Source organism: Streptomyces brevispora, from assembly GCF_007829885.1.
Classification (GTDB): Bacteria; Actinomycetota; Actinomycetes; order Streptomycetales; family Streptomycetaceae; genus Streptomyces; species Streptomyces brevispora.
Map to the genome: position 1 here is coordinate 1,534,509 of NZ_VIWW01000001.1, position 57,321 is coordinate 1,591,829.

General features: G+C 71.0%; 52 protein-coding genes and 2 tRNA genes (2 of these 54 running past the window's edge). 9 read left to right on the forward strand and 45 right to left on the reverse strand.

Going from position 1 to position 57,321, the window contains the following annotated elements; all coding sequences use genetic code 11:
- The 10 genes from FHX80_RS07195 to FHX80_RS07240 form a co-directional block, all read right to left on the reverse strand.
- Positions 1-472 carry the beginning of a WxL protein peptidoglycan domain-containing protein gene (locus FHX80_RS07195; protein ID WP_145763433.1) on the reverse strand. It extends 473 nt beyond the left edge of the window, so the window shows 472 of its 945 coding nt (coding positions 1-472); the start codon lies at positions 470-472; its stop codon lies beyond the left edge, outside the window.
- Positions 473-556: 84 nt separating this feature from the next.
- Positions 557-1,924, reverse strand: a complete 1,368-nt coding sequence (locus tag FHX80_RS07200) for a WxL domain-containing protein (RefSeq protein ID WP_208764596.1) — start codon at positions 1,922-1,924, stop codon at positions 557-559.
- A gap of 182 nt (positions 1,925-2,106) precedes the next feature.
- Positions 2,107-2,772, reverse strand: coding sequence for a DUF981 family protein (locus tag FHX80_RS07205; RefSeq protein ID WP_145767127.1), 666 nt, complete (start codon positions 2,770-2,772; stop codon positions 2,107-2,109).
- Between the two features lie 311 nt (positions 2,773-3,083).
- Positions 3,084-3,437 carry a cytidine/deoxycytidylate deaminase family protein gene (locus tag FHX80_RS07210; protein ID WP_145763434.1) on the reverse strand — a complete coding sequence of 118 codons (354 nt, stop codon included), beginning with the start codon at positions 3,435-3,437 and terminating at the stop codon, positions 3,084-3,086.
- A 54-nt stretch (positions 3,438-3,491) separates the two neighbouring features.
- Complete coding sequence (locus tag FHX80_RS07215; protein WP_425281676.1) at positions 3,492-3,887, reverse strand: MmyB family transcriptional regulator; 396 nt, start codon at positions 3,885-3,887, stop codon at positions 3,492-3,494.
- Positions 3,888-4,021: 134 nt separating this feature from the next.
- Positions 4,022-4,375: an MmcQ/YjbR family DNA-binding protein gene (locus tag FHX80_RS07220; protein ID WP_145763435.1), complete on the reverse strand. Its 354-nt coding sequence runs from the start codon at positions 4,373-4,375 to the stop codon at positions 4,022-4,024.
- A complete protein-coding gene (locus FHX80_RS07225; protein ID WP_145763436.1) occupies positions 4,372-5,664 on the reverse strand; it encodes a hemolysin family protein in 1,293 nt (430 codons plus the stop codon). The genes FHX80_RS07220 and FHX80_RS07225 overlap by 4 nt, the downstream gene beginning before the upstream one ends.
- Positions 5,661-6,158 (reverse strand): rRNA maturation RNase YbeY, encoded by a 498-nt coding sequence (gene ybeY / locus FHX80_RS07230; RefSeq protein ID WP_145763437.1) that lies wholly within the window; start codon positions 6,156-6,158, stop codon positions 5,661-5,663. Before ybeY ends, FHX80_RS07225 begins: the two co-directional genes overlap by 4 nt.
- Before the next feature lie 12 nt (positions 6,159-6,170).
- Entirely contained in the window at positions 6,171-7,217 is a 1,047-nt protein-coding gene (locus FHX80_RS07235) for a PhoH family protein (protein ID WP_145763438.1), read from the reverse strand.
- Positions 7,218-7,349: 132 nt separating this feature from the next.
- Positions 7,350-8,465: a carbohydrate kinase family protein gene (locus FHX80_RS07240; protein ID WP_145763439.1), complete on the reverse strand. Its 1,116-nt coding sequence runs from the start codon at positions 8,463-8,465 to the stop codon at positions 7,350-7,352.
- Positions 8,466-8,797: 332 nt separating this feature from the next.
- Between FHX80_RS07240 and FHX80_RS07245 the strand changes: the two genes are divergently transcribed.
- Positions 8,798-10,156, forward strand: a complete 1,359-nt coding sequence (locus FHX80_RS07245; protein ID WP_145763440.1) for an MFS transporter — start codon at positions 8,798-8,800, stop codon at positions 10,154-10,156.
- On the opposite strand, the gene FHX80_RS07250 is transcribed toward FHX80_RS07245, so the two are convergent.
- The 9 genes from FHX80_RS07250 to hrcA form a co-directional block, all read right to left on the reverse strand.
- A complete protein-coding gene (locus tag FHX80_RS07250; RefSeq protein WP_145763441.1) occupies positions 10,120-11,112 on the reverse strand; it encodes an adenosine deaminase in 993 nt (330 codons plus the stop codon). The genes FHX80_RS07245 and FHX80_RS07250 overlap by 37 nt on opposite strands.
- A gap of 27 nt (positions 11,113-11,139) precedes the next feature.
- The gene (locus tag FHX80_RS07255; RefSeq protein ID WP_145763442.1) at positions 11,140-12,048 is read right to left on the reverse strand and encodes a ribonuclease Z; all 909 of its coding nucleotides are present in this window, start codon (positions 12,046-12,048) and stop codon (positions 11,140-11,142) included.
- Between the two features lie 18 nt (positions 12,049-12,066).
- A complete protein-coding gene (locus tag FHX80_RS07260) occupies positions 12,067-12,426 on the reverse strand; it encodes a histidine triad nucleotide-binding protein (protein WP_145763443.1) in 360 nt (119 codons plus the stop codon).
- Between the two features lie 119 nt (positions 12,427-12,545).
- A complete protein-coding gene (locus tag FHX80_RS07265; protein WP_208764597.1) occupies positions 12,546-15,809 on the reverse strand; it encodes a S41 family peptidase in 3,264 nt (1,087 codons plus the stop codon).
- Between the two features lie 75 nt (positions 15,810-15,884).
- The gene (locus FHX80_RS07270) at positions 15,885-16,379 is read right to left on the reverse strand and encodes a hypothetical protein (protein ID WP_145763444.1); all 495 of its coding nucleotides are present in this window, start codon (positions 16,377-16,379) and stop codon (positions 15,885-15,887) included.
- A 133-nt stretch (positions 16,380-16,512) separates the two neighbouring features.
- Positions 16,513-17,256, reverse strand: coding sequence for a 16S rRNA (uracil(1498)-N(3))-methyltransferase (locus FHX80_RS07275; RefSeq protein WP_145763445.1), 744 nt, complete (start codon positions 17,254-17,256; stop codon positions 16,513-16,515).
- Positions 17,253-18,326: a nitronate monooxygenase gene (locus tag FHX80_RS07280; protein WP_145763446.1), complete on the reverse strand. Its 1,074-nt coding sequence runs from the start codon at positions 18,324-18,326 to the stop codon at positions 17,253-17,255. Before FHX80_RS07280 ends, FHX80_RS07275 begins: the two co-directional genes overlap by 4 nt.
- Positions 18,327-18,450: 124 nt before the next feature.
- On the reverse strand, positions 18,451-19,587 hold the full coding sequence (gene dnaJ, locus FHX80_RS07285) for a molecular chaperone DnaJ (protein ID WP_145763447.1): 1,137 nt from the start codon (positions 19,585-19,587) through the stop codon (positions 18,451-18,453).
- Positions 19,588-20,604, reverse strand: a complete 1,017-nt coding sequence (hrcA, locus tag FHX80_RS07290) for a heat-inducible transcriptional repressor HrcA (RefSeq protein ID WP_145763448.1) — start codon at positions 20,602-20,604, stop codon at positions 19,588-19,590. It lies immediately after the preceding gene.
- A gap of 186 nt (positions 20,605-20,790) precedes the next feature.
- Here hrcA and FHX80_RS07295 point away from each other — a divergent pair, with 186 nt between their 5' ends.
- From FHX80_RS07295 to FHX80_RS07305, 3 genes are all read left to right on the forward strand, one after another.
- Positions 20,791-21,513, forward strand: a complete 723-nt coding sequence (locus FHX80_RS07295; RefSeq protein ID WP_145763449.1) for an MBL fold metallo-hydrolase — start codon at positions 20,791-20,793, stop codon at positions 21,511-21,513.
- 25 nt (positions 21,514-21,538) lie between these two features.
- On the forward strand, positions 21,539-22,357 hold the full coding sequence (locus FHX80_RS07300) for a DUF3097 domain-containing protein (protein WP_145763450.1): 819 nt from the start codon (positions 21,539-21,541) through the stop codon (positions 22,355-22,357).
- A gap of 117 nt (positions 22,358-22,474) precedes the next feature.
- Positions 22,475-25,333 carry an ABC transporter substrate-binding protein gene (locus FHX80_RS07305; protein WP_145763451.1) on the forward strand — a complete coding sequence of 953 codons (2,859 nt, stop codon included), beginning with the start codon at positions 22,475-22,477 and terminating at the stop codon, positions 25,331-25,333.
- An 18-nt stretch (positions 25,334-25,351) separates the two neighbouring features.
- Here the strand turns inward: FHX80_RS07305 and hemW are convergent, their stop codons facing one another.
- The 4 genes from hemW to lepA all read right to left on the reverse strand — a co-directional run bounded on the left by hemW (position 25,352) and on the right by lepA (position 32,840).
- A complete protein-coding gene (gene hemW, locus FHX80_RS07310; protein WP_145763452.1) occupies positions 25,352-26,593 on the reverse strand; it encodes a radical SAM family heme chaperone HemW in 1,242 nt (413 codons plus the stop codon).
- Positions 26,594-26,662: 69 nt separating this feature from the next.
- Positions 26,663-28,558, reverse strand: coding sequence for a SpoIIE family protein phosphatase (locus FHX80_RS07315; protein ID WP_145767129.1), 1,896 nt, complete (start codon positions 28,556-28,558; stop codon positions 26,663-26,665).
- A 223-nt stretch (positions 28,559-28,781) separates the two neighbouring features.
- Complete coding sequence (locus FHX80_RS07320) at positions 28,782-30,671, reverse strand: AMP-dependent synthetase/ligase (protein WP_145763453.1); 1,890 nt, start codon at positions 30,669-30,671, stop codon at positions 28,782-28,784.
- 294 nt (positions 30,672-30,965) lie between these two features.
- The gene (gene lepA / locus FHX80_RS07325) at positions 30,966-32,840 is read right to left on the reverse strand and encodes a translation elongation factor 4 (protein WP_145763454.1); all 1,875 of its coding nucleotides are present in this window, start codon (positions 32,838-32,840) and stop codon (positions 30,966-30,968) included.
- Positions 32,841-33,053: 213 nt separating this feature from the next.
- On the opposite strand from lepA, the gene rpsT reads away from it, so the two are divergent.
- On the forward strand, positions 33,054-33,320 hold the full coding sequence (rpsT, locus tag FHX80_RS07335) for a 30S ribosomal protein S20 (RefSeq protein WP_123526049.1): 267 nt from the start codon (positions 33,054-33,056) through the stop codon (positions 33,318-33,320).
- A 457-nt stretch (positions 33,321-33,777) separates the two neighbouring features.
- Here rpsT and holA read toward each other — a convergent pair whose 3' ends face one another.
- Positions 33,778-34,764 carry a DNA polymerase III subunit delta gene (holA, locus tag FHX80_RS07340; RefSeq protein ID WP_145763456.1) on the reverse strand — a complete coding sequence of 329 codons (987 nt, stop codon included), beginning with the start codon at positions 34,762-34,764 and terminating at the stop codon, positions 33,778-33,780.
- Positions 34,765-34,874: 110 nt separating this feature from the next.
- On the opposite strand from holA, the gene FHX80_RS07345 reads away from it, so the two are divergent.
- A complete protein-coding gene (locus FHX80_RS07345; protein WP_208764598.1) occupies positions 34,875-35,120 on the forward strand; it encodes a hypothetical protein in 246 nt (81 codons plus the stop codon).
- Positions 35,121-35,283: 163 nt separating this feature from the next.
- Here FHX80_RS07345 and FHX80_RS07350 read toward each other — a convergent pair whose 3' ends face one another.
- Entirely contained in the window at positions 35,284-36,141 is an 858-nt protein-coding gene (locus FHX80_RS07350) for an arylamine N-acetyltransferase family protein (RefSeq protein ID WP_145763457.1), read from the reverse strand.
- Between the two features lie 101 nt (positions 36,142-36,242).
- On the opposite strand from FHX80_RS07350, the gene FHX80_RS07355 reads away from it, so the two are divergent.
- The gene (locus tag FHX80_RS07355; protein ID WP_145763458.1) at positions 36,243-36,698 is read left to right on the forward strand and encodes a pyridoxamine 5'-phosphate oxidase family protein; all 456 of its coding nucleotides are present in this window, start codon (positions 36,243-36,245) and stop codon (positions 36,696-36,698) included.
- Between the two features lie 8 nt (positions 36,699-36,706).
- Here the strand turns inward: FHX80_RS07355 and FHX80_RS07360 are convergent, their stop codons facing one another.
- The 8 genes from FHX80_RS07360 to FHX80_RS35530 all read right to left on the reverse strand — a co-directional run bounded on the left by FHX80_RS07360 (position 36,707) and on the right by FHX80_RS35530 (position 47,049).
- On the reverse strand, positions 36,707-39,298 hold the full coding sequence (locus tag FHX80_RS07360; protein ID WP_145763459.1) for a ComEC/Rec2 family competence protein: 2,592 nt from the start codon (positions 39,296-39,298) through the stop codon (positions 36,707-36,709).
- The gene (locus tag FHX80_RS07365) at positions 39,295-40,020 is read right to left on the reverse strand and encodes a ComEA family DNA-binding protein (protein ID WP_326594828.1); all 726 of its coding nucleotides are present in this window, start codon (positions 40,018-40,020) and stop codon (positions 39,295-39,297) included. The genes FHX80_RS07360 and FHX80_RS07365 overlap by 4 nt, the downstream gene beginning before the upstream one ends.
- Before the next feature lie 738 nt (positions 40,021-40,758).
- Positions 40,759-41,604, reverse strand: coding sequence for a DegV family protein (locus FHX80_RS07370; RefSeq protein WP_145763460.1), 846 nt, complete (start codon positions 41,602-41,604; stop codon positions 40,759-40,761).
- Positions 41,605-41,832: 228 nt separating this feature from the next.
- Positions 41,833-42,624 (reverse strand): hypothetical protein, encoded by a 792-nt coding sequence (locus FHX80_RS07375; RefSeq protein ID WP_145763461.1) that lies wholly within the window; start codon positions 42,622-42,624, stop codon positions 41,833-41,835.
- Positions 42,625-42,791: 167 nt separating this feature from the next.
- Positions 42,792-45,665, reverse strand: a complete 2,874-nt coding sequence (leuS, locus tag FHX80_RS07380) for a leucine--tRNA ligase (protein ID WP_145763462.1) — start codon at positions 45,663-45,665, stop codon at positions 42,792-42,794.
- A gap of 395 nt (positions 45,666-46,060) precedes the next feature.
- A tRNA-Ala gene (locus FHX80_RS07385) sits at positions 46,061-46,133 on the reverse strand.
- 111 nt (positions 46,134-46,244) lie between these two features.
- On the reverse strand, positions 46,245-46,478 hold the full coding sequence (locus tag FHX80_RS07390) for a hypothetical protein (RefSeq protein ID WP_024494568.1): 234 nt from the start codon (positions 46,476-46,478) through the stop codon (positions 46,245-46,247).
- Between the two features lie 223 nt (positions 46,479-46,701).
- Positions 46,702-47,049 (reverse strand): hypothetical protein, encoded by a 348-nt coding sequence (locus FHX80_RS35530; RefSeq protein ID WP_145763463.1) that lies wholly within the window; start codon positions 47,047-47,049, stop codon positions 46,702-46,704.
- Positions 47,050-47,314: 265 nt separating this feature from the next.
- Between FHX80_RS35530 and FHX80_RS35535 the strand changes: the two genes are divergently transcribed.
- Positions 47,315-47,446 (forward strand): hypothetical protein, encoded by a 132-nt coding sequence (locus tag FHX80_RS35535; protein ID WP_375886501.1) that lies wholly within the window; start codon positions 47,315-47,317, stop codon positions 47,444-47,446.
- A 20-nt stretch (positions 47,447-47,466) separates the two neighbouring features.
- On the opposite strand, the gene FHX80_RS07410 is transcribed toward FHX80_RS35535, so the two are convergent.
- The 7 genes from FHX80_RS07410 to FHX80_RS34630 form a co-directional block, all read right to left on the reverse strand.
- Positions 47,467-47,539: transfer RNA gene (locus FHX80_RS07410), tRNA-Ala, on the reverse strand.
- 128 nt (positions 47,540-47,667) lie between these two features.
- On the reverse strand, positions 47,668-48,321 hold the full coding sequence (locus FHX80_RS07415) for a histidine phosphatase family protein (RefSeq protein WP_145763464.1): 654 nt from the start codon (positions 48,319-48,321) through the stop codon (positions 47,668-47,670).
- Entirely contained in the window at positions 48,318-48,749 is a 432-nt protein-coding gene (rsfS, locus tag FHX80_RS07420) for a ribosome silencing factor (protein WP_145763465.1), read from the reverse strand. The genes FHX80_RS07415 and rsfS overlap by 4 nt, the downstream gene beginning before the upstream one ends.
- Positions 48,750-48,997: 248 nt before the next feature.
- Positions 48,998-50,773 carry an LCP family protein gene (locus tag FHX80_RS07425; RefSeq protein WP_145763466.1) on the reverse strand — a complete coding sequence of 592 codons (1,776 nt, stop codon included), beginning with the start codon at positions 50,771-50,773 and terminating at the stop codon, positions 48,998-49,000.
- A 19-nt stretch (positions 50,774-50,792) separates the two neighbouring features.
- Positions 50,793-51,410, reverse strand: a complete 618-nt coding sequence (gene nadD, locus FHX80_RS07430; protein WP_145763467.1) for a nicotinate-nucleotide adenylyltransferase — start codon at positions 51,408-51,410, stop codon at positions 50,793-50,795.
- 38 nt (positions 51,411-51,448) lie between these two features.
- Complete coding sequence (locus FHX80_RS34625) at positions 51,449-51,613, reverse strand: hypothetical protein (RefSeq protein WP_167523379.1); 165 nt, start codon at positions 51,611-51,613, stop codon at positions 51,449-51,451.
- Positions 51,614-51,697: 84 nt separating this feature from the next.
- The gene (locus FHX80_RS34630) at positions 51,698-51,850 is read right to left on the reverse strand and encodes a hypothetical protein (protein ID WP_167523380.1); all 153 of its coding nucleotides are present in this window, start codon (positions 51,848-51,850) and stop codon (positions 51,698-51,700) included.
- A gap of 110 nt (positions 51,851-51,960) precedes the next feature.
- Here FHX80_RS34630 and FHX80_RS07435 point away from each other — a divergent pair, with 110 nt between their 5' ends.
- Positions 51,961-53,115 (forward strand): M48 family metallopeptidase, encoded by a 1,155-nt coding sequence (locus FHX80_RS07435; protein WP_145763468.1) that lies wholly within the window; start codon positions 51,961-51,963, stop codon positions 53,113-53,115.
- On the opposite strand, the gene FHX80_RS07440 is transcribed toward FHX80_RS07435, so the two are convergent.
- The 5 genes from FHX80_RS07440 to proB all read right to left on the reverse strand — a co-directional run.
- Positions 53,030-54,166, reverse strand: coding sequence for an SCO2583 family membrane protein (locus FHX80_RS07440; RefSeq protein WP_145763469.1), 1,137 nt, complete (start codon positions 54,164-54,166; stop codon positions 53,030-53,032). The two genes, FHX80_RS07435 and FHX80_RS07440, sit on opposite strands and share 86 nt — an antisense overlap.
- Before the next feature lie 393 nt (positions 54,167-54,559).
- A complete protein-coding gene (locus FHX80_RS07445) occupies positions 54,560-55,156 on the reverse strand; it encodes an SCO2584 family spore wall biosynthesis protein (RefSeq protein WP_145763470.1) in 597 nt (198 codons plus the stop codon).
- Positions 55,157-55,221: 65 nt separating this feature from the next.
- Positions 55,222-56,505 (reverse strand): glutamate-5-semialdehyde dehydrogenase, encoded by a 1,284-nt coding sequence (locus FHX80_RS07450; protein ID WP_145763471.1) that lies wholly within the window; start codon positions 56,503-56,505, stop codon positions 55,222-55,224.
- A gap of 82 nt (positions 56,506-56,587) precedes the next feature.
- Positions 56,588-57,091: a hypothetical protein gene (locus FHX80_RS07455; protein WP_145763472.1), complete on the reverse strand. Its 504-nt coding sequence runs from the start codon at positions 57,089-57,091 to the stop codon at positions 56,588-56,590.
- 144 nt (positions 57,092-57,235) lie between these two features.
- Positions 57,236-57,321 carry the end of a glutamate 5-kinase gene (gene proB, locus FHX80_RS07460; RefSeq protein ID WP_145763473.1) on the reverse strand. The gene runs 1,042 nt beyond the window's last position, so 86 of the gene's 1,128 nt are visible here — the last part of the coding sequence; its start codon lies off the right edge, out of view; it ends in the stop codon at positions 57,236-57,238.

A 57,321-nucleotide genomic window follows, 5' to 3' on the forward strand; every position in this document is an offset into this window, starting at 1 on the left:
GGATGCCGACGGCCACGGCGCCCGCGTCGGCGGGGTCGATGCGCTCGTCCAGGGCGACGAGAGCGCCGGGGTGATCGCCCGGTTCGGCACCCTCGGGGACCTTGATCGTGACGGGCACGGTGACCGAGCCGTGCGGCTTCACGGTGACCCGGTCGCGGTCGGTCCTCGCCCAGGCGCCGACGGAGCGCTGCTTCTCGTTCTGGGCGCGGACCGCGAATCCGCCGTCGCGTTCGGTGTTGTACGCGTCGGCCGCGTACAGCCGGAAGGTCAGCGGCTCGGCGGTCTTGTTCTTGACGGTGACCTTGTCGGTGAGGGTGGCTCCGGGGTCGGCCGAGAGGTAGAAGTACGGCCGGGTGCCGGTGGCGGTGGTGGCCGGGAAGACCGACCAGCTGCCGTTGTCGGCGGCTTCGGCCACGGGGGCGCCGAGCAGGAGCAGGGCGCCGGTCAGAAGGAGTACGGACAGCTTGCGCACGGTGCAGGCCCCCAGGGTGCACGCGATGGTGAGGTGGGCCGGCCGGGTGCGCGCCCGGCCCACCGGTCGGTCAGCGGTTCCGGCTCACGTCAGGGTGAGCGTGAGCACGCCGGAGTACGCGCCGGTGGCGGAGTACGCCGGCACGTCCAGGGACAGCTGTGCGTCGACGGTGAACTCACCGCCGGTGAAGGCACCGTTCGGCGTGGAGGCCAGCGTGGCCCCCGCGCTGCCGACCGAGCCCTCGGAGCCCGCCGCGCAGGTGCTCGGGCTGCCGGCCTTCGCCGCGCAGGCCGGGCTCCAGCCGAGCGCGGAGGCGCCGATCGTCGCACCGGCCGGACCCTTGAAGTCGGTGACCTTGCCGGTCAGCGACCAGCCCGCGGGGCCACCGCGGAAGTCCTTGACCGTCACGGTCCGCAGGGCGCCGGTGGATGCGCCGCCCTTCCCGAAGTCGACCGCCGACAGTTCGACGGAGTCCCCGGCCTGTGACATGGAGAGCGTGCCCGCCTTGACGGACGAGGTCAGCTTCTGGCTCCCGTCCGGTGTCTCGCCGCCACCACCGGTGACGGTGTAGGTCTGGGGGCCCGCACCCTTGGCGGCGTCCCAGCCGGCGCCCTCGTAGGCGACGATGCCGGTGGTCGCCGGGTCGTTGACGGTCAGCTGTCCGCTGAAGGCGCCCGAGCCGTCCGCGGTGACCGTCGCCGTGTCGCCGGTCGGGGCGTTCCCGGCCCGGCCGGCGAGGGTGACGGCCGCGCCCGCGGTGAACTTCGACCCGGTGACGGTGACCTGGTCACCGGCCGCGCCGGAGGCCGAACCGAGATGGATGGCACGCTCGTTGACCTGGCCGCCGCCGTCCGACGCGATGATCGTCTGGGAGACGGGCGCGGGCGGATCGATGACCGTGCAGGGCGTGTCCAGCTCCATGATGTAGCTGGTGTGGATGTTGTAGTCGCTGGGCGAGAGGGTGATCTTGCCGGGCGCGGTGACCGTGAACGTTCCGGTCATGGAGAACGACGGGAACGCTCCCTTGGGGGGGACTGGATCGTTCTTCTTCGGGCCCGACACCGTGACGTCGGTGGACTGCGCACCGGCGACGGTGACCTTGCCGGTCGGCGTCATGATGTCGGCGGGCAGCGCCAGATCGACCGGGTTGCTCGCGGCCGCCTTGACGACGGTGTACGTCACCGTGACCGTTTCGCCGACCTTGGGGGCCGCGTTGTCGACGGTGATCTGTGCCGACGTCGTCCCGTCGATCGGCGGAATCCCGGCGATCGCGGGCGGGATGCAGTGGGTCGGGAAGTCCACCGCCACGGACGCCGCGGCCATGGCCTGGGCGGGCCCGGCGAGCAGTCCTCCCCCGGTGACGACGAGCGCCCCCACACCCAGCGCCGCAGCCCAGCGGCGGCTTCGGCGCCGCGTTCCCGGGTGGTCGGATCTTCGAATGGCTGGACTCATGGAGCCCCCTCCTGCGAATCGCGGCGCAGCGGCTCTTCCGCGCCGGCAGGGGGCCATTGATGACTCCGGCCGAAAAGAAGTCAATGGGATCGAAACACACCGACTGATGGGCCATCAGTTGCTGTCAAGATCCATGTTTCGCGCGTCGTGTGCGAACGCCCCGGGGGGGGCGGGCTGCGTCGTCACATCGTGTTGACGATCAGTCCGATGTGGGTGAAGTAGTTCAGGGCTCCGAACAACAGAAACGCCAGCCCCCCAAGGGTCCAGCAGACTCCGACGACCCACGCGACGGCGCCTCCGCGGCGCCGCAGCACCAACGGGAAGAGAATCGCCCCCACTCCCACCAGTACGTAGAGCATGGACATGAAGCTGGCCTCCAGGAGCGGGTGGTCAGCGAACTCGCCCGAGATGGGCTCCTCCGGCGGCGCCGCGAACAGGGTGTACTTCCAGCCCGCCGCGGCGATCGCGAGACAGGCAAGACCCAGTCCGAAAACCAGAAGGGAGACGGGGCCCGACAGGACAGCGACGGTGCGCGGGCGGTCGCCGGAAGCTTCGAGCGCGGCGCCGCGCTTCCACAGGTAGAGCGAAGCGGCCAGAAGCAGGACCCCGAAGGCGAGCGACGGCTCACCGAAGATCACGTTGTCGAACGGGAACCCCTGTCCGGCCAGCGGCCAGGTGAGGGTCATGTGCAGTCCGGTCGCGAACAGGATCAGCCCCAGGACCCCGAAGGCCAGTGCCCAGCTGTCGGGCACCACGCTCTTCCCGGTGAGGATCTGGTATCCGAGGGCGACGACGAGCAGCAGTCCGACACCCGCTGCGAGAGACATGATGGTGTTGTAGGTGGGCATCCGGGTCCAGTCGATCTTCAGACCGCTGTGCGCTGCTGCAAGGAGATTCTCCACGCTCCGAGGAAAGCCGGGAGCGCGCGCGAAAGGCCCGCTCCGATGCTCTGGGCCGTGCGAGTCCCTCCGGTTGGAGCAATGCCGCGGCCGGTGGCGCCGGGGCCGGCCGGCTGGACACCTGGCTCACCGCCACCCCCGACACGCGCCTCACCCTTCGCGGCGTTCCGCCCCGCCGGACAACTCCGGCGAGGCGGAACGGCCGACAGGACCGGGTAGGAGGGGGCGCGCTCACACGCGATGTGGCGTTCCTGCGGAGGTCAGCCCGCCGTCACGCTGAGCCGCAGCACCCCGTCCGGGCCGGCGAGCAGCACGGGCGTGTCGGCTCCCCCCAGGTCCCGTACCGCGGCAAGGTCCTCGTCCGAGGGTGCCTGCGCCTCGGACACGACGGCGGCCGCCTCCAGCGAGGTGGCGCCGCTCGCGACAGCCATGGCGACGGCCGTCCGGAGCGCGCTGAGCCGCAGCGACTCCAGCTGCACCGTGCCCGCCACATACGTACGTCCGGTCTCGTCCCGCACGGCCGCGCCCTCCGGCACACCGTTGCGTGCGCGGGCGCTGCGCGCCAGCGTGACGATCTTGCGGTCCTCGGCGCCGAGGTCGGTGCTCTCAGTCATGTGCCGAGCATACGAAGCGTGCGGACGGGCACGGCACGCGGGCGTCCGGCCCACTCACCCCCGGACCTGACGCATCGAGCCCCGCCGCCCCTCCGGCGAGGCCAGCCAGCGGAGCTTCTCCTCCGTACCGCTGTCCGGCCAGGGGTTGTGCAGCACGATCGCCAGGTCCGGGCGGGCCGGGATGCGCAGCTGGGTGGCCTCCACGATCAGCGTGCCCACCGCCGAGTGGGTCAGCTCCTTGCGCATCTGGCCGCAGGGCGCGACGTCCCGCCGCTCCCAGAGCTCGGCGAACTCGGGGCTGCGCTCCTTGGCCTCGGCCACGATCGCCCGGAAGCCGTCGTCGTCGGGGCATTCGGAGCAGGCGGCCCGGAACTGGGCGACGACCCGGGCCGCGGTCTCCTGCCAGTCCTGCTCCCGGCCGCGGTGCACCGGTCTTCGGGGCTTACACACCGGCCGCCACCGAGGCGACGCCCTGCGCCCCGAAGACCGGTCGCCGCGGGAGTGGTGGCGGCGGGGCTGCGGCAGAAGTGAGCGCCTCCGGCGATGAGGAGCGGGGCTCGGGAGGCAGCTCCGGGAGGCAGCTCCTACCCCCGGTCCAGCCGCAACCGCTCCGCCCGCGGCAGCCCCGCCACCACCAGGTCGTAACTGTCCTCGATCAGCTCACGCACTCGTGCGTCCGGGAGCCCGGAGACGGTCACCGTGTTCCAGTGCCGCTTGTTCATGTGCCACCCCGGCGCCACGGCCTCGTGCTCCTCCCGGAGCCGCACCGCCTCGTCGGGGTCGCACTTGAGGTTCACCTTCAGCGGCCGCGCGTCCAGGGAGCTCAGCGCGAACATCTTGCCGAGCACCTTGAAGACGGACGCCTCCGGCCCGAACGGGAACTCCTCGGCGCTCGCGTTGAACCGCAGGCAGAACGCCCTCAGTTCCTTCGGAGTCATGCCGCCGCCTCCTCGTGCGGAGCCAGCGGCTCCACCAGCACCGTGACGATCTTGTTCCGGCGGCCCGCCGGGGACTCCGCGGTCAGCCGCAGCCGTCGCCCGTCGGGGAGTTCCACCTCCGAGGAGGCGCCGGCGATCGGGACCCGTCCCAGCGCCTTCGCGAGCAGCCCGCCGACCGTCTCCACGTCCTCGTCGTCGTACTCGTCGAGGCCGAACAGATCGCCGAGGTCCCCGATATCGAGGCGCGCGGTGACCCGGAAGCAGCCGTTCTCCAACTGCTGGACCGGAGGGAGCTCGCGGTCGTACTCGTCGGTGATCTCGCCGACGATCTCCTCCAGGATGTCCTCGATGGTGACGATGCCCGCCGTACCGCCGTACTCGTCGATGACGACCGCGACGTGGTTGCGGTCCTGCTGCATCTCGCGCAGCAGATCACCGGCGTTCTTCGTGTCGGGCACGAACACCGCGGGACGCATCGCGGTGGAGACCAGATCGGCCTCCGACTCCCGGTTGATGTGCGTCTTGCGGACCAGGTCCTTCAGATAGACGATCCCGACGATGTCGTCCTCGTTCTCCCCGGTGACCGGGATCCGCGAGAAGCCGGAGCGCAGTGCGAGGGTGAGCGCCTGCCGGATCGTCTTGTAGCGCTCGATGCAGACGAGGTCGGTGCGCGGCACCATCACCTCGCGCACGAGGGTGTCGCCGAGCTCGAAGACGGAGTGCACCATGCGGCGCTCCTCGTCCTCGATCAGCGACTCCTGCTCGGCGAGGTCGACCATCGCCCGCAGTTCGGCCTCACTGGCGAACGGTCCCTTGCGAAACCCCTTGCCCGGCGTCAGCGCGTTGCCGATGAGGATCAGCAGCTGCGGGACCGGTCCCATGATCCTGGCCAGCGGCAGCAGGACGTACGCCGACGCCGTGGCCGTGTTCAGCGGGTGCTGGCGGCCGATGGTGCGCGGCGAGACCCCGATGGCGACATAGGAGACGAGGACCATCACACCCATGGAGACGGCCAGCGCCTCCCACGTCTCGGGAAGTTCCATCAGACAGGCGTACGTGACCAGCACCCCGGCCGACATCTCGCAGGCGACCCGCACCAGCAGGGCGACATTGAGATAGCGCGTCGGATCGGCCGCGACCTGTTCCAGCTTGTCGCTGCCGCGACGGCCCGAGCGGACCGCCTCGGCGGCCCGGAAGCTCGACGTACGCGCGATACCGGCCTCGGCGCAGGCCGCCAGCCAGCCGACGACGACCAGCAGGACGACCCCGAGAACGAGAGGAAGACTCACGAGACGGTGGGGGCGGGCGACGGACCGGTCATACCGCGCTCACCGCGCCAGCCGTCCACGATCGCCGCCTGGAGGCCGAACATCTCGGCCTTCTCGTCCGGCTCCTCGTGGTCGTAGCCGAGCAGGTGCAGCACCCCGTGGACGGTGAGGAGCTGGAGCTCCTCGTCCATGGAGTGCTGCGTGTCGGCGTCCTCGCCCTGCTTCTTCGCGACCTCCGGGCAGAGCACGATGTCACCGAGGAGCCCCTGCGGGGGCTCCTCGTCGTCCTTGGCCGGCGGACGCAGTTCGTCCATCGGGAAGGACATGACGTCCGTCGGACCCGTCAGGTCCATCCACTGGATGTGGAGCTGTTCCATGGCGTCGGTGTCCACCACGATCACCGAGAGCTCGGAGAGCGGGTGGATCCGCATCCGGGCGAGTGCGTAGCGGGCGATGTCGAGGATCGCCTGCTCGTCGACCTCGGTTCCGGACTCGTTGTTGACGTCGATCGACATGGTGCGCTGCGACTACTTCCCGTTGTGGCGACCCCGGCCCTTGCCGGCCGGACCGTCCTGTTCGACTTGGTTGTCGTACTTCTCGTACGCGTCGACGATACGGCCGACCAGCTTGTGCCGGACGACATCCTGGGACGTGAGCCGGGAGAAGTGGACGTCGTCGATGCCCTCCAGAATGTCCTGCACCTGTCGCAGACCGCTCTTGGTCCCGTTCGGCAGGTCCACCTGGGTGACGTCACCGGTGACGACGATCTTCGAGTCGAAGCCGAGCCGGGTCAGGAACATCTTCATCTGCTCGGCGCTGGTGTTCTGCGCCTCGTCGAGGATGATGAAGGCGTCGTTGAGGGTACGGCCCCTCATGTAGGCCAGCGGCGCCACCTCGATCGTCCCCGCCGCCATCAGCCGCGGGATCGAGTCCGGGTCGAGCATGTCGTGCAGCGCGTCGTAGAGCGGGCGCAGGTACGGGTCGATCTTGTCGAAGAGCGTGCCGGGCAGGAAGCCGAGCCGCTCGCCGGCCTCGACCGCGGGGCGGGTCAGGATGATCCGGCTGACCTGCTTGGACTGCAGGGCCTGGACCGCCTTGGCCATGGCGAGGTAGGTCTTGCCGGTACCGGCGGGGCCGATACCGAAGACGATCGTGTGCTTGTCGATCGCGTCGACGTACCGCTTCTGGTTGAGCGTCTTGGGGCGGATCGTGCGGCCGCGGCTGGAGAGGATGTTCTGGGTGAGTACCTCGGCCGGGGTCTCCGTGCCGTCCGCCTGGCCGTTGCCACTGGCCCTGAGCATCGCGATCGAACGTTCCACAGCGTCCTCCGTCATCGGCTGACCGGTGCGGAGCACCAGCACCATCTCGTCGAACAGGCGCTGGATCAGGGCGATTTCCGCCGTGTTGCCCGTCGCGCTTATCTCATTGCCCCGGACGTGGATGTCGGCTGCCGGGAACGCCGCTTCGATCACGCGCAGCAGCGAGTCGCCCGATCCCAGGAGCATCACCATGGGGTGTGCGGCCGGGATGTCGATGTGGGCACGCGCCTGCGGCTGTGTGGGTGTCTGAGTCATGGGCCGGCCCTCGGGCCTGCACATACCTCCCGTTGCAGGGTTCTCGCTGCTCGACAACCTCTGGAGTACCAAGCGTACGACTCCCCACCGACAACGCCGAGATATTTTCGCGGGCGGAGGAAGCCGGCCCGGTCACGGGCGGAAGCCGATCGTCGGGACGGCCCGGCGCAGCGGCCAGGGGCGGGCGGCCGCGGGGAGCAGGTCCTGGAGGAACGCGTACCGCTGGAGCGCGGCCGGGTCCTGGTCGGCGCAGGTGCGGACCCGCTGCCACCAGGCGGCGACCTCCGCCCAGCCGGGGGCCGACAGCGAGCCGCCGAACTCCTGGACCGAGAGGGCCGCGGTGAGTCCGGCGAAGGCGAGCCGGTCGGCGAGCGGCCAGTTGGCCAGGGTGCCGGTGACGAAGCCCGCGACGAAGACGTCACCGGCACCGGTCGGGTCGAGCGCCTCGACCTCGATCGCGGGGACCTCGGCGGCGGCCCCGGTGCTCGCGTCGACCGCGTAGGCGCCTTGCGCGCCGAGTGTGACGACGGCGAGCGGTACGTGCTCGGCGAGAGCGTGTGCGGCGGCGCGGGGGCAGTCGGTGCGGGTGTAGCGCATGGCCTCCTCCGCGTTGGGGAGGAACGCCTGGCAGTGCGCCAGGTCGGTCAGGCCGGCCAGGTCCCAGCGGCCGGTCTCGTCCCAGCCGACGTCGGCGAAGACCATGGCGCCGCGGCGGGCCGCCTGGGCCACCCACGGCTCGCTGCGGCCCGGGACGAGCGAGGCGACGGCGGCGCGGGCGCGTGGCGGGCACTGCGGGAAGGCCGGGCCGGGCTGTGCCGGTCCCGGTGGCATGGAGGCGGGCGGCGGGGCCTCGTGGCCGTGCGAGACCATCGTCCGCTCGCCCTCGTACGCCATGGAGACGGTCACCGGGGAGTGCCAGCCGCGGACGGTGTGCGACATGGAGAGGTCGATGCCCTCGCCCTGCTCCAGCGCGTCCCAGCAGTACTCGCCGTAGTGGTCGTCGCCGAAGGCCGCGGCCAGGGAGGTGTGCAGGCCCAGCCGGGCCAGCGCGGTGGCCATGTTGGCGACCCCGCCGGGGCTGGAGCCCATGCCGCGCGCCCAGGACTCGGTGCCGCGCACGGGGGCGCTGTCCAGGCCGGTGAAGATGATGTCGAGGAAGACCGTGCCGGTGAGGAAGACGTCGCAGTCCGGGTCCTGCGGCGCGCGCAGCCCGTCCAGTGGGTCGATGCCTGGATTCTCAGCGCTCACCTTGCACTCCCGGGTCGTGGCAGTTGCGGTCAGTGTGCCCGATTAACGCCCCCGTCCGGGAGGTCCGCGCCGAGGCTGTGCGCATGGAGCTGACCTGCATAAACATGCGCTGCTACCCGAATGGAAACACAGCAAACGCATAAGTGACCCAGATCACAGCGAGCCGACTTTCGGCTGGCCGGGGGCGCTTGATACAAATTGGCCCGCGAGCACCGTTGGGGGCAGTTTCCGGCGAGTGCGTCGACTTCCCCGCATTTCCTTCATTTTCCGCGTTTCCGCCTTACCCCCTCGCTGTCTTCTCCGCCTCCTCTGGCATGTCTTCAGGAACGCCCATGTCCTCGCGCCCTCGCGCCGCGTGGCCTCTGGTTGCCGTGTTCACCGCCGGTTACCTCGCCGCCTATCTGCTCCCCACCATCGTGGGAAGGCTCTCCGCCTATCTGGGCCTCAGTGCGGCCCAGGCCGGTCTGGTCGGCAGCGCTCTGCTGCTGAGTTCGGCGTCCGCCGGGTTCTGCCTGGCGGGCCGGGTCGAGACATACGGGCCTCAAAGACCCGCGCGGATCGGGCTGGTCCTGGCCGCGCTGGGCTACGGCTGCGCGGCACTGGCCGGTTCCGTACCGCTGGTGGTCATGGGCATGATGATCGGCGGCTTCGGCTCCGGTACGGCGACCGCGGTCGCCGCGGCGGGCATCGCGGCCCAGCGCGATCCGCACCGGACCTCGTCCCTGGGGCTGCTGAGCGTCTCCGCGACCGCGGGCATCCTCTATCTGACGGTCCCCCATCTGGGCGGCGGGCACCGGCTGCCGTTCGCCTCGATCGCCCTGGTCGCGCTCCTCGCCTGGCCCGCCACCTCACGGCTGGGCGGCTCGGCGCCCGCCGGCCCCTCGGTCCCCGCCTCCGGGCGGCTGCCGCACCGCCGCTCCGGGCTGGTGCTGGCGGGCGGCATGCTCGTCTGGTCGATGGCGCAGAACGCGCTGTGGGGTGTCAGCAGCCGCATCGGTGCGGTCCAGGTGGGGCTCTCCGAGGTCACCATCGGCGCGGTCTTCGCCGCCGCGCTCGGCGCCGGTCTGCTCGGTGTGATGGGCGCCGGGGTGCTGGGCGCGCGGCTCGGGCGTGCGGTGCCGATCGGTCTCGGCACGGTGATCATCGCGGCGAGCATCGCGCTCAGCTCCTCGGCGAGCGACCTCGGCTCGTTCGCGACCGGCGAGATCATGTGGAACACCTTCTACCCGGTGGTCCTGTCGTATCTGATCGGACTGGCCGCGTCACTGGACGTACGCGGCCGCTGGGCGGTCCTCGCCGGCTCGGCCTCGTCCGTCGGGGTGGCCTGCGGGCCGCTGCTGGGCAGCGTGCTGTCCGAGGAGTCCGGCTATCCGGTGATGGGGCTGATCCTGGGTTCCATGACCCTGCTGGTCGCGGTCCCGGTGACGGCCGTCGCCCTGCACACCGGTGGCCGCCCGCTGGTGCCGGGATCGGTGCGCCGCAGGGGCGGCGCTCCGGCGGCCCTGCTCGCGGTCACCACCGGCGCGGTGCCGGGCGCGGTGCCGAAGCTGGGCGCGCCCGAGCAGGCCGTCACGGAGATCAGCCTGCCCCTGCTGCGCCGCAGGCGCCTGGTCAGGAGTGCGTTCCGGACGGCCGGCCCGGCCGGCGGGAGCGGTCAGTCGAACGCGTACGCCTCGACCTCGGACAGGTAGCGCGCCCGGCGCTCCTCGTCGTGGTCGAGGAAGGCCGCCTCGAAGGAGTTGCGGGCCAGGGTGCGCAGTTGTTCGCGGTCCAGGCCGAGCGCCTCGTGAACGGCGTGGAAGGTGTCCCCGACGTACCCGCCGAAGTAGGCGGGGTCGTCGGAGTTCACCGTGCAGAGGAGCCCGGCGTCCATCATGGCCCGCAGCGGGTGCTCCTCCAGGGTGTCGATGGCCCGCAGCCGTACGTTGGACAGCGGGCAGAGCGTGAGCGGTACCCGGTCGGCGGCCAGCCGCTCCACCAGCTCCGGGTCCTCCATGCAGCGCAGCCCGTGGTCGATGCGTTCCACGCCGAGTACGTCGAGCGCCTCCCGGATGTACTCGGGCGGCCCCTCCTCGCCCGCGTGCGCGACCTTGCGCAGTCCGAGCGCCTCGGCCGCGGCGTACACCTCGCTGAACTTGGCGGGCGGGTGGCCGACCTCGGCGGAGTCCAGGCCGACGGCGCTGATCCGGTGCAGATACGGCTTCGCGGCCTCCAGCGTCTCCAGGGCCGATTCGGCGGACCGGTCGCGCAGGAAGCACAGGATCAGCTGGGTGGAGACGCCGTGCCGCTCCTCGCTGCGCTCCAGTGCCCGGCCGAGTCCCTCGACGACCGTGCCGATGGGGACGCCCCGGGCGGTGTGCGCCTGCGGGTCGAAGAAGATCTCGGCGTGCCGCACGCCCTGGGCGGCGGCGCGGGTGAGGTAGGCGTCGGCGAGATCGGCGAAGTCGTCCTCGGTCCTGAGCACCGCCATCAGCGCGTAGTACAGGTCGAGGAACGTCTGCAGGTCGTCGAAGAGGTAGGCGGTGCGCAGCGCCTCGGTGTCCGCGTACGGGAGGTGCACGCCGTTGCGCGCGGCGAGCGCGAAGGCCAGCTCGGGCTCGAGGGTTCCTTCGATGTGGAGGTGGAGTTCCGCTTTGGGGAGATGCACAGTTTCTCGCTAACGCGTGTGGTGCTGTTACTGGTGACGAGTGGGTACCGGGACCCGGATGAGGTCCTGGGCGACGGTCAGTTCGCCGTCGAACCCGGCGGCCCGGGCCTGGGTCTCGAAGTCCCCGGGGTCCGGGTAACGCTGCGAGAAGTGCGTGAGCACGAGATGCCGTACGCCCGCTTCCCGCGCCACCCGGGCCGCCTGTCCGGCGGTCAGATGGCCGTGCTCGGTGGCCAGCCGTTCGTCCTCGTCGAGGAAGGTCGACTCGATGACCAGCATGTCGCATCCCTCGGCGAGCGCGTACACGCCGTCGCAGAGCCTGGTGTCCATGATGAACGCGAACCGCTGGCCGCGCCTGGGCTCGGAGACGTCGTCCAGTGTGACATCGCCGATGGCGCCCTCGCGTTGGATCCTGCCGACGTCGGGTCCCGCGATGGAGTGTTCGGCGAGCCTGGCGGGCAGCATGCGGCGCCTGTCGGGTTCGACGAGGCGGTAGCCGTACGACTCGACGGGGTGCGAGAGCCTGTGGGCGCTGAGCGTGTAGGCGTCCGTGATGGCCAGCGGTCCGTCGGCGGCGACCGGGGTCTCGGTCAGCTCGACGGACTCGCGGTAGGCGGTCGCGTACCGCAGCCGGTCGAAGAAGTGCTGTCCGCTCGCCGGGTAGTGCGCGGTGACGGGGTGCGGGACCTGGTCGAGGTTGATCCGCTGGATCACCCCGGCCAGGCCGAGGGAGTGGTCGCCGTGGAAGTGCGTGACGCAGATCCGGTTGATGTCGTGCGCGGCGACGCCGGCCCGCAGCATCTGGCGCTGGGTGCCCTCGCCGGGGTCGAAGAGGATGCCCTCGCCGTCCCAGCGCAGCAGGTAGCCGTTGTGGTTGCGGTGCCGGGTCGGGACCTGGCTTGCGGTGCCCAGGACGACGAGTTCACGTGACGACACGGGGTGCGGCTGCCGCGTCTAGCCGGGCGGCCACTGGAGGCCGCGGCCGCCCAGGACGTGCGCGTGTGCGTGGAAGACGGTCTGCCCGGCCCCGGAGCCGGTGTTGAAGACGACCCGGTAGCCGGTGTCGGTGATCTTCTCGTCGGCGGCGACGTTCGCGGTCTCGCGCAGGATGTCGGCGAGGATCTGCGGTTCGGCGGCGGCGAGGGACGCGGCGTCCGGGTGGTGGCGGCGGGGGATGACGAGCACGTGGGTGGGGGCCTGGGGGTTGATGTCGCGGAAGGCGACGGTGGTGTCGGTCTCCCGGATGATGGTGGCCGGGATGTCACCCGAGACGATCTTGCAGAACAGGCAGTCGGGCTGCGGTTCTCCTGCCATGGGGTGCTCCTCAGTCTCGGTGATCCGTTACGGGGCAGCCTAGCCTGGCCTGCTCCCGGCCTCACCGGGGTTCGCGGCGCGGGGTCCGGGCCGGGGTTGCGGCCCGGACCCCGCGGGGGTCACTCCGGCAGTGGCGGTGCCGTCTTCGCCGGGGTCCGGGTCAGTGACTCCAGGGCGATCCGGATCGCCTCGTCCAGCTGCGGGTCCCGGCCCGCCGCACGGTCCTGCGGCGTCATGACGACCTCGACGTCCGGATCGACGCCGTGGTTCTCGACGCCCCAGCCGTACCCCTCCAGCCAGAACGCGTACTTCGGCTGGGTGACCAGTGTGCCGTCCACCAGCCGGTACCGGCTGTCGATGCCCACCACACCGCCCCAGGTGCGGGTGCCGACCACCGGGCCGATGCCCAGCGCCTTGATCGCCGCGTTCACGATGTCGCCGTCCGAACCGGAGAACTCGTCCGCCACGGCGACGACCGGACCGCGCGGCGCGTCGGCCGGGTAGCTGAGGGGCCGCATGCCGCGGGGCAGGTCCCAGCCGACGATGCGGCGGGCCAGCTTCTCCACGATCAGCTGCGAGGTGTGGCCGCCGCGGTTCTCCCGTACGTCCACCACCAGCCCCTCGCGGGCGACCTCGGTGCGCAGATCGCGGTGGATCTGGGCCCAGCCCGGGCCGGCCATGTCGGGGACGTGGACGTAGCCGAGGCGTCCGCCGGAGTGCTCGTGGACGTGACGGCGCCGGTCGGCGACCCACGCGTGGTAGCGCAGCGCCTCCTCGTCCGCGATCGGTACGACGACGACATGGCGCGGGTCGCCGCCGTCGGCCGGTGACACGGTCAGCTCGACCGGGTGGCCGGCCGAGCCGGTGAGCAGCGGTCCGGGGCCGGTGACGCGGTCGACGGGGTGGCCGTCGACGGCCAGGATCGCGTCTCCCGCACGGACGGCGACGCCCGGTGCGGTGAGCGGCGCGCGGGCCGCGGGGTCGGAGGTCTCGGACGGCAGGATGCGGTCGATGCGCCAGCTCCCGTCGTCCGCACGGGAGATGTCGGCACCGAGCAGCCCCTGCCGGGCCGAGTCGTCGCGCCAGCCGCCGGACGGGGTCACATAGGCGTGCGAGGTGCCGAGTTCGCCCTGCACCTCCCACAGCAGGTCCATGAGGTCGTCATGGGTGGCGACGAGCTCCAGCACCGGCCGGTAGCGGTCCAGGACGCCGGTCCAGTCGACGCCGCCCATGTCGGGGCGCCAGAAGTTGTCCCGCATGACGCGGCCGGCCTCGTCGTACATCTGCCGCCATTCGGCGGCCGGGTCCAGGGTGCGGCGGATCCGGGAGAGGTCGACGGTGATACTGCCGTCGCCGTCGTGGTCGTCGTCGGATCCGCCCGGTACACGGCTGTCGGACGGTACGACGCGCAGCGTGCCGTGACTGTGCAGCACCAGCCGCTTGCCGTCGCCGCTGACCGCGAACCAGCCGATGTCGGAGGCGAGTTCCTCGCAGCGCAGCTTCTCCAGGTCGTACCGCTCCAGCACGGTCTCGGGGCGGCGGGCGGCGGGCGTGGCCGCGCTCGTGCCGAGGACTCCGGTGACCGGGTGGCGCAGCCAGAGCAGCCCGTCCTTCGCGGCCCGGAGCGAGGAGTAGCTGGCGGCCTCGACGGGCAGCGGCACGATCCGGTCGGCGAGGCCGTCCAGATCGATGCGGGTGACGGGGAGCGCGGTCGGGTTGTCCTCGCCCTCGCCGCTCTTCTCCCGCTCGGTGGGGCGGCCGTGGAGCTGTGGCCCGAACGGTGAGGGGGTGGTCGCGGCGAGCGTCAGCAGGTGCGGCCGGCAGACGCCGATGAAGGCCAGGTCGAAGACGTGCGAGTTGTAGACCGGGTCGAAGGCCCGCTCGGAGAGGAAGGCCAGGTGCTTTCCGTCGGCGGTGAAGGCGGGTGCGTAGTCCCGGAACCGCAACGGGGTTGCTTCGGAGACCGCCAGGTCGGCGAGGTGGGCGAGCTTGAGCTGACTCAGCGGCTCGGGGCCGGGGTGCGACCAGGCGAGCCAGGAGGAGTCGGGTGAGAAGACGAGGCCGGAGGCGTCGCCGTGCTCGCTGCGGTCCACCTCGTGGACCTCGCCGCTCTCCCGTTCGACGATCAGCACCCGCCCGTCGTGGGCGGCGACGGCGAACCGGCTGCCGTCGGGGGCGGGGGCCAGGTCGAGGACCCGGCCGATCCGGCCCGCGGCGAGGCGGCGCGGTACGGCGCCGGGCGAGGTGCCGGTGGCGGGTGCGCACTCCAGCGCGTCGTCGCCCTCGGCGTCGGTGACCCAGACGACGTACTGGTCGCCGTCGGCCTGGAAGGTGCGGGGCAGCCTGGCCCGTACGCCGGGTTCGACGGCGAGGGCGCGGGCCGGGCCCTCGCGGTGGGTGACCCAGTGGAGGGCGCCCCGGGACCCGACCGCGCTGCCGCGGCCGGTGCGGTCCGGGGACGCGGCGCTCAGGTGGCTGCCGGCGTGCACGGGGTGCGGCTGGAGGTCGGCGCGCTGACCGCCGAGCCGGATGTCGAGGCGGCGCGGCTCGTCGCCCTCCAGGCCGTCGAGGAGCCAGAGCTCTCCGGCGGAGGCGTAGACGACCCGGGTGCCGTCGGTGGTGGCGTGCCGGGCGTAGAAGCCCTCGATGCCGGTGTGCCGGCGCAGGCCGGTGCCGTCGGGGAGGGAGGAGTAGAGCGCGCCGACGCCTTCGTGGTCGGAGAGGAAGGCGATGCGCTCGCCCACCCACATCGGACACTCGATGTTGCCGTCGAGCTCCTGATGGACCCGTACGAACTCGACCGGGGCCCCGGCGCCGGGCGTCTCTGCGGCGGGCGTCTCTGCGGCGGTTGTCTCTGCTTCGGCGATCCAGAGCTTGCCCGCCGTGCCGCCCCGGTAGCGCTTCCACTTGGCGGCCTCGCGCCCCATGGTCGCCGAGAGCAGCAGGACCCGTCCGCCGGGCCCGTACGCGAGGGATCCGACCGGTCCGTACGGCAGGGTCCGCGCGGGGCCTCCGTCGACCGGTACGGCCCGGGCCCAGGTCCGGCGCAGTGAGACCTGGCCCTGGGTGCTGATGACCAGCACATCGCCCTCGGGGGTCCAGCCGTGCACGGCGGTCCGCGCGTCGCCCCAGTAGGTCAGCCGCTCGGAGGGGCCACCGTCGACGGGGGCCAGATGGGCCTCGGGCGCCCCGTCCCGGGTGGACGTCCAGGCGACGAGGGAGCCGTCGGGAGATATCCGCGGCTGGGTGACGGGTCGGTTGTCTGCGCTGACACGCCAGGCTCGGCCGCCGTCGAGCGGCGCCAGCCAGACATCGTCCTCGGCGGTGAAGGCGATCAGGTCGCCCTGGACATGGGGATACCGGAGGTAGGAAGGCTGCGTCACATGGATCACCCTAGGCCGCGGCCCGGTACGGAGAGGCGGAGTTGGCCGGAGTCCGCCGTACGTCCGGCAGCGCGCTCACTTGCCCTGGGGGTACGCGGTCACCGTGACGGTGACCGTCGCCGTCGGCCGGACCCCTTCCCCGCTGCCGCCCGCCGGGGGCCGGGACGGCACGGATGGCGACGGCGCGGCGTCGCAGTTGCCGAGCATCGTGGCCCGGAAAACGGTCTTCCCGCCCGCCTTCGCGGTCATGTCACCGCTGACGCACCGGCCTTCGACCTCCCGGTCGACCATGCCGTTGAGGCTGATGTCCTGGCCGTCCTTGGTGCGGCCGTTGCAGTCGACGTCGGCGACCCGGCTGGTGACGGCGGTGGACGAGCCGGCCCGGGCGGCGGCGCTCGCGCCCCCGCCGGTCCGGGCCGTACAGCTCAGCCACTGCACGTCCACCCCTTCGTGCTCCAGCGCGCGGGTGCCGGTCCGGTCGGTGGTCACGGCGATGGACGCCGAGTTCAGACCGCCGACCGGATCGCAGGCCGCCAGGCCGGCGACGACCGCGCCCGCGAGGCAGATCACGGCTGGAAAACGACGGAACCTTCGATTGCGCCATGCCCTTGATGTCCCCATACGGGCAGCTTCCCACCGCTCCTGACGGTGCGGTAGACCGATTGCGGCCAGAACCGGCCAGAATTCCGGGAAACGGCGGAATTCATGACCAGCGGCCGGTGCGGCCCAGCAGCAGGGCCGTTGCCGCCGTACCCGCCGTCGAGGTGCGCAGGACGGTCGGTCCGAGCCGGCAGGTGCGGGCACCCGCGGCGGTGAACACGGCCAGCTCATCGGGCGAGACACCGCCCTCCGGGCCGACGACCAGCACGATCTCACCCGTCCGGGGCAGGGCGACGGTGGCCAGCGGCTCGCTGTCGTACCCGCGGTCCTCGTGCAGTACGGCCGCGAAGTCGGCCGTGGCCAGAAACGGGGCGACCTGTTTGGTCGTCATCGCGTCCGCCACCTCCGGGAACCGCACCCGGCGCGACTGCTTGCCGGCCTCGCGGGCCGTGCCGCGCCATTTCGCCAGGGCCTTGAGACCCCGGTCGCCCTTCCACTGGGTGATGCAGCGCCCGGCCTGCCACGGCACGATCGCGTCGACGCCGGTCTCCGTCATCGTCTCGACGGCGAGCTCGCCGCGCTCCCCCTTGGGCAGGGCCTGGACGACGGTGATACGGGTGGCGGGCCGGGGCTCCTCGCGGACGGACTCCAGGGTGAGCACCAGTCGGTCCTTGCCCTCGGCTGCCGTCACGACGCCCTGCGTCCAGCGGCCCCGGCCGTCCGTCAGGACGACGTCCTCACCGGCGCGCAGGCGTTTCACCGAGACGGCGTGCCGTCCCTCCGGCCCCTCCAGGACGAACCCGGGCCCATCGGGCATCTGATCGACGACGAAGACGGGTGCCGTCACTGCGTGCTCCTTGCGCTCAGTGCCGCACGTGCGGCGTCCAGTTCCTCGGCGAGCAGCCCGACCAGCCGGCCGGCCGGCAGCTCGCGTGCCATCCGGTGCCCCTGGCCCGCCCACAGTGCCATGCCCTGCGCGTCCCCGGCCTTGGCCGCCGCCTTGCGCAGCGGCGTGGTCAGCTGATGGAGCTGCGGGTAGGCGGCGGGGGCGTACGGTCCGTGCTCGCGTACGAAGCGGTTGACCAGGCCGCGGGCCGGGCGTCCGGAGAACGCCCGGGTCAGGGTGGTGCGGACGAACAGCGGGTTGGTCAGGGCCTGCTTGTGCAGCAGATGGGCACCGGACTCCGGGCAGATCATGAAGGCGGTGCCGAGCTGGGCGGCGCCGGCACCCGCCGCGAGCACCGCGGCGATCTGGGAGCCGCGCATCAGGCCGCCGGCGGCGATGACCGGGATCTGCACGGTCTCGCACACCTGGGCCACCAGGCTGAGCAGTCCGGTCCCCATGCCGTCGGCCTGCGGGTCGTCGCGGTGCGTGGACTGGTGGCCGCCCGCCTCGACGCCCTGGGCGCAGACCGCGTCGGCGCCCGCCCACTGCGCGGCCTGGGCCTCCTCGGGCGTGGTGACCGTCACGACGGTGTACGTGCCCACCTCGGCGAACGCGTCGAGGGTGTCGCGGCTCGGGCAGCCGAAGGTGAAGGAGAGGACCGGGACCGGGTCCTCCAGCAGGATGGCGAGCTTGGCCTCGTAGCCGTCGTCGCCGCCGGAGTCGGTTTCGCCGAGCGGGGTCTCGTACCAGACGGCCTCGCCCGCGAGCTGGTGCCGGTACACCTCGACGGCGCTCGGGTCGGCGAGGTTGGGCTGCGGCATGAAGAGGTTGACGCCGAAGGGCTGGCCGGTCAGTCCGCGGACCTGCTTGATCTCGTTGTACATGCCGTCCGCGGTCTTGTACCCGGCGGCCAGGAAGCCGAGTCCGCCGGCCTCGGCCACCGCGGCGGCGAGCTGCGGGCAGGAGACTCCACCGGCCATCGGGGCCTGCACGATCGGATACCGGCAGAGATCGGTCAATGCGGTTGGCATGACCGCATCGTGCCATGTCCTTCCTGTCCCGTGATGCGCACCCCGCGGCCGCGTTATGTCCGCAATGCCGTACGGGCCCGGAAACCCGGGCCCGTACGGTGCCGATGCGTGGGGCCGTCCGTGTCTAGCGGCCGTTGAACGCGTCCTTCAGGCGCGAGAACAGGCCCTGCTGCCCGGGCTGGAACTGGCCGGTGGGCCGCTCCTCACCGCGCAGTTTCGCCAGCTCCCGCAGGAGGCGTTCCTGTTCGGGGTCCATCTTCGTCGGGGTCATCACCTCGACGTGCACGATCAGGTCGCCCCGCCCGCCACCCCGCAGATGGGTGATGCCGCGCCCGTGCAGCGGGACGGACTGGCCGGACTGGGTGCCCGGCCTGATGTCCACCTCCTCCAGGCCGTCGAGCGTCTCCAGCGGCACCTTGGTGCCGATGGCCGCCGCCGTCATGGGGATGGTGACCGTGCAGTGCAGATCGTCGCCGCGCCGCTGGAACACCGCGTGCGGCAGCTCGTGGATCTCGACGTAGAGATCGCCGGCCGGGCCGCCGCCCGGGCCGACCTCGCCCTCGCCCGCGAGCTGGATGCGGGTGCCGTTGTCGACACCTGCGGGGATCTTCACCGTGAGGGTGCGCCGCGAGCGGATGCGGCCGTCGCCCGCGCACTCCGGGCAGGGGGTCGGCACGACCGTACCGAAGCCCTGGCACTGCGGGCAGGGCCGTGAGGTCATGACCTGGCCGAGGAACGACCGGGTGACCTGGGAGACCTCGCCGCGGCCGCGGCACATGTCACAGGTCTGGGCCGAGGTGCCGGGTGCGGCGCCCTCGCCGTTGCAGGTCGCACAGACGACGGCCGTGTCGACCTGGATGTCCTTGGTGGTGCCGAAGGCCGCCTCGGAGAGGTCGATCTCCAGCCGGATCATGGCGTCCTGGCCGCGCCGGGTGCGCGAACGGGGTCCGCGCTGCGACGCCGTACCGAAGAACGCGTCCATGATGTCGGAGAAGTTGCCGAAGCCGCCCTGTCCGAATCCGCCCGCGCCACCTCCGCCGGAGGCGGACAGCGGGTCGCCGCCGAGGTCGTAGACCTGCTTCTTCTGGGCGTCCGACAACACCTCGTAAGCGGCGTTGATCTCCTTGAACCGCTCCTGGGTCTTCGGATCGGGGTTCACATCCGGGTGCAGCTCGCGTGCGAGCCGCCGGAAGGCCTTCTTGATCTCGTCCTGCGAAGCGTCGCGGCGCACGCCGAGTACGGCGTAGTAGTCCGTGGCCACTTACGACTCCGCCAGGATCTGTCCGACGTAACGAGCCACTGCGCGTACCGCTCCCATCGTTCCGGGGTAGTCCATGCGGGTCGGTCCGACCACGCCGAGTTTGGCGACTGCCTCGTCGCCCGAACCGTAGCCGACTGCGACGACGGACGTGGAGTTGAGGCCCTCATGGGCGTTCTCGTGCCCGATTCGTACGGTCATGCCTGAGTCCGTGGCCTCGCCGAGCAGCTTCAGCAGCACGACATGCTCCTCCAATGCCTCCAGCACAGGCCGGATCATCACGGGGAAGTCGTGTCCGAAGCGGGTGAGGTTGGAGGTGCCGCCGATCATCAGCCGCTCCTCCGTCTCCTCGACGAGGGTTTCGAGCAGGATCGAGAGCACGGTGGACACGGTTGCCCGGTCCTCGCTCTCGAAGGATTCCGGCAGGTCCTGCACCAGCTGCGGGACGTCCGTGAAGCGGCGTCCCACCACCCGGCTGTTGAGCCGGGCCCGCAGATCGGCGAGAGGGGTCTCACCGAACGGCGTCTGGCAGTCGACCAGCCGCTGTTCGACCCGGCCGGTGTCCGTGATCAGCACGAGCATCAGCCGGGCGGGGGCCAGCAGGAGCAGTTCCACGTGCCGCACCGTCGAGCGGGTCAGCGAGGGGTACTGCACGACGGCGACCTGCCGGGTCAGCTGCGCGAGCAGCCGTACGGTACGTCCCACGACATCGTCGAGGTCGACCGCGCCGTCGAGGAAATTCTGAATGGCGCGGCGCTCCGGCGACGACAGGGGCTTGACGCCCGCGAGCCGGTCGACGAAGAGCCGGTAGCCCTTGTCCGTCGGGATGCGTCCCGCGCTGGTGTGGGGCTGGGCGATGAAGCCCTCGTCCTCCAGCACCGCCATGTCGTTGCGGACGGTGGCCGGGGAGACCCCCAGCTTGTGCCGCTCCGTGAGCGCCTTGGAGCCGACGGGCTCCTCGGTGCCGACATAGTCCTGGACGATGGCGCGCAGCACTTCGAGTCTGCGTTCGCTGAGCATCGCGCACACCTCCAGCTGTATACCTCGGTCGATCTCGGGTCGTTCCCGGGACTTCTCCTGGCACTCTGTCCGTACGAGTGCCAGCAATCCCCCCGGTCAGTGTACGGCGACGGGGTGGGCCCCTAGCAAGGGCGACCGGCCACGCTACCGCGAGACCGCGCAGGTCGTTGCCGATAGCGTCGCCGCATGGACGCCACTTGGGAAGAGTTCGGCTGGGAGCGGTTGGGTGACGGAGTGGGCCGGCGGCGGCTGCCCGGCTGGGATGCGACGGTCGCACTGGTGGCCGGAGCGGACGGGGCCCTTCTCTTCGACACGGGCTCGACGCTCCGGGAGGGCGTCGAACTGCGGACCCGGATCGAGCGGATGCTGGGCCGGAGGGTGACACATGTCGCACTGAGCCATCCGCACTTCGATCATGTGCTGGGCACCGCGGTCTTCGCCGGGGCCCGGGTGTACGGGGCGGTCGGCCTGGCGGATCTGCTGAGGGCCGAGGCGGATGGCCTCCACCGCTCCGCGGTGGCGCACGGGGTGTCCGAACGGGACGCGGCGGAGGCCGTGGACGTGCTGGTGGCCCCGCACCACGAGGTGTGCGGGGAGTGGACGCTCGACCTGGGCGGCGGCCGCCAGGTGCTGCTGGCCGACGTGGGTCCGGGGCACAGCGGCCACGATCTGGCGGCGCTGGTGCCCGGCTCGCCCGCGATCGTCCTCTGCGGCGACCTGGTCGAGGAGTCCGGCGAGCCGCAGGCCGGCCCCGACGCGGTCACCTCCCGCTGGCCGGCCGCGCTGGACCGGCTGCTGGCCCTGGGCGGCGAGGACGCGCTGTACGTGCCGGGGCACGGAGCGGTGGTGGACGCCGCGTTCGTCCGGGCGCAGCGCGACGCGCTGGCGGTTCGCTTCGGCGTGTCGTGAGGCCGTCCCGTCCTATCGTCGTCCGATGCGCAGCTATCAGCCGGACCTGACCCCGCCGTGGAAGAAGTCCGCCCCCGTCCCCGAGGTGCCCGCCGATCCGGATCTGGTCGTGGAGGAGGTCGCCACCGGCTTCTGCGGGGCGGTGATCCGCTGCGAGAAGACCGCCGCGGGTCCGACGGTGACCCTGGAGGACCGGTTCGGCAAGCACCGGGTCTTCCCGATGGAGCCGCGTGGCTTCCTGCTGGAGGGCCGGGTGGTCACGCTCGTACGGCCGTCGGCCGGCGGCCCTGTCCGGCCCGCCCGTACGGCGTCCGGCTCGGTGGCGGTCCCCGGGGCGCGGGCCCGGGTGGCGCGGGCCGGGCGGATCTACGTGGAGGGCCGGCACGACGCGGAGCTGGTGGAGCGGGTCTGGGGCGACGACCTCCGGATCGAGGGGGTGGTCGTCGAGTACCTGGAGGGCATCGACGACCTCCCGGCGATCGTGCGCGAGTTCTCCCCGGGCCCGGACGCGCGCCTCGGGGTGCTGGTCGACCATCTGGTGCCGGGTTCCAAGGAGTCCCGCATCGCGGGGCAGATCACGGACGGGAACGTTCTGGTGGTCGGCCATCCGTACATCGATGTGTGGGAGGCGGTGAAGCCGTCGTCCGTGGGGATCGCCGGCTGGCCGGTGGTGCCGCGCGGCCAGGACTGGAAGACGGGTGTGTGCCGTTCGCTGGGGTGGCCGGAGAACACCGGCGCGGCCTGGCAGCGGATTCTGTCCTCGGTCCGCACCTTCCGGGACCTGGAGCCCGAACTCCTGGGCCGGGTAGAGGAATTGATTGACTTCGTCACGCTTCCCGACTGATGTCCGGGGGGTCTTCCCGCTAATCCTGGGCCGATCCCTACGATTTCCTGCGCCCCGCACGCATCATGGGTTATTGAGTGGTGCCTGGCTCTTTTCGCGAGGGAAGGCACGGGGGCGATGGCACGCGAGGTATGGCAGGACAGTGCGGACAACGAGGCGGCCTCGGCCGTCTTCCACTTCGTGCAGCAGCTCATCGACCGGTACCGGGACAACCGGCCGGTGATGCCGCTGGTCGTCCTCCAGGCTGCCGACGCCGATGTCCCGTCCGCCGTGGACGCCAAGGTCGAGCAGATCGTGCGCCAGATCCACCGGGCCAACCAGCTGCGCCGCGTCCCGCTGAAACTGCTCGACGGCCGGGGCGAAACGCCGTACGAAGCGGCCCTCGACATGGTCCGCACGCTGACCGACAAGCCGTGGGAGACCCGGGGCGGCTCGCAGTACAAGCCCTTCTCCTTCCCCCGCTCGCGGCTGCTCGGCGCCATCGAGCAGGCCACTGCCGCAGTGGTCCGGGAGCCGGACCCGGGCGGCTCCCCCGATGACCGCGACGAACGGATCCTGGAGCAGCTGAGCACGCTGCGCTGGCGGGTCAGCCGGCGGGGGCCGCGGAACTGGCTGGGCGCGTTCAGGGAATCGGTGCGGCCGGAGACGTTCCTCGGGGCCGTCGTCATCGCGGTGCTGGGTGTGCTGCTCGGCGAGATCGGCTGGGTGCCCACCGCTCTGGTGGCCGTGGGCGCGGTGCTGGGTCTCGCGGTCGTCCGGCTGGTGACGACGTCGGCGCCGCCCCTGCTGTGGCTGCGGCGGGCCAGCCGATGGTTCGCCACCACCTCTTCGCTGGCTGCGGCCAGTACCGAATACCCGTCCGACGGCTGGTCCCGGTTCTCGCCCAGCGGGTCGTGGCGGGTCATCCGGGTCCGGGCCGCGGTGGTCGCCGGGCGGGTGGCCGACGCGGCGGCGGGCGACGAGCAGTCCCGCCAGTTCCATCTGGAGCTGCGGGTCCAGGCGCTGCTGGAGGACCTGCGGGACAACTACCGCCCCCACACGCTGGACTGGCGGCGCGGAAAGCGCATCGTGCCACCGGTGGTCTTCCTGCCCACCGCCTGTCAGAACAACGGTGGCATCCAGCTGATCAACGCCATCAACAACGTCCGCTCCCGGCGCAGCGAGGTGGATCCGCTGCTGCTGCTGGCGTCGCTGCCCGCGGCCGAGATACTGCGGCACACGCCGCCGCTGCCCGCCGAGCCGCTGCCCACGCACAGCGATGCGGCGCGGGCCCGTTACGACAACTGGATCAGCCATCTCAGTATCGGCCAGTCCCCCTCGGCCGCCGCCACGCTCGCCTGGGTGCTGCGGCTGCCGCTCTCGACCGAGCAGCTGACCCATGAGCACGGGCACGCGCTGCTGGTCACGACACGCGTGCGCAGGACGTGGGTCTGGTGGGTGATGTCGCGTACGACCGTCGCGTTGCTCCTGGTCGGCGCTCTGCTGGGGACCTTCCTGGTGGGCAGTCGGCTGGCTGACCGGTACTGCCACGGCCCGCTCACCGACGTGAACACGGACTCGGTGAAACTCCCCGGCCCGGGTGGCGGGCCGCAGGAGTGCATAGGCGTGTCGACGACCACGCAGGTGCGTTTCGCGTCGGGCAACGACCTGTCGCTGGACGGCTCCGGCAAGGGTGTCACCTTCGACCGGATCGAGCGTGCGGTGGAGGAGGAGAACGCCGCCATCGGGCCGGAGGACGAACACGTCACCATCATCTACGCGGGTCCGTTCACCGCGGCGTCCAGGGAGGGCACCCGTAAGGCCCTGGAGGAGCTGACCGGGGTCTACCTGTACCAGCACCACGCCAACAAGAACTTCTCCGTCAAGCTCAAGGTGCTGACCGCCAACGGCGGACAGGACATGCTCCAGCAGACAACGGCGGTGAAGAAGATCATCGAGGTGGCCCGGAAGGACTCCACGGTCGTCGGTGTGGTCGGGCTCGGGCGGGACACGACCGACAGCCCCAGGTCCACCGAGATGCTCCAGAAGGCCGGTCTGCCGGTGGTGGACACCACCAACTCCGGTGGCTATCTGGCGAAGAACTACTCGAACTACTTCGGCCTCGCCGCCACCGACCAGGAGCAGGCGGACGCGCTGGGCCTGGTGGCCCGGCAGGTGGCCAGGAAGGCCAGGCATCCGCGGGCCCTCGTGCTCTCCCGCAAGCTGGGCAACAACGACAAGGACCGCTACACGCAGGAGCAGCGCGAGGTGGGCCGCACGATGCTGCTGAAGGCCAAGTTCAAGCTCACCGGGCAACGGCAGTACAGCCTCAGCAAACACAACAGCGCCGATCTCGACAAGCCGGTCCAGAAGATCTGCGACGCGGACCCGGCACCGGACGCCCTGTACTTCGCCGGCCGGGTCGAGGACGTCAACAACCTGATGAGCCGGCTCGCCCAGGGCTGCGCCGGAAAGCCCATCACGGTCTTCACCGGCGACGACCTGGCGAAGGCGCGGTTCGACGACAGCACGGCTCTCACCGAGGACGTCACGCTCTACCACACGGCACTCGCCCCGATGGGCCGCGGCCGGAACGGCGTCTACACGGAGTCACACACGGCCCTGGAGAAGCTCCTGCCCACGGGCAGGACCCTGCCGCCCCTGCCGGCGGCCAAGCCCTACAAGGACGGCCTGTTCTCCAGCGGCCAGTCGGTCATCTCCTACAGCGCGACGAGCGCCCTGTACGACGCCGCCAGCCACAACGACGTGGCGAACAGCGCCGCCGAGACATGGGCGAACCTGTACGCGGTGAACCTGAAGGCCATGCCCACCGGCACGATCACGTTCCGCGGTTTCATCCCGTACGAGGCCCAGGCCGGCCACGGTCTCGACGTCGTCAAGATCACGTATCCGGGCGGCCGGACCCGGAGCAGGATCATCTGCGGCCGGCCGGCCGGTGCCCACGAGCTCACCCCTGCCGGCTGCCCGGTGGGGTGAGCCGTCCCCGGCGCGTCCTCAGTCCACCAGGTCCCGCACGACCGCGTCGGCCAGCAGCCGCCCCCGCAGGGTCAGCACGGCCCGACCCTCACCGAACGGCCCGGACTCCAGCAGACCGTCGTCCACGGCCCGCCGGGCCGCCGTGAGGCCGGCCGGGGCGAGCAGGGACAGCGGGCAGCCGTCGGCGAGCCGCAGCTCCAGCAGGATGCGCTCGACCCGGCGGTCCTCCGCGGAGAGGATCTCGCGTCCGGCCCCCGGCGAGCGCCCCTCGGCCAGCGCCTGCGCGTACGCCCCCGGGTGCTTCACGTTCCACCAGCGCACACCGCCGACGTGGCTGTGCGCGCCCGGTCCCGCGCCCCACCAGTCCGCCCCGCGCCAGTACAGCTCGTTGTGCAGGCAGCGGCCTTCGGGCGTCCGGGACCAGTTCGACACCTCGTACCAGGAGAAGCCCGCCGCGGCCATCGCCTCGTCCGCGATCAGATACCGGTCGGCGTGGGCGTCGTCGTCCGTCATCGGGATCTCGCCGCGCTTGATCCGGCGGGCCAGCTGGGTGCCCTCCTCGACGATCAGGGCGTACGCGGACACATGGTCGGGCCCGGCGCCGATCGCCGCGTCCAGCGAGGCCCGCCAGTCGTCGTCGGACTCCCCCGGGGTGCCGTAGATCAGGTCGAGGTTGACGTGGTCGAAGCCGGCCGCCCGCGCCTCGGCGACACAGGCCTCGGGCCGGCCGGGGGTGTGCGTGCGGTCGAGGATCTTCAGTACGTGCTGCCGGGCGCTCTGCATCCCGAAGGAGATCCGGTTGAAGCCGCCCTCGCGCAGCTCGGCCAGGTACGCCGGGCCGACCGACTCCGGGTTGGCCTCGGTGGTGATCTCGGCGTCGTCCGCGAGCCCGAACTCGTCCCGGATCGCCGCCAGCATCCTGACGAGATCGGCGGCGGCCAGCAGGGTCGGCGTACCGCCGCCGACGAAGACGGTGCGGACCGGCCGGGGGTCGCCGCCGAGGACCTTGCGGGCCTGGCGGACCTCGCCGATCAGATGGGAGGCGTAGTTGTCCCGGGAGGCCAGCGCGCCGCCGGAGCCGCGCAGCTCGGTCGCGGTGTACGTGTTGAAGTCGCAGTAGCCGCAGCGGGTCGCGCAGTACGGCACATGCAGGTAGAAGCCGAGCGGCCGGCCAGCTGCGCCTTCCAGGGCATGGCGGGGCAGCGCCCCGTCGTCGGGCACGGGTTCACCATCGGGCAGTACGGAAGGCATACCGTCCATTGTCGCGCGCCGCCCGGCAACCGGACGCCACCCCGTTTCCGGGCAGGGCCGGCGCTGCCCCGCCCGGCCCTACAGTGCCTGGAGGACGAGCAGCGCCAGGTCGTCGTCCGGCGGGCGCTCGGCGAAGGCGTGCACCTCCTGGTTGATGCGGTCCGCGATCTCTTCGGCGGTCAGCCCGGTGCAGCCGGCCAGGGCCTGCGCCAGGCCGTCGTCGTCGTCGAACATCACCGGCCCGGAGCGTCGCTCCGTCACCCCGTCGGTGACGCACAGCAGGCTGTCGCCCGGGGCCAGGTCGAAGCTCTGGCTCTCGTACGTCGCGTCGTCCATGACACCGAGCAGCAACTGCGGTTCGGCGGCGATCCGCACCGTGCCGTCGGGGCGCAGCAGCAGCGGCAGCGGGTGGCCCGCGCTCGCCAGGGTGCAGCGCGCGCCCCCGTCGGGCAGCGGCACGAGTTCCCCGTAGAGCAGGGAGAGGAACCGGGGTCCGCTCTCCGCCGACTGCTGGCCGCTCGCGGCGGCGACCATCAGCGCGGCCGCCTCGGCGGCCTCCATCGCGTCGTCGAGGAGCAGCCGGTTGAGCCGGACCAGGACCTCACCGACCTGGTAGCCCTCGCGGGCCAGCAGCCGCAGCCAGGGACGGGCGAGACCGGTGACGACGGCGGCCTCGGGGCCGCTGCCCTGGACGTCGCCGAGGACGAAGCACCAGCGGTCGTTGGGACACGGGAAAATGTCGTAGAAGTCACCGCCGACCACTCCGTCGTCGCTGGGTTCGTACACCAGGGAGCTGGCGACGCCGGGTATGTCGGCGACCTTGCTGGGCAGCAGACCGCGCTGCAGGATGCGGCTGATGGTGGCCTGCCGGGTGTAGGCGCGGGCCGCGCCCACGGCGAGGCCGACCCTGCGTACGAAGTCCTCTATGAGGGCGGTCACCTCGTCGGGGACGCGGGCGACGTCCTCGCGGCCGACGAGTACGGCGCCGAGGGTGCGGCCGCCCGAGGTGATCCGGTACGCGAGGGCGACGCCGTCGCTGCCGTCCGGCGGGTCGGCGTCCTCCGCGCCGACGGGCCACGGGATCGAGACGGGTCCGGTGCCGACCCGTTCGGGGAGCCGGAGCGGGTCCCCCTCCAGCACCGCGCGCAACCCCTCCGTGCAGGTCTCGTCTATGTGCCAGACCTTGGCGAGCCGCGGGACGGCCACCCGGCCGGCGCTCTCCGGCTCCAGCCAGATCGCGCACCAGTCGGCGAGCCTGGGCACCAGTAACTGTCCGGCGAGCGCGGCCACGATGTCCTCGTCGAGCTGTCCGGCCAGCAGGTCGGAGGCCTCGGCGAGGAACGAGAGCGCGCCGCGTCCGGCCCAGTCCGCGTCGTCCCGCAGTGCGCGCCGGGCGGTGGGGGCGAGGAGTTCGGCCGCGCGCAGCCCGTGCTGGAAGCCGGGCTCCGTGCGGGCGTCGGCGAAGGGGTTCCAGTCGTCGACGGGGAGCCGGGCCCAGACGGTCTTGAGGCCGGTGCGGTAGGTGATGCCCCAGCGTTCGGCGAGGGTGGCGACGAGCTCCAGTCCGCGCCCGTACTCGGCGGGATCCTGCGGGCTGACCGCGTCGTCGTTCTCGCTGCCGTCGCTGCGCACGGCACGGGCCGGATGGTGGTCGGAGACCTCCAGTACCAGTGCCGACACCTCGTCCTCGGTCGCCTCCTCCAGCCGGAAGAGCAGTTCGACGTTGGTCCCGGCGTGCACGACGGCGTTGGTGACCAGCTCGCTGACGATGACCGCCGCGTCGTCGGACAGCCGGTCGCTGAACCCCACGGCCGCGGGCAGCCCCAGCCCGCCCCACTCGGCGAGCGCTGCCTCGACGAACCGCCGGGCCGCGGCGGGCGCGAGCAGGTTCCCGGGCAGGCTCGTGCAGGCGACCGGCTGGGTGCCCGCGGAGGTGGCACTGGTTCCGGGACGCTGCACGATGTCCCGCTGCAAGGGAATGGACCCCACAGGGCGGCTCCTGACCTGTTCTCGCTCTGCCTGTTCTCGCATTGCGCCGCTGACGACAGGGACAGAGTGACAGATCGGCCCAGCCCATACGCGCCGAGTTACTGAAGTGAGGGGAGAAGTACGCGGAGAGGTGCGGAGAGGTGCGGGGAGAAGCGCGCGCGGGAACGACGCCCCGGCCCCCGCGCCGGAACGCGTGGGCCGGACGCCGTCACGCCTCGCGGGAGCCCGCGTACATGTCCTCGATCAGGTTCTTGTAGGCGCGCTCGACGACCGGCCGCTTCAGCTTGAGGCTGGGCGTCACCTCGCCGTGCTCGATGTCGAGGTCGCGCGGGAGCAGCCGGAACTTCTTGATGGTCTGCCAGCGCTGGAGCCCCTCGTTGAGGCGCTTCACATAACCGTCGATGAGCTCGACGGTCCGCGGGGAGGCCACGACGTCCGCGTACGACTTGCCCCCCATGCCGTTCTCGGCGGCCCAGCCCAGGATCGTCGGTTCGTCGAGGGCGATCAGCGCGGTGCAGAAGTTCCGGTCCGCGCCGTGCACCAGGATGTTGGAGACGAACGGGCACACCGCCTTGAACTGGCCCTCGACCTCGGCCGGGGCGATGTACTTGCCGCCCGACGTCTTGATCAGGTCCTTCTTGCGGTCGGTGATCCGCAGATAGCCGTCCACGGACAGTTCGCCGATGTCGCCGGTGTGGAACCAGCCGTCGGCCTCCAGCACCTCGGCGGTCTTCTCCGGCAGTCCCTGGTAGCCCTGCATCAGGCCGGGGCCGCGCAGCATGATCTCGCCGTCGTCCGCGATCCGTACCTCCGTGCCGGGGAGCGGCTTGCCGACCGTGCCGGTGCGGTAGGCCTCGCCCGGGTTGACGAAGGAGGCGGCGCTGGTCTCGGTGAGGCCGTAGCCCTCCAGGATGTGGATCCCGGCGCCCGCGAAGAAGAAGCCGATGTCGGGCGCGAGGGCCGCGGAACCGGAGACGCAGGCGCGGAGCCGGCCGCCGAAGGCCTCGCGGATCTTCGCGAAGACGAGTGCGTCGGCGACCTTGTGCTTGGCGCCGAGCGCGAACGGTACGGAGGCGGTGCCGGTGCGCCGGAAGTTGTCCTGGGAGACCTTCGCGTGCTCACGGGCGACCGCGGCCGCCCACTGGAAGATCTTGTACTTGGCCGCGCCACCGGCGCGGGCCTTGGCCGCGACGCCGTTGTAGACCTTCTCGAAGATACGGGGGACGGCGGCCATGTACGTCGGCCGGACGACCGGCAGGTTCTCGATGATCTTGTCGACCCGGCCGTCGACGGCGGTGACGTGTCCCACCTCGATCTGGCCGGAGATGAGGACCTTGCCGAAGACGTGGGCGAGCGGCAGCCAGAGGTACTGGACGTCGTCCTTGCTGATCAGCCCGGTGGAGACGGTGGCCTTGGCCATGTACGACCAGTTGTCGTGCGGCAGCCGTACGCCCTTGGGGCGGCCGGTGGTGCCCGAGGTGTAGATGAGGGTCGCGAGCTGCTCGGGGGTGATCGCGTCGACCCGCTCGGTGATCGCGGCCGGGTTCTTCGCCAGGTACTCGGCGCCGCGGGCCTCCAGGTCGGCCAGCGTGAGCACCCAGCCCTCCGGGTCGCCCTCGGCGGGGCCGGCGCCCTCGGCGTCGATGACGACGACATGGGTGAGGTCCGGCAGTTCGGCACGGCGCTCACGGGCCTTGGCCAGCTGTCCGGCGTCCTCGGCGATCAGTACCCGGCTCTCGGAGTCGGAGAGGATGAACGCCGACTCCTCGGCGTTGGTCGAGGGGTAGATCGTGGTGGTCGCGGCGCCCGCGCACATGACTCCGAGGTCGACGAGGATCCACTCGACCCGGGTACTGGCTGCGAGCGCGATGCGCTCCTCCGGCTGCACCCCCAGAGCGATCAGCCCGGCTCCGATGGCGTACACCCGCTCGGCGGCCTGCGCCCAGCTGAGCGACTTCCACTCGTCGGCGCCCTGGCCGCCGGCGGCGGGGACCGGGTAGCGGTAGGCCTCCGCGTCCGGGGTGGCGGCCACCCGGTCGATGAAGAGGTTCGCCACGGAGGGCGGACGGTTCTCGATCATGGTCTGTGTGTCGGTCACGACATCCTCCGGGCCTACGGCAGCGCTTCACGACCGGCTGCTGATGTGCGGCTTGCTCTCCGCGTGCGTCTGGGTGCTTGATCCTGCTTGATCTTGTGCTTGATCCGGTACTTGATCCTGCTGTTTAACTGGCGAGTAACTACGAAGCCGTGATCAGGGTAGAGCGCCCGCGTCCGCCGCGTAAGAGGCAATCGGACCCCGCTTCATAACGAACGGGCCCCCGCGCCGCAGGGTTCTGCGATGCGAGGGCCCGTGGTCCTACCGATCAGTACGGTCGGCAGGCGGGGGAACGGCCTACTTCTTGGCCTTGCTCTCCCCGGCGGACTCGTCCGTCGACAGCACGGAGATGAACGCGTCCTGCGGCACCTCCACGTTGCCGACCATCTTCATCCGCTTCTTGCCTTCCTTCTGCTTCTCCAGCAGCTTCCGCTTACGGGAGATGTCACCGCCGTAGCACTTGGCGAGGACGTCCTTGCGGATGGCGCGGACGGTCTCACGGGCGATGACCCGGGAGCCGATGGCCGCCTGGATCGGCACCTCGAAGTTCTGCCGCGGGATCAGCTTCTGCAGCTTCGCGACGAGCCGGACGCCGTACGCGTACGCCTTGTCCTTGTGCGTGACCGCGGAGAACGCGTCGACCTTGTCGCCGTGCAGCAGGATGTCGACCTTGACGAGGTCGGCGGACTGCTCGCCGGTGGGCTCGTAGTCGAGCGAGGCGTAGCCGCGGGTCTTGGACTTCAGCTGGTCGAAGAAGTCGAAGACGATCTCGGCGAGCGGCAGGGTGTACCGGATCTCGACCCGGTCCTCGGAGAGGTAGTCCATGCCGAGGAGGGTGCCGCGGCGCTGCTGGCACAGCTCCATGATCGCGCCGATGAACTCGCTGGGCGCCAGGACCGTGGCCCGGACGACCGGCTCGTGCACCTTGTCGATCTTGCCCTCGGGGAATTCGCTCGGGTTGGTGACGGTGTGCTCGCTGCCGTCCTCCATCTCGACCCGGTAGACCACGTTGGGCGCGGTGGCGATGAGGTCGAGGCCGAACTCGCGCTCCAGCCGCTCCCGGACCACGTCGAGGTGGAGCAGGCCGAGGAAGCCGACGCGGAAGCCGAAGCCGAGCGCGGCGGAGGTCTCCGGCTCGTACACCAGGGCGGCGTCGTTGAGCTGAAGCTTGTCGAGGGCCTCGCGCAGGTCCGGGTAGTCCGATCCGTCCAGCGGGTACAGGCCCGAGAACACCATCGGCTTGGGGTCCTTGTAGCCGCCCAGTGCCTCGGTCGCCCCCTTGTTCAGGGAGGTGATCGTGTCACCGACCTTGGACTGCCGGACGTCCTTCACACCGGTGATGATGTAGCCGACCTCGCCCACACCGATGCCGTCGGACGGGGTCATCTCCGGGGAGGAGACCCCGATCTCCAGCAGCTCGTGGGTGGCGCCGGTCGACATCATCCGGATGCGCTCGCGCTTGTTCAGTGAGCCGTCGACGACACGGACGTACGTCACGACGCCTCGGTACGAGTCGTAGACCGAGTCGAAGATCATCGCGCGGGCCGGGGCGTCGGCCTTGCCGACGGGCGCCGGTACGTCCCTGACCACCCGGTCCAGCAGCGCGTCCACACCGACTCCGGTCTTCGCGGAGACCTTGAGGACGTCCTCGGGCTGGCAGCCGATGAGGTTGGCCAGCTCCTCGGAGAACTTCTCGGGCTGCGCGGCCGGCAGGTCGATCTTGTTGAGCACCGGGACGATGGTGAGGTCGTTCTCCATCGCCAGGTAGAGGTTGGCGAGGGTCTGGGCCTCGATGCCCTGCGCGGCGTCCACCAGCAGGACCGTGCCCTCACAGGCGGCGAGCGACCGGGAGACCTCGTAGGTGAAGTCGACGTGCCCCGGGGTGTCGATCATGTTGAGGATGTGGGTGCTGCCCTGGTCCTCGCCGACAGTGGGCGCCCAGGGCAGCCGTACCGCCTGGGACTTGATGGTGATGCCACGCTCGCGCTCGATGTCCATCCGGTCGAGGTACTGAGCGCGCATCTGCCGCTGGTCGACCACACCGGTCAGCTGGAGCATCCGGTCGGCAAGGGTCGACTTGCCGTGGTCGATGTGCGCGATGATGCAGAAATTGCGGATCAGCGCCGGGTCGGTACGGCTCGGCTCGGGCACGTGGAGAGGAGTCGCGGGCACGCAGGGTCCTGATTCTTGAGACGCCGAACGCCGTGTCTCGGGTCGATGTCGGGTCGGTCGGATCTGTACGTAGCTCCCATCGTCCCACGCTTGCGGAGCGGAAGCCGGTTTGGGCCGGTCGGAGCGCGACTGGTACCGTGGACAGCTGTGCCTCGTGGCTCTCCGGCCGCAGGGCGCACATCGAAGATCCAACGAACCTGAAAAGGCTCTTTCGTGGCGAACATCAAGTCCCAGATCAAGCGGAACAAGACCAACGAGAAGGCGCGCCTGCGTAACAAGGCCGTCAAGTCGTCGCTCAAGACCGCAGTCCGCAAGGCCCGCGAGGCCGTCGTCGCGGGCGACGTCGAGAAGGCCACCGTGGCCGTTCGCGACGCGTCCCGTGCGCTCGACAAGGCTGTCTCGAAGGGTGTCATCCACAAGAACGCCGCCGCCAACAAGAAGTCGGCGCTGGCCACCAAGGTTGCCACCCTCCAGGGCTGAGCATTCCCGATGTGATCGCCGGAACGGACTCAGCGGGCCCTCTCTCCCGCTCCTGACCGGCACCCCGCGCCGCACACCGAACCTGCGTTCGCCACGCGGGTGCGGCGCACCAAGCACAGACCGAAGGCCCCTGCCGTTCCCCTCCCCAGGGGGACGACAGGGGCCTTCGTCATGCGCGCGTCGTCATGCGCGCGCGTCGAGGACGCGCGGCTACGTTTCGAGCCCGGTCGGGAGTGTGTTTCGCGTTTCAGGCCCGTCCGGGGTGCGTTCTGACGCTTCCAGCCCGTCTGGCGTGCGTTCTGAGGCTCCAAGCCCGTCTGGCGTACGTCTGAGCCTTAAGCCCGTCCGGCGGTTGAGGACGCCATGGACCGCAGATCCAAGCCCGCCAGGCGGTTGAGGACAACACGGCGGGCCGGACGAACCCGGCGCCCCTGCCCCCGCTCGCCCAGGGACAGCGCTACCGCCCCGCCCGCGCGGCCCGCGCCACGGCCACCACGGCCTTCTCCAGCGCGTACGCCGGGTCGTCCCCGCCCCCCTTGACCCCCGCATCCGCATCCGCGACCGCCCGCAGCGCCACCGCGACGCCGTCCGGCGTCCAGCCACGCATCTGCTGGCGCACCCGGTCGATCTTCCACGGTGGCATGCCTAGCTCACGGGCGAGATCCGCCGGCCGCCCCCCGCGCGCCGACGACAGCTTGCCGATCGCCCGAACGGCCTGCGCGAGCGCGCTGGTGATCAGGACAGCCGCCACTCCGGTCGACAACGACCAGCGCAAGGCCTCCAGCGCCTCCGCCGCACGCCCCTCGACCGCCCGGTCGGCGACCGTGAAGCTCGACGCCTCCGCGCGCCCCGTGTAGTAGCGCCCGACGACCGCCTCGTCGATCGTGCCCTCGACGTCCGCGACGAGCTGCGACACCGCACTCGCCAGCTCCCGCAGATCGCTGCCGATGGAATCGACCAGCGACTGGCACGCCTCGGGGGTCGCCGAGCGCCCCAGCGCCCGGAACTCACCCCGTACGAAGGAGAGCCGCTCGGCCGGCTTGGTGGTCTTCGGGCATGCGACCTCCCGCGCACCCGCCTTGCGTGCCGCGTCCAGCAGGCCCTTGCCCTTGGCGCCACCCGCGTGCAGCAGCACGAGCGTGATCTCCTCGACCGGGTCGTCGAGATACTTCTTGACGTCCTTGATCGTGTCGGCGGAGAGATCCTGCGCGTTGCGCACGATCACCACCTTGCGCTCGGCGAAGAGCGACGGGCTCGTCAGCTCGGAAAGCGTGCCGGGCTGGAGCTGATCGGACGTGAGGTCACGGACGTCCGTGTCGGCGTCGGAGGCGCGGGCCGCCACCACCACCTGCTGCACGGCGCGGTCCAGGAGCAGGTCCTCCTGGCCCACGGCGAGCGTGAGCGGGGCGAGCGGGTCGTCGGTGGAATTCCTTCTGGTGGCCATCGTCGTCCAGCATCCCACGCGCCACTGACAACCCGGCCGGCCGCTGCCCGGCACCCGGCTGCACGGACACCCCCGCCGGGGCACAGCCGCCCGTACCGGAGAATGGACGGGTGAGCGATGTGAGACATGTGCTGGTGCTGCCCGACCGTGACACGGCGGAGGAGGTGGCGGGCGAGCTGGCCGACCGGTTCGGGGTCACCGAGGAGCCGCAGCTCGTGCGCGACGCGCTGGCCGGCGAGGACGACGCCGAGGACGCCCAGTGGCTGGTGGTCGTGGAGGACCCGGACCGACGGCTGGACTCCGCGGCCCTCGACGCATTCGCCGCGGAGTACGAGGGGTGGCTGGAGGCCCCGTAGGGCGTCCGGGCTCCGGGTGGCTGGACTTCGTTGTCGGAGCAGCGGCCCACCGACGAGCATGCATTCGATCACTCTTGTGGCGTTCGAGGCAAACAGAACGTCTCGCGGTGACTTGGGTGCAGCTGCTACCGAAGGTCCGAATTGATTACTGCGTTGAGGTGCGTCACCCATTCGGCGCGGAAGCACCGGCCCCGCGGACGGTGGGCAGCCGGTCGAGGCGCAGCCCGAAGTGCTCGCGGTAGCCGGCGAGCACCTCGTCGTCGCTCCCCAACGGCGTCTCGTTGCGCTCGCCGCCCACCGTCGTGACGAGCTTCCGGCCACTGAGCGTGATCCGGCCGGAAGCGGTGAAACGGGAGCAGACCGGAGCCCGGGTGAAACCGGAATCGGGTGAGGTGCGGTGGTACCAGGCGCCGGCCCGAAAGTCCGCCAGCACCCGGGGCCGCGGATCCAGACGGAACTGCGGGGCACCGTCACGCAGCACATCGAGATCGCCGTAGGCCTCGGCGTCCCCGTATGCCTCGGCGTTCTCGGCGTTCTCGGCGAGGGCCCGCCTGATCCGGAAGGTGCCGCGCGGGTCCTCCTGATCCGTGCGGTCGTCGAGTGCGAGCGGATGCTGGGCGTGGTCGCCGAAGCCGACATCCACGAGCCACGGACCGGTGCCGTCGTCCGTCTCCACTCGGAGCGCCAGGTGATCGTAGGGAATGCCGAGCTTCCCGTCGTCGCCATGAACGCGGGCCTGGAGCAGCGTGACGCCGAAGCCCAGTTCCCGCAGCAACGCGGCGAAGGCTCCGTTGAGTTCGTAGCAGAACCCACCGCGGCGGCCCGACACGATCTTGTCGAGAAGCGCCTGTTCCTCCAGCACGATGTCCTCGCCGAGATGGATCGAGAGGTTCTCGAAGGGAACGGAGGTGAGGTGGCACAGTTGCAGCTCACGCAGTGCCGCGGCGTCGGCACGGCCGGGCCTGGTGGCGCCGATGCGCGCCAGGTAGGAGTCGACGGTATGCGGCAGTTGGGGGTCCATACCGGCAGTCTGTCCCGGGACACTGCGGCCCGCCATGAGCCGGTGGTCCTAGGTCCGGCGGCGGAGGTGCGGTGCCGGGCGCGCTCACTGGTGTGCCGGACATGACGAAGCATGAGCCGGCCCGCAGCCGGGAGCAGCGCAAGCAGGATGTGCTCGATCACCTGGAGAAGGACAAGGACGCATGGGTGTCCACCGCCTCGCCTGACGGGGTGCCGACCCTGGTGCCGCTGTCGTTCGTGTGGGACCGGGGGACATTGCTGATGGCCACCCGGCGCACCAACCCCACCGCGGTCAACGTGACGCCGGCCGGGCACGCCCGGATCGCCGTCGGTCACACCCGTGATGTGGTCCTCGTCGAGGCGACGGCCGAGGTGATCGAGGGGGCGGACCTTGCCACGGAGTCGGGTGACGCCTTCGCCTCCAAGCTCAACTGGGACCTGCGTGGCCGCCCCACCTGGGTGTACCTGCGCTTCACTCCGACCGCGGTCAAGGCCTGGCGGGAGGAGAACGAACTGACCGGCCGTGAACTGATGGCCGAAGGACGATGGCTGGACTGAGTACACGGTCATGACCGGCCCACCGCCCGTACTCCCGGCCCGGCACCCGTCACCGCGATCGCACCGTCCCTGTCGGTACGGAGCACCACCGCTCCCCCGGCTCTGAGCGCCTCGACCGTACGGGCGGCCGGATGCCCGTACGGGTTGTCGCGGCCCACACTCACCAGGGCGATCCTCGGATGCACGCTGCGCAACAGGGCGGGGTCCTGATGTGCGGAGCCGTGATGGGCGACCTTGAGCACATCGACTCGCGGGAGGGCCGGGTAGCTGCGCAAAAGCCCCTGCTGGGAAGGGGGTTCGAGGTCACCGGGGAGCAGCAGCGTGAGCCCACCGGCCCGTACGAACAGGGTGACGCTGGCGTCGTTCGGCTCCTGCGGTACGGGACCGGCCGCGCCCGCCGACGCACCGCCCACCGGCCACAGCACCTGCCAGTCCAGCGCGCCGATCCGTCGTCGCTCACCGGGGACGGCCCGCACCACGGGGATACGGGCCGCCGCGGCCGTTCTCGTCACGAACGCGGCCTGCTCCGGCGGTTCGTCCAGGCTCGTCGTCTGGATCGCGCCCACCGCCCTGCCCCGCAGTACACCGGGCAGACCCCGGACATGGTCGGCGTGAAAATGGGTGAGCAGCAGCAACGGGACGCGGGTGATGCCCAGGTCTCGCAGGCAGCGGTCGACCGGTCGGGGATCCGGCCCGGTGTCGACGACCACACCTGAGCCGGGCCCCGCCGCGAGCACCAGGGCATCACCCTGGCCCACATCGCACATCGCGAACGCCCAGCCCGGTGGCGGCCATCCGGTCAGCACCCGGGTCAGCGGCACCGGGCGCAACACCGCGAGCACCAGCAGCAGCGCCGCGGCCGAGCACACCCACGGGTGGCGTCCGATGCGCCGGGCGAACAGCACCACCAGCCCCGTCAGCGCGGCCAGCAGCAGCGCGCCCGTCCAGCCGTCGGGCCAGCCGATCTCCGCGCCGGGCATCGCCGCCCCAGTCCGGGCCACGGAGGCGATCCAGCCGGCCGGCCACCCCGCCACCCGGGCGAGCAGTTCGGCCACCGGCATGGCCACCGGGGCCAGGGCCAGCGTGGCGAACCCCACAACCGTGGCCGGCGCCACCGCGAACTCAGCCAGCAGGTTGCACGGGATCGCCACCAGGCTCACCCGGGAGGCGAGCAGCACCACAACGGGCGAGCACACCGCCTGCGCCGCCGCCGCGGCAGCCAGCGCCTCGGCGAGCCGGGACGGCACGCCGCGCCGTTGCAGCGCGTCGCTCCACCGCGGGGCGATGGTCAGGAGCGCGCCGGTGGCCAGGACCGACAGGACGAATCCGTAACTGCGCGCCAGCCAGGGGTCGTAGAGCACCAGCAACAGAACGGCGGCGGCCAGCGCGGGGAACAGTGTTCTGCGCCGCCCGGTGCCGATGGCGAGCAGTGTGATCAGGCCGCAGGCGGCGGCCCGCAGCACACTCGGTTCGGGCCTGCAGACGAGGACGAAGGCGAGCGTGAGCCCGCCGCCGAGCAAGGCGGTCATCCGCAACGAGATCCCCAGCCCTGGTGCCAGCCCGCGGCGTTCGGCACGCAGGGCGCTGCCCGGCGGTCCGATGAGCAGGACGAGCAGGATCGCCAGGTTGGCACCCGAGACCGCCATCAGATGGGTGAGGTCGGTCGCTCTGAACGCATCGTGCAGTTCCGGCGTGACCCTGGTGGTGTCGCCGACGACCAGTCCGGGCAGGAGGGCCCGCGCATCGGGGCCGAGCCCCTCGGTCGCCGTGCGCAGCCCGGCGCGCAGCCCGCCCGCCGTGCGCTGGAGGAGCGTGGGCGGGCCGGTGATGCGGGGCGGGCCCTTGCCGTCGGGGCGAAGAACGGCGGCGGCCCGCTCCCCGCCGTGCAGCGTCGGCGCCAGCCGGGCGCCGACGCGTAACCGGGTGGAGGGGAGCAGTTGCTGCCACTGCGCCGCCGCACCGCCGGGCGTGACGATGACCAGTACCGGTGTACGCAGCCGGGTGGCCGTGCCGTCGGGCCTCGTCAGCAGGGTGATCTCGGCATCCAGGAGAAGGGAGGCGGGCGTGCTGTGGTCGCCGCGTACCCGGGGGAAGGTCTGCCGGGCGTCGGAGGTGAGGGTGATCTCCGCATCGATCCTCGCGAACTGCCGGGCCAGTGCGGGCACCGGTCCCTGCCGTACGTCGGCGCTGTGCAGTCCGGCGGACGCCGCCCCGGCCGCCGCGCAGAGCAGCGCCGCCGCCGCGGCCGTGGTGTGCAGTCGCCATCGATCGTCGCCCGCCATACGCGGTCCTCGCCGCCCGTCGACCACAGTGCGCAGTCTCCGCCGCCCGTCACCCGCGGTGTCCCCGCTGCCGGCCGGAGCGGCGCGTGCGGCGCGGACCGGTCGGAATCCCGGCACGGCGAGCAGGACCATGGCCGTCCCAAGACAGAGCACCACCGCCACCGCCGCCCACAGCCCCGGCACCCCCACGGCCAGCCCGGCACCGGCCCAGGCCGCCAGGGCCGGCGGAACCAGTCGTAGATCGGGCGGGCCCTCCTGCCGTGGGTCGGAGACTCCGAGCCGCCGGCCCGACGCCGTGTGGATGTCCTCGACACTCACGGTCGCACCAGTGGCTGAAGGTCGGCGAACCGGCGGTCGCCGATCCCGTTGACCTCGCGGAGTTCGTCGACGGACCGGAAACCACCGTGCTGGGTGCGGTAGTCGACGATGTGCTGAGCGAGGACGGGGCCCACGCCGGGCAAGGTGTCGAGCTGTTCGGCGGTCGCGCTGTTGAGGCTCACCGGTCCCGTGGTGGTGCCGCCCGTGGCCGTCTGCCCCGCACCGCCCCCTTCCGTGCCGCCTGCGGCAACCATGCCGGGCGGTGCGCCCACCAGGATCTGCTCCCCGTCCACGAGCACTCGGGCCCGGTTGAGGCCGTCGAGGTCCACACCGGGCCGGACCCCTCCCGCCGCCCGCAGCGCGTCGGCGACCCGGGCGCCGGGCGGCAGCCGGTGGATCCCCGGCCGCCGTACCTTCCCGCTCACATCCACCACGATCCGCCCGCCCGGCCCCCCGGCGACGGGCGGCAGCCCCGGGGACGGCTCGGGCGCACCGGCCCCGTCGGCCACCGGGTCCGTGCCGGCCCGCGGTACCGGGGCGCGCCCGGCCTCACTGACGTGATCGGGGGCGCGTACGCCTTCGGGGCGTGCGGACCAGAAGTGCATCCCGGCGAGGACCGCCGCCGCCACCAGGACAACGGCGAGTGCGGCAAGGGCCTTTGGCTCCAGACCGCATCTGAGCTGTACCCACACCGGCAGCCGCTCCCGCAGCGCGGGAACCACCCGCGCCCACCGCCCCTCCGGGTCCGGACGCGACGCGGTCCCGGACGGCGTCTTCGCTGCGGATGCTGCCGCCGCTGAGGTCGGCCCGCGTGTCGGGGACGGCGCATGTGCCGGGGCCTGCCCGAGTGCTGAGGCCGGCGCATACGGGTGCGCGTGGCGGGACTCAGGCGTGGATGCAGGCGTGGATGCAGGCACAGGTGCAGACACAGGTGCAGACACAGGCGCAGACGCGGACGCAGACGCAGCCGGGGACGGGGACGGGGACGGCGGCACAGTGGATGGCGCAGAGGCGGCCAAGGGCGGCGGCACGGCGGACGGCTCAGACTCAGCCTGCGACAGACCAGCAGTGCGGGACGCCTCCGGGGCCATGCCCACCGCCTGCCGGGCCACACGTCCCCCGTACCCGCCCGCCATGAGCGCATCGGCACGGCTGCGCGACGCCGCAGCGGCGGCTGCGCGGTCCGGCGCGTGCCGCCGCCTGCCTGGTCCGGTGCCGGCCGCGCTCCGGACGCGCCCTTCCGAGGAAGGAGCGCGGCCTGGCCCGCTACCGGGTCCGCCGCCGATCCTGCCGAAGGCGCCGGTACGGCCGATTCCGCCGCCGGGTCCGCTGGTTGCACGATGTGATCGGGAAGCCATGCCTCATGACGCTAGGCACTTCTGCCGGAATCCGCCGAGGGCACCCAATTACGGTGGAAAACCTGCCCGTTGTGGATAACTCCACCACTCCGGGCAGTGACATCAGCGCGGCGAAACCACTGCTCCGAGCAGCCCCGGCCCGGTGTGCGCGCCGATCACCGCACCCACCTCGCTGACATGCAGATCGACCAGTCCGGGAATCCGCTCGCGCAGCCGCTCGGCCAGTCGCTCGGCCCGTTCCGGGGCAGCCAGGTGATGCACCGCGATGTCCACCCGCCCGCTGCCCGCCCGCTCGGCGACGATCTCCTCCAGCCGGGCGATGGCCTTCGAGGCCGTCCGCACCTTCTCCAGCAGTTCGATGCGGCCGCCGTCCAGCTGAAGCAGCGGTTTCACGGCGAGGGCGGAGCCGAGCAGCGCCTGCGCGGCACCGATCCGGCCACCGCGGCGCAGGTAGTCCAGGGTGTCGACGTAGAAGTAGGTGGACGTGCCCGCCGCACGCTTCTCGGCGGCCGCCACCGCCTCGTCCAGGCTGCCGCCCGCCTCGGCGGCCGCCACCGCCGCCAAGGCGCAGAATCCGAGGGCCATGGCGACCATCCCGGTGTCCACCACCCGCACCGGCACCGGAGCGTCCTTCGCCGCGAGCAGCGCGGCGTCGTACGTGCCGGAGAACTCCGCGGACAGGTGCAGCGAAACGATACCGCTCGCCCCGGCGTCGGCGGCCGCGCGGTACGTGGCGGCGAACACCTCGGGGCTGGGCCGGGAAGTCGTCACGGGGCGGCGTTTCTGGAGCGCCAGCGCGAGGGAGCGGGCCGAGATCTCGGTTCCCTCCTCCAGCGCCTGATCGCCGAGGACGACGGTCAGCGGCACTGCGGTGATGCCATGCCGTTCCATCGCCTCGGGCGGCAGGTAGGCCGTTGAATCGGTGACGATCGCGACATGGCGGGACATGAGCGGGAGGTTACCTTCCGGGACGGTGGCTCGGCAGTCCGGCCCAGACCGAATGATCAGTTCCGGTCGCTTCGAGGCGCATCCTGCCATGCCCGGTCACTTGACGCTGCTGCCCGCCCCGCAGCAGCCCGCCGGCACCACACTCCCCGACACACGCCTCCCAGTTCCCGACCAGGTCCTGGTCAGTTCGCGGTGAGGTCCTGGTCAGATTTCGTGGTCAGGTCCTGGTCAGTTCGTGGTCTCGGGCCGCGCCGCCTTCTGCCACGGGTATGCGGTCTGCTGCCGCGGGTCCGCGGCGGTGATGGCCTGCGCGCCCCCTTCGCCGTCCCCAGGCCCGCGCCCGTGCCCCTGCTTCCGCCCGCGCTCCTGCCCCTGCCGCCGGACCGGTTCGGCGGCTTCGGCCGGGTCATGGCCCGGTCCCTGGCCGCGGGCGGCCGACCCGTCGGGGTGCTGCCCCGGTGCCGGCTCCTGCGTCGCCGTCGTCCAGTGCCGCAACGCACCGGCCTCCACGTCGATCTGTACGTTCAGCGCCGCCAGATCGTCGTCGGCGAACTGGCGGGCCCGGTCACGCGCGGCCCACCGCAGCGACTCGGCGGAGCGCGTGATCTGCCCCGTGCGCTCCTTGAGCCCCGCCAGCAGCGAGGACACCGTCGTCTTGTCCGGCTCCCGCTCCAGCCTCTTCAGCTCGTCGTCCAGCTCACGGCCGTGGACACTCAGCCGCTGGAAGAGTCCCAGCGACTCGGAGAGCGAGGCGTCCTCGGTCACGCCCGTCTGCAACGCCTCCTGCGTGGCCCGCATCGAGGTGCGCAGTGAGAGGCGCAGCTGTGCCAGCTCGCCGCTGACACCCACCTGTCCGAGGCTCTTCGCCCGCAGTGTGGTGTCCTCGACGGTGCGGCGCGCCTGCGTGATCGTACGGTCCACCCCGCGCCTGGCGGCCCCGATGACCTTGACGCCCGCGTAGACGCCCAGGGCCATGAACGCGACGACGAGCAGCCCCAGGATCAGGATCACGGTTTCCATGAGTGCCCCTCGGATGGTGTGACGGCTGCCGACACATGTTTACCGGCCCCTCCACCGTAAACGGAACGGGCAGGCCGCGGGTTCCATCGGAACCCCCAACCTGCCCGTAGGGGAAAGCCCTCACACCTGAAGGTCCTGACAACAGCTGCCAGAACCTCTCGTCCGGATCATGCCGGAACGATGTTCACCAGCTTCGGCGCACGGACGATCACCTTGCGGATGCCCGCCCCGTCCAGCGCGGCGACCACCGCCGGGTCTGCCAGTGCCAGGGCCTCCAGCTCCTCGTCCGTGATCGACGGGGAGATCTCCAGGCGCGCCCTGACCTTGCCCTTGATCTGCACCACACAGGTCACGGTCTCGTCGATGACGTACGCCGGGTCGGCCACCGGGAAGTCCTGGTGCACGACCGATTCGGTGTGGCCCAGCCGGCGCCACAGCTCCTCGGCGATGTGCGGCGCCAGCGGCGCCACCAGCAGCACCAGCCGCTCCGCGACGGAGCGCGGCAGCGGGCCGCCCGCCTTGGTCAGATGGTTGTTCAGCTCGGTGACCTTGGCGATGGCCGTGTTGAAGCGCATGCCGGCCATGTCCGCGCCGACACCGTCGATCGCCTTGTGCAGGGCACGCAGCGTGTCCTCGCCGGGCTCGGTGTCAACGACGGTGACCTCACCGCTCTCCTCGTCGACGACATTGCGCCACAGCCGCTGCAGCAGCCGGTACTGGCCGACGACCGCGCGCGTGTCCCAGGGGCGCGACACGTCCAGGGGACCCATCGCCATCTCGTACAGGCGCAGGGTGTCCGCACCGTACTCGCCGCAGATCTCGTCGGGCGTCACGGCGTTCTTCAGGGACTTGCCCATCTTGCCCAGGACGCGGGAGACCTTCTCGCCCTCGTAGTAGTACGCGCCGTCACGCTCCTCGACCTCGGCCGCCGGGACCGCGATACCGCGGCTGTCCCGGTAGACGAACGCCTGGATCATGCCCTGGTTGTACAGCTTGTGGAACGGCTCGGTGGAGGAGACGTGGCCCAGGTCGTGCAGCACCTTGGACCAGAAGCGGGCGTACAGCAGGTGCAGTACGGCGTGCTCGGCACCGCCCACGTACAGGTCGACGCCACCGGTCGGCTGCCCCTCGCGCGGGCCCATCCAGTACTGCTCGATCGCCGGGTCGACCAGCTTGGCGGCGTTGTTCGGATCCAGGTAGCGCAGCTCGTACCAGCAGGAACCGGCCCAGTTGGGCATGGTGTTGGTCTCGCGGCGGTAGCTTCGCAGGCCAGCCCCATCGCCCAGGTCCAGCATGACGTTGACCCAGTCGGCGTTGCGGGACAGCGGGGTCTCGGGCTGGGTGTCGGCGTCGTCCGGGTCGAAGGTGCGCGGCGAGTAGTCGTCGACCTCCGGCAGCTCCAGGGGCAGCATCGACTCGGGCAGCGGGTGGGCGATGCCCTCCTCGTCGTACACGATCGGGAAGGGCTCGCCCCAGTAGCGCTGGCGGCTGAACAGCCAGTCGCGCAGCCGGAAGTTGACGGTGCCCTCGCCGACGCCGTGCTCCTTCAGCCAGTCGGTGATGCGGGCCTTCGCGTCGACGACACCCAGGCCGTCCAGGGAGATCTCGTCGTTCGCGGAGTTGACCAGCTTCGCTTCGTACGAGGCGAAGGCGTCCTCCCACGTCGAGGCGTCCGTGCCGCGGTCGTCCGACGGCTGGACGACACAGCGCATCGGCAGCTCGAAGGCGCGCGCGAAGGCGAAGTCGCGCGCGTCGTGCGCCGGCACGGCCATGATCGCGCCGGTGCCGTAGCCCATCAGGACGTAGTCGGCGATGAAGACGGGGATCTGCTCGCCGGTGACGGGGTTGGTGGCGTACGCACCGGTGAAGACGCCGGTCTTGTCCTTGGCCTCGGCCTGGCGCTCCACGTCGGACTTGGCGGCGGCCTGCTTGCGGTAGGCGGTGACGGCCTCCGCCGGGGAGGCGTATCCGCCGGTCCAGACCGGGTGGGTGCCCTCGGGCCAGGCGGCCGGAATGATCCGCTCGACCAACTCGTGCTCGGGCGCCAGCACCATGTACGTGGCGCCGAACAGGGTGTCCTGGCGGGTGGTGAACACGGTGATGTCACCGGCGCCGTCGACCGGGAAGTCGACCCGCGCGCCCTCGGAGCGGCCGATCCAGTTGCGCTGCTGCAGCTTGATGGCCTCGGGCCAGTCCAGCCCGTCCAAGTCGTTCAGCAGCCGGTCGGCGTAGGCGGTGATGCGCATGTTCCACTGGCGCAGCTTGGCCTTGAAGACGGGGAAGTTGCCGCGCTCGGAGCGGCCGTCGGCCGTGACCTCCTCGTTGGCCAGGACGGTACCCAGGCCGGGCGACCAGTTGACGGGCGCGTCGGAGGCGTAGGCCAGGCGGTGGCCGCTCAGCACATCGGCGCGCTCCACCGCGCTCAGCGCGCTCCAGTCACGGCCGTCCGGGGCCGGGCGCTCACCGCTCTCGAACTGGGCGACCAGCTCGGCGATCGGCCGGGCGCGGTCCGCCTCGGAGTCGTACCAGGAGTTGAAGATCTGCAGGAAGATCCACTGGGTCCACTTGTAGTACTCGGACTCGATGGTGGCGAACGAGCGGCGCTTGTCGTGGCCCAGGCCCAGCCGGCGCAGCTGCGCCGTCATGTTCTCGATATTGGACTCGGTGGACAGCCGCGGGTGCGTGCCGGTCTGTACGGCGTACTGCTCCGCGGGCAGGCCGAAGGCGTCGAAGCCCAGGGTGTGCAGGACGTTGTGGCCGGTCATCCGCTGGTGACGGGCGAAGACATCGGTGGCGATGTAGCCCAGCGGGTGGCCGACGTGCAGGCCCGCACCCGAGGGGTACGGGAACATGTCCATGATGAATTTCTTCGGCTTGGCGGCCAGCTCCGGATTGTCCGCCAGGTCGCCGCTCGGGTTGGGTGCCTCGTAGGTGCCCTCGGCGTCCCAGAAGTCCTGCCAGCGTGCCTCGATGTCGGCGGCCATCGCTGCCGTATAGCGGTGCGGCGCAGCAACGTCGGCTGCGGAATTCGTCTCGCTCATGATCCTCAAAGCTCCATCGATCGTCATCTGCCGGCGCCCACGTCTACGGACACGCGTCTACGGAAACGAAAAATCCCCTCGCACAGGAGGGGACGCCGCGCCGATGCCGACCAGGCATTCTCACCGGTCGGGAGTGATCAGCGCGGCTCGCTAAGCAGAAGGCGTACGGCACGCATGGCGCCAGGGTACCGCACAGGCCCGGCGGCCACCCGGGCGCCGCCGATCCGTGGACACGGCGGGACATGAAACGTATGGCGACCCGTCCGATTCGGCGGTACGGCGGGGCCGATCGGGCCCTGCACGCCGACCGGTCTGCGGCAGCGGCCGCAGTTGACGTGACACAAACGAGCAGCGGGTCATCCGAATTCGGATGACCCGCTGCTCGATCTTCACTGTGGAGCTAAGGAGAATTGAACTCCTGACCTCCTGCATGCCATGCAGGCGCTCTACCAACTGAGCTATAGCCCCGTGTTGTGCTGCCCGGTCTCCCGTGGCGACATCGAGAACATTACCGGTCACCCCGGCCGTCCACCAAATCCTTTCCGCTCTGCCCGGTTCCTCCTCATCGGCGGGGCCCGGTCAGGCGGTGGCGAAGGAGTAGAAGCGCTTGAGCGTGCAGTGCTCCTCCAGCAGACGGCCGTAGATCGGCTCCCCCTCCAGCTCCCGGTAGGTCTCGATGGGGTCGCCCTTTATGACCAGCGCCCGCGCGCATTCCTCGCACCAGTACTGGTAGTCCGGGTTGACCGGATCCATGTCCCTGACGATGGGCGTACCGCTGCCGCACCAGTCGCACTTCCGCCTGTGTGCACCCATGGGTCAGCTCCGGCTGCGGCCGCGGGCCGTGCACAAGTGAAGGATTCCGCCGGATCCGCCGGACTGCCGGATCTCGCGGGGCGAACTGCCGACGCGCAGGCGGGCGTCGGGAACAGGGGGCAGGTCCGGGACCTCGTGGCGACTCGCAGGCATCGCGCACTCCCTCCCGTTCGGTCCGTCGCCCCCTCCGGCGGTCCGATTCTGCCATGACCCCGCAAGGGGGTCAGCCCTGCCGAGATCCGGTCGGCCGCCGACGCCGCACAAGACCCGCCGACACACCGACGACGGTGGCCGCCGACAGTGCGAGAGCACCTACCCACAACGCCTCTCCCGAACCCTGGGTCCCCGGCGAATCAAGGCGGTTGAGGCAGAACGTGCCGAACCCCGCGACGCCGATCAGCCGGCCGAGTTGGGTGACGGTGACGAGCACGCCGCTCGCATCGGCGGCGCCCTCCGGTCGTATGTTCGCTAGGGCACCCGTAGGAGTGGGACTGAAGCCCAGCGCCATGCGCGCGCCGACGACGGCGAAGACCATGTACAGCCCGCCGCCGCTGTCGCCGCCGTCGCGCATCAGGAGGCAGAACCAGCCCGATCGGCAGATTGACCAGGGAGACCGGCCGCCGGACCGTCCCGAACAGATCCGCGCTGACCAGCACCCCGCCCACCACCTGCCCTGCCGCGGCACCGGTGGCCGGCACCGCCGCGCAGGCGCCCAGCTTGCGCCACGGCTGGCCGAAGTGCGGGCTCGCTGCGGAGAGGTCCGCGACGAACGTCTCCCGGGCGGGCTCGCCCGTATGACGCCCATAGCCGCCCCGCAGGGTCGCCACCAGAGACGGATGACGTCGGTGTCCCTCTCCGTCAACGGGCTGCCGGAGTGCCGGATCGTCGCCTGCACCCCGGCCGACCGGGAGAGCGAACGGCAGATGACGATGCTGTGCGGCCGCCGACAAAAAGATCCCGCCCCCTGACGGGGACGGGATCTTGATTGTGGAGCTAAGGAGAATTGAACTCCTGACCTCCTGCATGCCATGCAGGCGCTCTACCAACTGAGCTATAGCCCCGCTGTTCGCTGTGTTTCCCTGCGTTTCCGCGCTGCGAACAAGAAGAACTTTAGCCTGTGACCAGCCGGAAAGTGAAATCCGGCCGATGCCGCGCGAACGCGCCGTCCGGGCACTGAGCGGTCGACCGTTCAGTCGTCGTCGCCGAGCACCGGCTCGGGCAGGGTGCCCGCGTTGTGCTCCAGCAGACGCCAGCCGCGAGCGCCCTCGCCCAGCACCGACCAACAGCAGTTGGTCAGCCCGCCGAGCCCTTCCCAGTGATGCGACTCCAGGCCCAGCAGCCGGCCGATGGTGGTCCGGATGGTGCCGCCGTGGCTGACGACGACGAGCGTGCCGTCGTCGGGCAGCTTGTCGGCGTGTTCGAGCACCACAGGCGCGGCCCGGTCGGCGACCTCGGTCTCCAGCTCACCGCCGCCGCGCCGCACCGGCTCACCGCGCTTCCAGGCCGCGTACTGCTCGCCGAACCGGCCCACGATCTCCTCGTGGGTGAGGCCCTGCCAAGCGCCCGCGTAGGTCTCACGCAGACCGGGGTCGTGCGCGATGCCGAGGCCGGTGACCGCGGCGAGCTCGGCGGCCGTGGCCGCGGCCCTGCGCAGATCGGAGGCGACGATCGCGTCCGGCTTCAGCGAGGCGAGCAGCCGGGCGGCCCGACGGGCCTGCCCGACGCCGACCTCGGTCAGCTCGATGTCCGTGGAACCCTGGAACCGGCGTTCCAGGTTCCACGCCGTCTGGCCGTGTCGCCAGAGGACGATCCTGCGGCCCCTGCCGCTTCCGCTGCCGTTCAGCTGTGGTCACCTTCCGTGCCGCCGGTGAGCTGTGCGTGCTCCTCGGCCTTGCCGCGGGTCTTCACGGCGTCCTCGGGCAGAGCGATCTCGGGGCAGTCCTTCCAGAGGCGCTCCAGCGCGTAGAAAACGCGCTCCTCGCTGTGCTGGACATGGATGACGATGTCGACGTAGTCGAGGAGGATCCAGCGTGCGTCGCGGTCGCCCTCACGGCGGACCGGCTTGACGCCGAGCTCCTTCTGGAGCTGCTCCTCGATCTCGTCGACGATCGACTTGACCTGGCGGTCGTTGGGGGCCGAAGCCAGCAGGAAGGCGTCCGTGATCGACAGCACATCGCTGACGTCGTACGCAATGATGTCGTGCGCGAGCCGGTCGGCGGCCGCCTGAGCGGCAGCGTTGATGAGCTCGATGGAGCGGTCCGTGGCGGTCACAAGCAGGCTTTCGTCGGCGGGCAGATCGACCTCTAGGGTCTCACGGACCGCCGACAGCCCACACAGCCATTGTTCGAAGATCGTTCAGGCGTCGCCCGAAGCCACCCCGCGACGGCCCCGGGACCGCTGCGACGCGGCCCCGGAACGGCTGCGGGGCGGCTCCGGAACCATCCCGAAACCACCCCGCAGCCGATCATGTCGGCCGTGTCGATCCAGCCGGCCCAGTCGATCGGGCCGGCCCAGTCGGCCTAGTCGATTTTGTAGTTCTGTCCGATGACGACGGACACAGCCGCGTTCCCGGCCGGCTCGCCCCGCTTCACCGCACTCGTCGGCAGATCGAGGGTCTTGGCGACCTGGGTCGCCTTCTCCTTGTCCGCGGCGTCCTTGTAGATGATCTCGGAGGAGGCCACAGGGTCGGACTTCCCGCCGTTGACGAAGGCATAGCCGCCGTTGACCAGCTTGATCCGGGCGGACTCGGTGCCGCCCTCGTTGCCGGTGGCGTTCTTGATGGCGACCCGCACCGCCGCGTCCGCCGCCGGGGCCTTGACCGTGCCGCCCAGGATGTCCTTGACGACGCTGTCCGTGGCCGCGTCCGTGAGGCTGCCGTCCCCCTGGACCGGCAGCAGCGCCGTCTTGTAGTCACCGACCTTGGCGTGCTTGGCGAGCTTGGCCAGGGAGGCGCCGAGGTCCTCCTCACGGAGCGACGGGTCAAGGATCTGGGCCAGCGTCTGCACGGTGATGGTGGCGGACTTCGGGTCGTCCGAGATCTTCCGCAGCACCCCGCGGATGACCTGCCCGAAGCGCATCAGCTGCTTCGCCTCGGCCTCGCCGGAGCCGCGGTAGGTGGCGTACGCGACGGCCATCGGACCGCTGAGCGTCTGCGCCTTGCCCTTCTTCACCAGGGGCGAGGCCCCCTTCTTGGCGTCGGGCACGTCGGTGTCGGTGTCGACATCGATGTTGCCGACGAGGTCGACGAGGTTCTCCAGATACGGGGTGTCCAGCCGCCAGGTACCGCTGATCTCGGTGCCGAGCAGTGTGTCGATGGACTCGCGGGTGCCGGTGGTGCCGTCGTCCTCGACCGACTTGCCGAGCGTGCTCGTGTTGCCGTCCTCGTCGGCGACGGCGAGGGAGTTGGGGAGCAGGACCGTGGCTCCCTGCTTGGTGGTGACGTTGTCGACGAGCAGCGCCGTGGACGTATCGCCGCCCTTGGTGTTGTGGAGATGGACCACGATGACGTCCCGCCGCTGCGGACCGGTCGACGCGGTGCCCTCCTCCTCCGAGGCGGAGAAACCGGGGAGCTTGCCCGCGGACCACAGGTAACCGACCCCGCCGACCACGACCAGGGCCACCACGACGATCAGCGCGACCATCCGGTTGTGGCCTCGGCGGCGTGCTTCCTCGCGGCGCTCACTGCGGCTCTCGGTGAACTTGAGCCAGTCGATGACGTCTTCGGAGTCCTCGTCGGGCTCCTCGATGAAGGAGAACTGCTCGGTGCCGTAGTCGCGGTCGCCACGACGCTGCCCCGGGACGACTGCCTCCGACTCGGCCTCCGGTGCCGGACCGGGGTCCCGCTGCGGCGGGACAGGCGTGGGAGCGGGCGCGGGTGGCTGGGTCTGTTGCGGGACGGTCCACTGCTGGGCGGTGTCCACCGCGGCGGGCTGCTGCCCGGTGTCGTAGCCGTAGCCGTCGTAGCCGTATCCCTGCTGCGCGGGCTGGGCCTGCTGAGGCTGGTGTTGCTGGGCGGCGTACGGGTCGTACTGCTGCGGAGGCGGGGCCTGCTGTTGTTGCTGCTGTTGCTGTTGCTGCTGTGCGTACGGGTCGTAGCCGTAACCCTGATCCGTCTGGGGTGCCTGCTGCCCGGGGTATTGCTGGGGCTGCTGTACCTGCTGCTGCTGCTGCTGCCCGTAAGGGTCGTACTGCTGCTGTCCGGGCTGCTGCTGATACACCGGCTGCCCGTACTCGTCGTAGCCGACGATCTGTGGCTGCTGGTAGTACGGGTCGTACGGATTCTGTCGGTCGTTCACCGGTGCCCCTCTCCGTGGCTCATTCGCCGCGGTAAAGCTGGCGCTTGTCGATGTAGCGGACCACACCGTCCGGCACCAGGTACCAGACCGGATCGCCCTCGGCGACCCTCCCTCGACAGTCTGTGGAGGAGATCGCCAGCGCGGGAACCTCCACGAGAGAGACGCCGCCCTCCGGCAGACCGACGTCCGTGAGCACATGCCCCGGCCGCGTCACACCGATGAAGTGGGACAGCGAGAAAAGCTCGTCGGCGTCCCGCCAGGTGAGGATCTGGGAAAGCGCGTCGGCGCCGGTGATGAAGAAGAGGTCCGCGTCCCCGTGGACCGCGCGCAGATCCCGCAGCGTGTCGATCGTGTAGGTGGGACCCTTGCGGTCGATATCGCTCCGGCTGACCGAGAACTGCGGGTTCGACGCAGTCGCGATGACCGTCATCAGATACCGGTCCTCGGCCGCGGACACGTGCTTGTGGCTCTTCTGCCACGGCTGCCCGGTCGGGACGAAGACCACCTCGTCGAGGTGGAACTGGGCGGCCACTTCACTGGCCGCCACCAGGTGTCCATGATGAATCGGGTCAAATGTCCCGCCCATCACGCCAATTCGGCGTTTTCCACGGCCGGTAGGCACTTCCTGCTCTCCCATGCGTGCAGAGCCTACTGGCACAGCTGTACGCCTCGGCCTCAGCGGTCGCGGTTGAAGCGCGTGGTGATCCACAGAAGGAGGAGAAGCGCGACAAACGCACCGCCACCGACGAGGAGCGGGTTGAGACTTTCGTGATTGCCGCCGTGCTCGGCGCCCTCGGCGGCGACGGTGACCAGCTGGTGTGCGGTGCTCGTGAGGCTCATCTTCGGCAGGACCTATCGATCGGGAGTCGGAGGGGAGACGTCGCGGACATCGTATGCGGGCGCCCTGGGCACGCTCACGCCGACTCAGTCGTTGTTGTCGTCGTTGCGGTATCCGCGCAGCAGGAACCACGCCAGCAGTGCTGCTCCGACGAGCGAGACGAGCAGCACGATACGGAGCGTGTTGCCCGGTCCCTGCTCTTCGGATGCGGCGGCGAACAGAGCAACGGTGTGCGGCATGTCGGGCGTCTCCTCAGTTATCCACAGCCCCCCGCACACCGTAGCTCCAGCACCTACGCTGGGATTTGTCAGGGGGCGAGCGACGTCTCGTACGAACAGGGGGCCCATTCATGACCGAAAGCAGCCACGAGAGTCACGAGAACGTGCCGAGCAGGCAGCGCAGGCGTTTCCCGGGAATCTCCTCCCGGGCCTACGAGCACCCGGCGGACCGCTCGGCCCTGGTCGCCCTGCGGAAGCTGAGCGGTTTCGACACCGTCTTCAAGGCGCTGAGCGGCCTGTTGCCCGAGCGCAGTCTGCGGCTGCTCTTCCTGTCGGACTCCGTCCGGGTGAGCGACGCCCAGTTCGCCCATCTCAACAGCATGCTGCGGGACGCCTGTTACATCCTGGACCTGGAGAAGGTCCCGCCGATGTATGTCACCCAGGACCCCCGGCCCAACGCCATGTGCATCGGTCTCGACGAGCCGATCATCGTGGTGACGACGGGCCTGGTGGAGCTGCTGGACGAGGAGGAGATGCGGGCGGTCGTCGGCCACGAGGTGGGGCACGCCCTCTCCGGTCACGCCGTGTACCGCACGATCCTGCTCTTCCTCACCGGTCTCGCCCTGAAGGTGGCCTGGATCCCGCTCGGCAACGTGGCGATCATGGCGATCGTGACGGCGCTGCGCGAGTGGTTCCGCAAGTCGGAGCTGTCCGCCGACCGGGCCGGTCTGCTGGTCGGCCAGGATCTGAAGGCCTCGATGCGCGGGCTCATGAAGATCGCCGGAGGCAACCACCTCCACGAGATGAACGTAGACGCCTTCCTCGCCCAGGCCGACGAGTACGAGAAGGGCGGCGACCTGCGCGATTCCGTGCTCAAGATCCTCAATATGCTGCCCCGTACGCACCCCTTCACCACGGTGCGCGCGGCAGAGCTGAAGAAGTGGTCCGAGACCCGCGACTACCAGCGGATCATGGACGGGCACTACCCGCGTCGTGACGACGACAAGGACACCTCGGTCACGGACTCCTTCAAGGAATCCGCCTCGCACTACGCCGATTCGGTACGCAGCAGCAAGGACCCACTGATGAAGCTGGTCGGCGACATCGCGGGCGGCGCCGGCGATCTGGGCGGCAAGCTCCGTGACAAGTTCACCGGCGGGGGCGGGGGCGGGGGCGGCGCCGGGGCCGGCAAGGGCGACGCTACGGACGGCTCGCGGGGGTCCCAGGAGTCGCGGAGCCCTGAGGACCCCGAGGGGCCGCAGGAGTCCGGGCCGGCGGGGAACTGATCTCCAGCGTCCCGCACAGCGCCGCGGTGGGCCGTCCCGTCTCGTACGGGTCGGTGCCCGCCGGGCCCCGGGAGACCGCTCGCCGACCGGCGAGCAGAGGCCGCAGCGCACCGCTGGTGTCGGCCGTGCAGGACTGCGGTCCGGCCTGGACGTAGCTGGTTCGCACCTCCAGTCGGCCCAGCCGCAGATCCTCCCGGTCGAGCCGGAAGCGCAACTCCCGCCGTACGGTGAACAGCGACGCGCCATCGGCCTGTTGGGGGCCCGAGACGGCCGGGCGGAGCGCGTAGGTGAAGGTGTGGTCCGACATCACCTCCAGTGCGTCGGCCCCCACCTCCGCGTACCGCAGGGTGCCCCGGACCCGGATGTCCGGGGCGGGGGCGACCACGGCCGGGTCGAATCGCACGAGCCAGCCGGTCGCGGCGTGCTGCCCGTCGTCGTACGGCTCGTTCATGCTCCGCTCGAACTGGACCATCTGGTCCGGGTCGAGCAGCGACTCCACCGGCCGCACCGTGTTGCCGCCAAGGACGTCCGGGTCCAGCGAGGAGGCCACCAGGTAGTTCTTGACCGTGGCCAGGGCGGCTACCACCTGGCTCTCCGAGAAGTTGTCCGTCCGCCTGGCCACCGGAGGACTGATGCCTGCGGCACCCGTCGGGTAGTGGGCGGCGGGGCTGCTCGCGAACAGGCCGTCCGGGGTGCCCGGAGGGACGACGCCGAGCGGCGCCAGGGGGACGAAGGTCATCCGCAACGGCTCGGCCCGTCTCGCGACGGGGGCCTGATAGGGGTGGCGAAAGCCCATGAAGACGGCCGTGCCGAAAGCCAGGGCGATCAGGACGACCAGGACGAGCGCCGCCCGGGAGCCGGTGCGGAAGGTCCGGCCCGGCAGGCTCCGTACGGCGTGGGCGTGCTCCCCCATGCGCTCCTGGGCGGAGAACTCCTGAAGCCGGGCAGCCCGGACGAAGGACTCGTCGAAGACGAGTGACCGGTACTCGTCCTCACCGCCGCTCGCGCTGTTATCCGCCGGGCCTTCGGGTGGATCTCCATGGTGTGCCATGACTTCTCCCGACTCCACGTCACCGACCGGAGGCCGGTGCGGTGCGCCCCCGCCCCGGCCGGACGGCCTGAGCAGCGCCTGCCCGTCATGCGGGGGCATGCGCGGGCAAGTGAGGAGCCCCCTCTTCGAGCGGGTGAGGGGTCATACCTTCAGAGTAGGTCGATTACGGCGAACGTAAACGCGGAGACGGGAGAACCGCCCCGGCGCGCGACCGGCGCGCGACGGTCGCAGGCAGACCCCGGGCAGACCCGGACAGCCCCGGACGGCCCCGGCGAGGGACAGCCCCGGCACGCCACGGGACGGAACGTCATGGGGCCGGGGCGGGGCCCCGCAGGGCGTGCACAGAGCCGGGGCGGGCCCCGCAGGGCGTGCGCAGAGCCGGAGCGGCCCTCGTCAGGGCGTGCGCGGGGCTGTGGAGGCCACCGGGCGGAGGTAGCTGCCCGAGGCGGACGGGGCGGCGGAGGGCGCCGGCGCGCTGTCCACTCCGCTCGTGGCCGGCGGCGGGACCTGGTCCTGCCGGTCGCCCGAGGTGTTGCGGTAGACGGCACTGAAAGCCAGCGCGACCATGCCCATGCCCATCACCAGGGCCAGGAGCCAGGCCACCGGCCGGTGCCAGCGGGCGGTTCCCCGATAGGGGCGCAGGGCGCCGCCGTGGCGCCCGTAGGGGCCGTCGTCGTGGTAGTCGTCGTCCGCGCCGAGCCGGTCGTCGTAGGCGCTTCCGCGGCCGTACGCACCGCCCGGCCCGTAGCCGTCCTCGTAGAGCTCGTCGTCCAGTGGTCCGCCGCCGGACCGGGCCCGGAAGGCCTCCGCCTCGGCACGCGCCTCGGCGGCCGCCAACAACCGCTCGACAGCGGTCGGTTCGTGGAAGGCGGCGGCCCGTACGAAGTCCTCGTCGAACACCACGGAGGCGAAGTCCTCGTCCGCGCCCCCGCGGTCGTCGTCGGGCTCCCAGCCGTTCGGGAACGGCCTGCCCCCCACGTCGTCCGGCACGGCTTCAGCCTAGCCCCGGAGGGTCGTTTTGGGCAGGGAGACCGCACATTCGGTGCATCCGGAGCTCACCTCACATGGCCGTCGCCGGTCACGATGTACTTCGTGGACGTCAGTTCCGGCAGCCCCATCGGACCCCTGGCATGCAGCTTCTGCGTGGAAATACCGATCTCGGCGCCGAAGCCGAACTGACCGCCGTCGGTGAAACGCGTCGAGGCGTTCACGGTCACCGTCGTCGAATCCACCAACTGGGTGAAACGGCGGGCCGCGGCCTGTGAAGTGGTCACGATCGCCTCGGTGTGGCCGGACGACCAGAGCCGGATGTGCGCCACGGCCGCGTCCAGCGACTCCACGACGGCGGCCGCGATGTCGTACGAGAGGTACTCGGTCTCCCAGTCCTCCGGCGTCGCCGCCACCACGGTGGCCTTGGAGCCCTCGGCGTACTCCATGACCCGTTCGTCGCCGTGCACGGTCACACCGGCCTCGGCCAGGGCGTCCAGGGCCAGCGGCAGGAACGCCCCGGCGACCTCCTTGTGGACCAGGAGCGTCTCGGCCGCGTTGCAGACGCTCGGGCGCTGCGCCTTGGAGTTGACCAGGATGGCGACGGCCATGTCGAGGTCGGTCTGCGCGTCCACGTACACATGGCAGTTGCCGGTACCGGTCTCGATCACCGGGACGGTGGACTCCTCGACGACCGTGCGGATCAGCGAGGCACCGCCGCGCGGGATGAGCACGTCGACCAGGCCGCGGGCCCGCATCAGCTCCCGGACGGAGTCACGGTTCTCGCCCGGCACCAGTTGCACCGCGTCGGCCGGCAGCCCGGAGCCGCCGACCGCGTCGCGCAGTACCCGGACCAGCGCCTCGTTGGACGCGTGGGCGGAGGACGAACCGCGCAGCAGCACCGCGTTGCCCGACTTCAGGCACAGCGCCGCCGCGTCCACCGTCACATTGGGCCGGGCCTCGTAGATGATCCCGACCACGCCGAGCGGCACCCGGACCTGGCGCAGATCGATGCCGTTGGGGAGCGTCGAGCCGCGCACCACCTCGCCGACCGGGTCGGGCAGCGCCGCCACGTCCCGCACATCGGCGGCGATGGCGCGGATCCGCTCGGGGTTGAGGGTGAGCCGGTCGACGACCGACTCACTGGTCCCGGCCTCGCGGGCGCGCGCCACGTCCTCGGCGTTGGCCGCGATGATGTCGCTCGTCCGCACTTCGAGCGCGTCCGCGATCGCCAGCAGCGCGTCGTCCTTCGCCGCGCGCGGAAGTGGCGCGATGTCGGCGGCTGCGGAGCGTGCCCGGTAGGCGGCCTGGGCGACCGGGGACATGTTGTCGTACGGCGAAAGCGTGGTCATGCCCGCAGAGTAGTGCGCACACTGCGGGCATACGTCACGTATCCCGTGATGCGAGACAGCCGCCGGCCGTCACCCGGCCCGGTCAGTACGGGTGCACACCGACCGGGGCCGCCGGGGGCGGCCCGTACCCCTCGGCGATGCGCTGGTGGTACGTCTCGCGGTCGATGACCTCCAGGCCGACGATCTCCCACGGCGGCAGACCGGCGCTGGAGCGGTGCTCCCCCCACAACCTCAGGGCGACCGCCGCCGCGTCGTGCAGGTCACGGGCCTCTTCCCAGTAGCGGATCTCCGCGTGGTCGTTGGCATACCGGCTGGTCAGCAGGAAGGGGTGGTCGTGTGCGAGCTGCTCGAGGCCACGTCTGACCTCCTTCAGCGGGATCTCCGCACCCGAGACGCAGAGCGTGATGTGCCACAGCTTCGACTGGACGCGCTCCTGGCTCACCACCGGCGTCTGCTCGGGCCCGGTGGTCCGCTCGTCCCTCCGGTCCGCGGCCCTCCTCCCGTCGAAATCGGCCCCTGCTCCGACGCTGGTCAGGGCTCGGCCGCCCGTTCCTCGGGGCGGCGCCCCCGGGCGCGCTCGTCTCACCGGCGGCCTCCTGTGAATATGTCGCTGTGCTGTGTACCCCGCAGTGTCCCTGCTACAAAGTGGACCAGCCCGCGGCCCGGCTTGGGGCGGTTTTCGTGAAGGTCTCCGCCCGAAGGCTGGACTTTCAGCCGTTTCAGGTGTTTGTCAGCTGTGAAGGATTACAAGATCGTCCCTGTGTACGACTTCGCGCTCGTAGGCGGGGCCCAGTTCGCGCGCCAGGTCGCGGGTGG

What these genes read in the sequence shown, in the direction of transcription:
- FHX80_RS07210 (WP_145763434.1), bottom strand. Translation starts at nt 3,437, where the DNA reads ATGACTGAGAGCACCGACCTCGGCGCCGAGGACCGCAAGATCGTCACG.
- FHX80_RS07450 (WP_145763471.1), bottom strand. Translation starts at nt 56,505, where the DNA reads ATGACCACGCTTTCGCCGTACGACAACATGTCCCCGGTCGCCCAGGCC.
- FHX80_RS07235 (WP_145763438.1), bottom strand. Translation starts at nt 7,217, where the DNA reads ATGACTCAGACACCCACACAGCCGCAGGCGCGTGCCCACATCGACATC.
- FHX80_RS07200 (WP_208764596.1), bottom strand. Translation starts at nt 1,924, where the DNA reads ATGAGTCCAGCCATTCGAAGATCCGACCACCCGGGAACGCGGCGCCGA.
- FHX80_RS07390 (WP_024494568.1), bottom strand. Translation starts at nt 46,478, where the DNA reads ATGGGTGCACACAGGCGGAAGTGCGACTGGTGCGGCAGCGGTACGCCC.
- FHX80_RS07260 (WP_145763443.1), bottom strand. Translation starts at nt 12,426, where the DNA reads ATGGCAGGAGAACCGCAGCCCGACTGCCTGTTCTGCAAGATCGTCTCG.
- FHX80_RS07305 (WP_145763451.1), top strand. Translation starts at nt 22,475, where the DNA reads ATGGCACGCGAGGTATGGCAGGACAGTGCGGACAACGAGGCGGCCTCG.
- FHX80_RS07440 (WP_145763469.1), bottom strand. Translation starts at nt 54,166, where the DNA reads ATGGCACACCATGGAGATCCACCCGAAGGCCCGGCGGATAACAGCGCG.
- hrcA (WP_145763448.1), bottom strand. Translation starts at nt 20,604, where the DNA reads ATGCTCAGCGAACGCAGACTCGAAGTGCTGCGCGCCATCGTCCAGGAC.
- FHX80_RS07350 (WP_145763457.1), bottom strand. Translation starts at nt 36,141, where the DNA reads ATGGACCCCCAACTGCCGCATACCGTCGACTCCTACCTGGCGCGCATC.
- FHX80_RS07355 (WP_145763458.1), top strand. Translation starts at nt 36,243, where the DNA reads ATGACGAAGCATGAGCCGGCCCGCAGCCGGGAGCAGCGCAAGCAGGAT.
- FHX80_RS07205 (WP_145767127.1), bottom strand. Translation starts at nt 2,772, where the DNA reads ATGCCCACCTACAACACCATCATGTCTCTCGCAGCGGGTGTCGGACTG.
- ybeY (WP_145763437.1), bottom strand. Translation starts at nt 6,158, where the DNA reads ATGTCGATCGACGTCAACAACGAGTCCGGAACCGAGGTCGACGAGCAG.
- leuS (WP_145763462.1), bottom strand. Translation starts at nt 45,665, where the DNA reads ATGAGCGAGACGAATTCCGCAGCCGACGTTGCTGCGCCGCACCGCTAT.
- FHX80_RS07375 (WP_145763461.1), bottom strand. Translation starts at nt 42,624, where the DNA reads ATGGAAACCGTGATCCTGATCCTGGGGCTGCTCGTCGTCGCGTTCATG.
- FHX80_RS07435 (WP_145763468.1), top strand. Translation starts at nt 51,961, where the DNA reads ATGACCGAAAGCAGCCACGAGAGTCACGAGAACGTGCCGAGCAGGCAG.
- hemW (WP_145763452.1), bottom strand. Translation starts at nt 26,593, where the DNA reads ATGGACGGTATGCCTTCCGTACTGCCCGATGGTGAACCCGTGCCCGAC.
- FHX80_RS07220 (WP_145763435.1), bottom strand. Translation starts at nt 4,375, where the DNA reads ATGACTCCGAAGGAACTGAGGGCGTTCTGCCTGCGGTTCAACGCGAGC.
- FHX80_RS07295 (WP_145763449.1), top strand. Translation starts at nt 20,791, where the DNA reads ATGGACGCCACTTGGGAAGAGTTCGGCTGGGAGCGGTTGGGTGACGGA.
- FHX80_RS07280 (WP_145763446.1), bottom strand. Translation starts at nt 18,326, where the DNA reads ATGCCAACCGCATTGACCGATCTCTGCCGGTATCCGATCGTGCAGGCC.
- holA (WP_145763456.1), bottom strand. Translation starts at nt 34,764, where the DNA reads ATGGCCACCAGAAGGAATTCCACCGACGACCCGCTCGCCCCGCTCACG.
- FHX80_RS34625 (WP_167523379.1), bottom strand. Translation starts at nt 51,613, where the DNA reads ATGAGCCTCACGAGCACCGCACACCAGCTGGTCACCGTCGCCGCCGAG.
- FHX80_RS34630 (WP_167523380.1), bottom strand. Translation starts at nt 51,850, where the DNA reads ATGCCGCACACCGTTGCTCTGTTCGCCGCCGCATCCGAAGAGCAGGGA.
- FHX80_RS35530 (WP_145763463.1), bottom strand. Translation starts at nt 47,049, where the DNA reads ATGCGCGACGGCGGCGACAGCGGCGGCGGGCTGTACATGGTCTTCGCC.
- FHX80_RS07300 (WP_145763450.1), top strand. Translation starts at nt 21,539, where the DNA reads ATGCGCAGCTATCAGCCGGACCTGACCCCGCCGTGGAAGAAGTCCGCC.
- nadD (WP_145763467.1), bottom strand. Translation starts at nt 51,410, where the DNA reads ATGGGAGAGCAGGAAGTGCCTACCGGCCGTGGAAAACGCCGAATTGGC.
- FHX80_RS07245 (WP_145763440.1), top strand. Translation starts at nt 8,798, where the DNA reads ATGTCCTCGCGCCCTCGCGCCGCGTGGCCTCTGGTTGCCGTGTTCACC.
- FHX80_RS07370 (WP_145763460.1), bottom strand. Translation starts at nt 41,604, where the DNA reads ATGTCCCGCCATGTCGCGATCGTCACCGATTCAACGGCCTACCTGCCG.
- FHX80_RS35535 (WP_375886501.1), top strand. Translation starts at nt 47,315, where the DNA reads ATGACGTCGGTGTCCCTCTCCGTCAACGGGCTGCCGGAGTGCCGGATC.